We start from the raw sequence: 57,671 nt of genomic DNA, 5'->3' as shown, positions 1-57,671 counted from the left end.
CGCTCTACCAGGGCGCCCCCGACCGGGGCGCGCACGAGTCGGCCGCCGTCCCCGCCACCGTCCTGCTGGCGGACGACTTCGGCGACGGCGACGCGGCGGGCTGGACGACCTCCGGCGGGACGTGGTCGATCACCGGCGGCGCGTACTCCCAGACCTCCGTCGCCGCCGGCGAGAGCCTCGCCGTCACCGGCTCGGCCGCCTGGACCGACTACACCGTCCAGGGCCGGGTCCGGCTGAACAACGCCGGCGCCAACGCGGGCCTGGTCCTCCGGTACGCCGGCCCGGCCGACTTCTACCTGTTCCGGATCAACGACGGCACCGACACCGCCGACCTGTACAGGAGGAGCGGCGGCACGCTCACCCTGGTCGCCTCCGCCTCCCTCCCGGTCGTCCCCGGCGCGTTCCGCACGCTCAGGGTGAGCGTGTCCGGCTCGGCGGTCACCTGCTCCGTCGACGGGACCCAGGTGCTCACCTGGGGCGCCGCCACCGGACCGGCGGTCGGCAGGGTCGGCCTCCGCATGCACACCAGCACCGCCACCCTCGACGACCTGATCGTCACGACGCCGTAGGACTCCGGACCCGGGACGCCCCGGAACCACGCGAGGGACACGGGGCTTCCGGTCCCACGCGACGGCACGGGGCGTCCCGGGTCCCAACGCGGCGGCACGGGGTGCCCCGGGCGGCGGGGGGCGAGCGCGCGGTCCGGCGCCCGTGCCGCCGGAAATGCAGGTGCGCGGTCTCGGATGGCTCTGTAGCGTTTCACGTGGTTCATCGGGCTCGGAGAGGGCGCGGGTCGAATCCGGTCGGTCATCGGTTCACCAGGTTCGATTCCTGAAGGGACCCTCGGGTCCCGAATCCGGCCGGAGTCGCCACATCCGCGTCTTCTCCCGGCCCGGTGAGCTGGTCGGTCCTGCCGGCGGTACGGGTCGAATCTCGATCGGTTACCGCCTTCCAAGCGGGTGACGCGGGTTCGAATCCCGCCGGATCCACCACACGGGTCCGTCGTCCAGCGGCCCAGGACACCTATGCCGGTCGGAGCTCCCACATCCGTACCACCGGCAGGACCGACCGGAAGGGGAGGGCGGGTCGAAGAACGTCGGTTATGGGATCAATGTGTCGCGGGTTCGAGTCCCGCCGCCGTGGCCCGGCCACGACGTAGCTCAGACGGCAGAGCGATTGGAAAAGCCCGGCGCTCGACACCACATCCGCCCTCCCCTTTCGCGTGCCCGCACCCCGGTGGGCCGCGTCCCCGCATCCGCCCCCCGGCGGGTCGAGCCAGTGAAGGAGAGGCGCCATGGCACGTGATCCACTCGCGAGGATCTCCATGATCGCGACGTCACAGATGCGGCGCATCCCCGGACGCCGCGACCAGGTCCGCAACAACGCCGGAGGCTACGTCTTCGCCAAGGACGTCTGGGAGAGGCTGGAGGACTTCCTGATCCTCGGCACGACCGGGGGCACGTACTACGTGGGCGAGGACGAGCTGACGGCCGACAACGCCGGCGTGCTGTTCGAGGCGATCGCCGAGGACGGCCCCCGCGCCGTCCGGACGATCCTGGACGTCTCCACCGCCCGGCCGCCCCGCGCGCCCAAGCCCCGCCCGGCCGTCTTCGCGCTCGCCGCGGCGTTCGCCCGCGGCGACCCGGCCACCCGCCAGGCCGTCAAGGGCGCGTTCCCGCACGTCGTGCGGACCACCGACCACCTGGCGATGTTCGTCGGCTACCTCAAGAGCCTCGGCGGCAAGGCGAGCCGCAACGGCTCCGCCCTGGTCGCGGGCCGGGCGCTGCGGACGACCCTGGCGAGCTGGTTCCTGCGCAACGAGCCGGACGCGGTGGCGTTCCGGGCGTGCAAGGCGGCGCAGCGCAGGACCCCCGCCGGGGAGACGCTCGCGCTGCGGGACGTGCTGCGCATCGCCCACCCCGCGGCCGCCACGCCCGCGCACCGGGCGCTGTTCGGCTGGATCGCGGGCAACGTCGGCGACGACGCGGCCCGCGAGGCGCTGCCCGCGGTCGACCGGTTCCTCACCGCCAAGGCGGTCACCACGCCGTCCGAGGCCGTGCGGGTCGTGTCGGAGCTGCGGGTGCCGTGGGAGTTCCTGCCGGACGCGATGCTGCGCGAGCCCGAGGTCTGGGACGCGCTGGTGGACACCGTCGGCCTGACCGCGCTCATCCGCAACCTCGCGCGGATGACCGTGATCGGCACGCTCACGCCCCTGGGCGACGCCACCCGCCGCGCGGTCGAGCGCCTCACCGACGCCGAGGCGCTCGTCCGGGCGCGGATCCACCCGATGGACGCCTGGCTGGCCCTGCGCGTCTACGGCTCCGGCGCCTCCCGGCCGAACCCGCGGGCCGAGGCCCGGACGTGGCGGCCCGTCCCGGCGATCCTGGACGCGCTGGAGGAGACCTACGAGCTCTCCTTCGGCACGGTCGAGCCGTCCGGGAAGCGGCTCCTGGTCGCCGTGGACTCCTCGGGGTCGATGAGCGGCACCTGGGGCGGCCGGCTCACCGTGGGCGGGTCGGAGATCGGCTCGCCGTACGAGGTGGGCTGCGCCATGGCGCTCATGCTGGCCCGCGTCGAGAGGGGGAACGTGCACGTCATCGACGTCGACACCGCCGTGCACGCCTCCAGGGTGAGCGCGCGGACGAACCTGCGGGAGATCGCCTCCTGGAGGCCCTCGGGGGGCGGCACCGACCTGTCGCTCCCGTTCGACTGGGCACTGCGGAAGAGGCTGCGCGTGGACGGCATCGTGGTGTTCACCGACAACGAGACCTGGGCGGGCCGCTCCCACCCGAGCCAGGCGCTGGCCGCCTACCGCAAGGCGGTCAACCCGGAGGCACGCGTCGTGGTCACCGCGATGACCGCCGCCGGGCACTCGATCGGCGACCCGCGGGACGCGGGCGTGCTGAACATGGCGGGCCTGGACGCGTCGCTGCCGGCGGTGGTGAACGCCTTCGTCCGGAGCCGCTGAGGGGGGGCCGGTCGCACGCTCGCCGTGACGACCGGCCTTCCCCGGGCCCGGCGGGGGGCGGGGGCGGGCCGGTCGCGTACCGGTCCGCCCTCCCCGGTCGCACCCTGGCAGGATGGGCGGGAGGCGCGACGAAGGAGACTCCGTGACATACGACGTGGCGGCCGTACGGGCCTGTTTCCCCGCCCTGGACGAGGGGGCGGCGCACTTCGACGGGCCGGGCGGCTCCCAGGTCCCCGAGGCGGTCGCGCGGGCCGTGGCCGGCGCGCTGGGGTCGGCGGTCTCCAACCGGGGGGTCGAGACCGCCGCCGAGCGGCGCGCCGACCGGATCGTGACCGAGGCCCGCCAGGCCATGGCCGACCTGCTCGGCGCCCGGCCGGAGGGCGTCGTGTTCGGCCGGAGCATGACGCAGCTCACCTACGACATGGCCCGCGCGCTCGCCAGGGACTGGCGTCCCGGCGACGAGGTGATCGTCACCCGGCTCGACCACGACGCGAACATCCGGCCCTGGGTGCAGGCGGCCGAGGCGCGCGGGGTCACGGTCCGCTGGGCCGACTTCGACCCCGGGCGCGGCGAGCTGGACGTCGCCGAGATCGCCGGCCTGCTCGGCGGGCGCACCCGGCTGGTGGCCGTCACGGCCGCGTCGAACCTGCTGGGCACCCGCCCGGACGTCCCGGCGATCGCCGAGCGCGTGCACGCGGCCGGGGCCCTGCTCTACGTCGACGGCGTGCACCTGACGCCGCACGCGCCGGTCGACCTGGCCCGGCTCGGCGCCGACTTCTACGCCTGCTCGCCCTACAAGTTCCTCGGCCCGCACCTGGGCGTGCTCGCCGCCGATCCCGCCCTGCTGGAGACGATCCACCCCGACAAGCTGCTGCCCTCCGCCGACGCGGTGCCCGAGCGCTTCGAGCTGGGCACGCTGCCGTACGAGCTGCTCGCCGGGACGACGGCGGCCGTCGACTTCCTCGCCGGCCTCGTGCCGGGCGAGGGGACCCGGCGCGACCGGCTGGCCGCCTCCATGGCCGCGTTGCAGACGCACGAGAGGTCCATGCTCGACCGGCTCGACACCGGCCTGGCCCAGATCGCCGGGGTGACCTCGTACGGCGCGGCGACGCGCGAGCGCACGCCCACGACGCTGTTCTCCGTCGACGGCGTCAAGCCCGCCGAGGTCTACCGGTTCCTGGCCGGGCGCGGCGTCAACGCCCCCGCGAGCAACTTCTACGCCCTGGAGTGCTCCCGGCGGCTGGGCCTCGGCGACACCGGCGCGGTCCGCGCCGGGATCGCCCCCTACACCGACGCCTCCGACGTGGACCGGCTCCTGGAGGGCGTCCGCGAGCTGGCCGGCACCTCGGCCCGATGAGACGCCCCGAGCCGGGACGGACCCGCACCCGGCAGAGCCGCGTACCCGATCAAATCAATTGCTCTGTTTTGTGACTGATAAATACGATCGCGGCATGCTCTGGGGGTTTCGCCTGGTTCGAGAAAGGACGTCTGCGCGATGCCGGATCTGATCCTCGACCTGGAGACCCAGGATCCCGACGACATACTGACCCTGTGCCTGGTCGGGGGCCATCCCGCGATACGGCTGCGTGCCGTCACCGTCACCCCCGGGTCGCCGGCCCAGGTGGGGCTGGTCAGGCATGTGCTGCGACTCCTGGATCTGGATGACGTCGCGGTGGGGGCCGTCGATCCGGGAACGGGCAAGGACCACGTGTCGGGCTTCCACCATCGCTGGCTCGGCAGTCGCCGCGGGGCGCCGCCGGACGCGCCACCCGCCGATGTCATCGCCGGGACCCTGCGGAGCCATCCGGGGGCCACCCTGCTCACCGGCGGCCCCCCGCGCAACCTCGGGCGGTTTCTCGGCGCCTGCCCGGAGGTGAGGCTGAGCCGCTGGGTGGCTCAGGGAGGGTTCGCCGGGGACAACGTCGTGCCGCCCGAGCACCGGTTGCCGAAGTTCGAGGGCCGCACCGTCTGCCCGACGTTCAACTTCAACGGCGCGCCCCGTGCGGCCCTGCTGGCGTTGTCCTCGAAGGACCGCATCGCACGGCGTGAACTGGTGTCCAAGAACGTCACCCACGGCGTCCTCTACGACCGGGAGTTCCACGAGCGGCTGCGACCGTACCGCGAACGCACCGCCGGGCTCGCCCTGGTGTTCGCCGGGATGGAGCACTACCTGCGCGAGCGGCCCGAGGGGAAGCTGCTGCACGACCCCACCGCGGCCTGCGTGGTTCTCGACCGCGCCATCGCCACCTGGGCGGAGGTCGAGGTGATCCGGGAGAGGGGCGAATGGGGCGTGCTGCCGGCGGCGGGCAGCGGGACGTTCATCACGACCTCGATCGACCACGAGCGGTTCTTCGAGGTCTTCGTCGGCGAGAACATCGGGCCGGACGGGGCCGACGTCGTCTCCGGTGCGCCCGTCGCCACCGAGACCCCGTGATCGCTCTCAGCGCCGGCGGCCGGCCGGGGGCTCCTCCCCGGCGGCACGAACGGGGACGGCCGTGAGAACACCCGCCCCGCTCCCGGCCGGCCCCGGCCGGCGTGTCCGGGAACACCTCTCCTCACCCGGCCGGGGCGGCCCTGCCTCGGGGCCGGGCCGCCGAAGAGGCCGCCGGTGACGCAGACCTGGGCCTCGGCCGAGAGCACCTCCAGCCGGACCGAGCGGCCCGGCTCGGTGAACGGGACGTGGCTCCTCCCGGGTCCTCATGCGGTAGCGCCACGCCCATGCACGTCGACGGGCGGCGGCAGCACCCGCAGTCGCTCGCGCAGATCCCGCACCGCGGCGACATCCACCTCCCCCAGCGTGGACGCCACCCGCCGAAGACGTTCCCGGGAGGTGGACCGCAGCCGATCCGCCGGCACCTGCTCCAGCACTCCCAGAGCGCGCGCCGCCGCGTCCCCCGGCCGGGTCGACGCCTCCGCCTGGGCGAGCACCAGCGTGGCCGCCGCCCACCCCGGCGCGTGGAGCACACAGCCCGCCACCGACGCCTCGGCGCGGCGAACGGCACGGTCGGCGCGGCCCAGGGCCAGCCACGCCTCCGCCTCGTGCAGATCGAGCTCGGCCGCGTCGAACCCGAACCGCCCCGGGGCGCCGCCGGTCGGATCCGCCGAGAGGATGGCCGTCGCCTCGCTGAGAGCGCGTTCGGCCTCGGCCGTCCGGCCGAGCCCGGCCAGAGACGGCAGGACGGCCCAGCCCAGGAGTTGAGCCCGCGCCGGTGCGCTCGGGGCGCGCTCCAGCCCGGCCTGCGCGTGGGTCAGCGCGGCGGGAAGGTCGTGGTGGGCACGGGCCAGCATGCTGGACGCCCCCAGGACCCACGACACCAGGCGAGCATCGCCGGCGTGCTCGCCGAGCGCCATGGCGACCGCCAGGTGCGCGCGGGCGCCACTGTGATCGGCAAGGTGGAACGCGAGGTTGCCGAGCAGCGCCGACAGCCATCCGGCCGCGCGGCGCAACTCGACGCCGGTCACATCGTCCGCGGGAGCGGCCAGCGCGTCTCCGAGGAGTCCGCGGGCGGCGTGCACCTCGTCGAAGAGGACGCTCGGCGCGTGGCGGGAGTAGGTGAGCGCGTAGTGCTCCACCGCGGCCTCGGCCAGCTCCACCACCACCGGGCCGCCGCGCGGGGCGTCCAGCAGGGCCAGACGTAGCGACTCCCGGACGGCGGGCAGTCCACTGGCTGTGGTCATCGCATCTCCTGGCAGCAGGACCGGCACCCACCCAGGGTGGGCCTCGGCTCGACCGTATCCCGGCTCCCCGTCCCCGCACACGCATCGTGGCCGTAACCCGAGCTGGTCGGGGTGCGCCCCGTAGGCGCGGGCGAGCATCGTCGCGTACTCCGGGCCCGGCCGGTCGGGGCCGTGCTCCCATCGGCACAGCATCGCCTCCGACAGGGCGGTCGGTTTCAACCCGTCGGAGAGGTAGAGGTCGCCGATCCGGGCGACGGTCTGGGCCCGGGACCAGCCCAGCGCCAGCCGCCACGCCTCCAGCGGTGACACCTCCGGAAAGGCGCTGCGGATGGCGGTGACGATCCGCTCCACCGGGAAACCGTCGCACTGCCCGCGCATCCGCAGGGCAGCGGCCTCGCGTTGGATCTGTGCGCGTCTTGACCTGGTGACCTGCCCCACCTTGGGCCTCCACATGTCGAGCACACCGGCAGGCGAACTGTAACCGAGCGGATACTCACCGCGCAGGACACGGTGAGGTGATTGACCCCTCACCCTCAATGAGCGGCATGCGGATCGGCAATGACGTGGCCTTCGACAGGGAGGACCGTGAGAGAACAAGCCGACAGGCACCACCGACCGGAGGACCCGCCATGATCATCACCGCAGAACACTCACTTCTCCCCTCGATCCCCTGGGGGCTCACCCGCGCGACCGCCCCGCTCCCCCGGGCCGAGGCGTCGTACGACCACGTCACCCTCGATCCGGCGACCCAGACCACCGCCTTCCGTGACCGCGCCGCCGGCATCGTGGACATGGCCAAGAGCAAGGTCACGGTCACCACGTCGAAGGGCGGCGGCAGCGACGGCTCCAGCGGCAGCTCCAACGTCGCCGACGACTCCAACACCGACAGCTGATCCGGTGCGGCCCCCACGACAGATCGTGCTGGTTCTCACGTCAGCCGAAGACGTCACGGCCAACCTGGTCATCGAGGTGCTGAACGAGCGCCACGTCCAGGTCGCCCGCGTCGACCCGGCGGACATCGGCACGGATCTGCTGTTCGGCGCCTCCATCGGCGACGAGCACACGGAGTGGGACGGCCGGCTGCGTACGCCGAGCCGCGACATCGGGCTCGCGGAGGTCGGGGCGGTGTACTACCGCCGCCCCACCTCCTACGTCTCTCGGTTCGCCTGCCTGCCGCTTGTGGAGCAGCAGTTCAGCGCCGCCGAGGCTCAGCATGGGCTCGGCGGCGTCCTGCGCACCCTGCACGGCGCGGTGTACGTCAGCCACCCCGACGCGATCGGCCGCGCCGACTACAAGCCCGCCCAGCTCCAGACGGCCGCCCAGCTCGGGCTGGCCGTTCCTCGCACCCTGGTCACGAACGACGTGCGGCAGGCACGGACGTTCGCTCAACAGGGACCCGTCGTCTACAAATCCTTCCGAGGCGTGCCCCCGGGCCCGGACGGCAGCCGGTCAGCGATCTGGACGCAGCAGATAACCCCTGAGGAACTGGACGAGTCGGTGGCCGTCACCGCCCACCTGTTCCAGCAGGAGATCCCGAAGATCGCCGATGCCCGGGTCACCGTGATCGGCCGGAAAGTCTTCGCGCACCGGATCAGCACTCCGGACGGTGCGCTCGACTGGCGCAGCGGCGACTGGGAGCAACTGGCCCACGACCCCATCGACGTCCCCGAGCCGATCAGCAACGCCCTGTGCGCCTACCTCGATCACTTCGGGCTGGTGTTCGGCGCGTTCGACTTCGCGCTCGAAGCCGAGACGGAACGATGGGTGTTCGTGGAGTGCAACCCGAACGGGCAATGGGCCTGGCTGCCCGACGCCGACGCGATGGCCCAGGCCATCGCCGACCTGCTCCTGGAAGGATGGTGGTCGTGAGCGAAACAGCCACGATGCTCCGCCGTACGCTGGCGGACACCGTAGGGTCTGCCGGCTGGCGCAAGGCGCTGGAAGCGGTGCCACGCGAGGTGTTCGTCGGGGACGCCGTCTTCCTGCGTGCGGATGCGGCCCGCGGTGACGGGTGGACGGCCGTCCGCCGCGCCAGCATGGACGAACGCGACTGGTTGGCCATGGTCTACACCGACGAGACGTGGGTGACGCAGGTCGAAGGCACGCTCGCCGAGGCTGCGGACACGGTGACGGGATCGCCCAGCTCGTCGTCGACGACGCCGAGCCTGGTCGTGATGATGCTGGAGGCCGCGGGGATCGGCGAGGGTGACCGGGTGCTGGAGATCGGCACCGGCACCGGCTACTCGACCGCGCTGATGTGTCACCGGCTCGGCGACGACGCGGTCACGTCCGTCGAGTACGACCCGGCCGTGGCTGAACGCGCCCGCAAGGCCATCTCGGAGTCGGGGTACGCGCCGACGCTGGTGGTGGGCGACGGTCTGCACGGCTGGCCCGAGCGGGCCCCCTACGACCGGCTGATCGGCACCTGCTCGGTACGGACCATCCCGCCGGCGTGGATGAGGCAGGTCCGCGTCGGCGGGAACATCACCACGCCCATGTGGGGGTGGATGGGCGGGGTCGCCTTCGCCCACCTCATCTGTGAGGGTGAAGGGACGGCGAGTGGCCGGTTCCTCAAGGAGGACCTGTACTTCATGCGCGCCCGCTCCCACATGCCGCCGCCCCGGCCGCCGATCGCGACCGGCACCGGCCCGGCTCGGGAGTCGCGGATCGACCCGGCGATTCTGGACGACGAGGCGGCCCTGTTCGTCGCCCAGCTCGCCGCGCCGGCCGCCCAGCGGGCGTCAAGCGACGGCATGACGATCCTGCTGGACGTCGGCACCGGGTCTCGAGCCGACGTCAGACCGGATCCCGGCGGCGGGTGGATCGTGCATCAACATGGCCCGGTGCGGCTGTGGGACGCGGTCGAGGACGCCGTCCTGCTCTGGCAGAGGGCCGGGGCTCCGCACCAGTCGGCGTTCGGCCTCACCGTCACCGGAGACCGTCAGTACGTGTGGCTGGGCGAGCCGGACGGCCCTTCCTGGGACCTGCCCGCCTGACGTCGGACACGATGCCGCCCACGGACGGGGCCTCTCTCCTCACCCGGCCGGGGCGGCCCTACCTCGGGGTCGGGCCGCCGAAGAGGCCGCCGGTGACGCAGACCTGGGCCTCGGCCGAGAGCACCTCCACCCGGACCGAGCGGCCCGGCTCGGTGAACGGGATGTGGATCTTCCCGGCCCCCTGCTCGAAGACCACCTCGACCTCCTGTCCGCCGACCCGCACGTAGGCGGCCGTCCGGGCGGTCGAGCGGTAGTCGAGGCCGAGGACGACCACGCCGCCCCGGTGTACGAGGGGGAGCGAGATCACGCCGCCCCGCTGGGGGAAACAGCCGCCCGGGGCCGCGACGTAGGGGCCGGTCAACCGGGCCGGGACCAGCCTGCGGCCGGTGGGGTCGAGCACGAACGGGGCGGCGGCGGGCCGCGGGTTGCGCATGAGGGCGGCCAGCTCGGGCGGGGCCAGCGGGCTGAGCGTGAGGTTGCTGAGACCCTCGTCGCCGTAGCCGAAGCCGAACCGGTCGTAGGGGGTCTTCTGGGGGTAGACGTCCGTGCCGGGCGGGGCCGCGGCGAGCGTCGCGCGCACCGAGGCGAGGTAGGCGCGGATCTCGGCGCGGCCCGGCTCGGTGCCGGCCACGTACCGCTCGCCGGAGTACACCGACAGGGCGGTGACGGCCACCGCCAGCGTCACGCAGGCCGCCCTGACCGCGCCCCGGGCCGGGACCCGCCGCCGGTACGGCCGCGCCTCGCCCAGCAGCGGCAGGGTGGCCAGCGCCAGGCACAGGGCGAGCACCGGGACGGCGTCGGCGAGGTAGCGGGCCTCCTCCCCCAGCGCCCTGTCGAACGCGCGCCCGGCCAGGATCGGCACCATCAGCACCGGGAGGTAGACCGCGAGGATCAGCCACGCCTTCCAGGCCCCCCGCCGGAAGAACAGGGTGACGGCGACGACCGCCGCGACGAGCGTCCAGGCCGCGCCGATCATCAGCGGCGGCGGCACCGCGTAGAACTTGTACCACCAGTTCCCCGGGCCTCCGGCCGCGAGCACCGGGAAGGTCACGCCCAGCATCCGGGCCACCGCCCGCCCCGCCACCTCCGCCCCGGGCGTCTCGACGCTCTGGCCGTGCAGCCGGTCGAGCTGCAGGACGAACAGGATCGAGTACGCGCCCGCCATGGCCGCGTACGCGCCGAAGGCCGTCGTCAGGGAGCGCAGGCGCTCCCTGGCCGGGAAGTACAGCACGGTCACCAGGACCAGCAGCAGGGGGATCGCGAAGACGGCCTTGAGGTGGAACGAGCAGAGCCCGAACAGGAACCACAGGCCGGTCACCAGCGCGTCCGCCCTCCGCCCCGAGCGCAGGAACGTCACGTGCGAGGCGACCGACAGGGCGATGGCGATCTGCAGCGGCAGCGCCTGGACCGCCGCCGCCCACCAGTAGAAGGCGGGCAGCGCCAGCGGGGAGAACAGGTACAGCGCGAAGGGCACCAGGATCGCCCAGCGCGTGCCGAACAGCACGCGCAGCATCCGGTACACGGCCAGGGAGGCGGCGAGCTGGAGGAGCAGCAGCGCCGCCGCTGTCACCGTCCAGTCGTAGGCGCCGAAGACGACGATCAGCTTGTTGGCGATCATCCCCACCGGCATCACGTGCGCGGAGTAGACGCCGAAGAGGTAACCCAGGTCGAACGGCTCGGCCGTGGCCCGCCCGATCATGTTGAGGTCGTCGCCGAAGAAGCCGCCCCGGTTCAGGATCGTGGCCCGCCAGGCGAGCTGGGCCACGACGAGCGCCAGGGCGGCGGCGAGCACCCGCCGGCCCCGGGAGCCCGGACGCGGGGCACCGGCCCGGGACGCGGGGGCACGATCTGTGACCTGCGGGGACGCCATCGTTCTCCAAACTCGTCGCTCTGGATGAGTTCCTAACGTATGCGCCCCGGAGGAGCTACCTACTCCTCGGTAATGCGACCCAATCGTTCTATTGCCCCCAGGTACTCCTCGATCATGCTGAAGACGACGTCCCGGGTGGACCTGACCTGGTTCATCGCGCCGATGATCTGCCCGGCCGGGAACGTCGCCAGCTCGGCCGCCTCCGAGCGGCCGATCCGCCGGAGCGCGTCGGAGACCAGCATGAACTGCAGGGGCATCGGCAGCGTGCCGGGCGAGTCGGCCGCCTCCCAGGCGTCGGTCCACTCGTTCCGCAGCAGACGGGCGGGCTTGCCGGTCCAGGAGCGCGAGCGGACGGTGTCGCGCGAGGTGGCCTCCAGGATGCGGCGCCTGGCCATCTCGGGGGTGTCGGCCTCCTCGACGGCCAGCCAGATCGAGCCCGTCCACACCCCCTCGGCGCCGAGCGCCAGCCCCGCGGCCATCTGCCGGCCGTCGCCGATGCCGCCCGCGGCGAGCACCGGGACGTCGACGGCGTCCACCACCTGCGGGATGAGGACCATCGTGGAGATCTCCCCGGTGTGCCCGCCGGCCTCGGTGCCCTGGGCCACGACGATGTCCACGCCGACCTCGACCTGCTTGAGCGCGTGACGGGGGGTGGAGGCGAGCGCGGCCACCTTCACGCCCTTGGCGTGGGCCTGCTCGACCACGTCGGCCGGGGGCGGGCCGAGCGCGTTGGCGAGCAGCGCGATCGGGTGGCGCAGCGCCACCTCCACCTGCGGGCGGGCGGTGGCGTCGGTCCAGCCGAGCAGCACCCTGCCGGCGTCGGCGCCGTCCGACAGGGGCGGCACGCCGTGGGCGGCGAGCAGGCCGTCGACGAACTCCCGGTGCCCCTGGGGGATCATGCCCGCGAGGCGCCCGACCAGGTCCTCGGGAGAGTCCACGCCCAGGTCGGAGCCGGCGTAGGAGGCGGGCATGACCACGTCGACGCCGTACGGCTTCCCGTCGACGTGGTCGTCGATCCACTTGAGCTCCGTCTCGAGCTCCTCGGGGGTGAAGTAGAGGGCGCCGAGCACGCCCATCCCCCCGGCACGGCTGACCTCGGCGACGACGTCACGGCAGTGGCTGAACGCGAAGATCGGCAACTCTATCCCGAGCATGTCGGTTACACGTGTCCGCATGCTGTGACTGTACGACCGGCCGGGAAGGAACTGCAACGTGTTCTACTGTAGAACCTTTCTTCTGCCCGGAAACCTAAGCTACTCGTGAGTAATCACCGTTGAAAAATGTGTAACGCGTTCCAATCCCAGGCCCCGGAGAGGGGTCCAGGCCACGGGCGCGCGGAAGGCCCGCACACGGGAAGGGGAGGCCGCGGGCATCCGCCCGCGGCCTCCCCTTCCCGTTCTCGTTCTCGTTCGCCCGCCTCCGGGTCCGCCCGGCGCGGCGTCCCTCAGCGTTCGGCGCGGCGCCTCAGCAGCAGGAAGCCGGTGACCACCAGGGCCAGGCCGATCAGCACGAGGACCAGCGGGATCGTGGTCTTGAGCAGCGTGATGGTGTTCTTGCCGTCGGTCGCGTTCCTGACCAGGTCGTTCTGGGTCTCCTGGGTCATCTTCGCCGTGGCCGCGAAGGCCACCGAGCGCTCGACGCCGTCCTGGGTCTTGAGCACGTCGTGACGCTGCTGCTCCTGGCGCACCGGCGAGCCGGTGGTCGGCTCGATCCAGAAGGTGTTGACGCCGTCGTAGACCCGGTCGACCTGCACGTCACCGGTCTCGTCCATGCCCAGGTAGGAGGCGGGGGCGGTGAGGGTGTCGATCTTGGTCGGCGGGACGGCCTGCTCGAACCGGTAGACCGTCAGGCCGTTGACCTGCTCCTCGGCCACGAACTTGGCGTCGAACGCCTTGCCGGCGGTGGAGTTGAAGACGCTGTAGGTCTTCTTCTGCACGTCGAACGGCCACTTGTAGATCTGGCCCTGGAGCCGGGCGGGCTCGTCGTTGATCTTGACTGAGCAGCAGTTGATGCCCTCGCCGGTGTACTTGTTGAACGCGCTGCGGCGCTCGGTGTAGGAGATCATGGGGTTGGAGTTGGTGACGTCGTTCACCACCATGACCTCGTCCCAGACGACCCGGTCGCCCTGCGCCCCGGTGACGTCCCCCCTGGTGGTCACGGTGATGTCGAGATCACCGGTCATCACCTTGCCCTTGTCGCCGACGCTGAAGTACTGCGCGCCGGTGGCCTCCAGCTTGCTGATCCCGTACTGGTCGGCCGGGGCGGCGATCAGCGCGGGCGCCACCTGGAACCGCACGAGGGGCGCGAGAACGAGGAGGAAGGCCCCGAGTCCGATCAGTACCAAACCGATGACGCGACGCATCGCTCCTCCAGGGGCCGTCCGCTATACAGGTGTGCCGATCGCCCTATAACAAGTTCCATTTCGCGATATGTTAGTGCTGGCAGTCGTCTATCGTCACCAGGGATGCCAAAAAGTGACCGAAACAGGTTCTATGCCGGTTCACCGGAGGCCCACCGGCGGTGACGTGCGGGATCTCCCGGCGGTCGGCGGGCACCTGGACGCCATGGACGGCGTCCGCGCGGTCGCCTCCTTCGGCGTCCTGCTCTACCACGTGGCGAGCACGACCGGGGCCTCCCTGCGGGAGGGGTTCGTGCCCTCCCTGCTCTCCCGGGGTGACATCGGGGTGCCGATCTTCTTCCTGCTCTCCGGTTTCCTGCTCTACCGGCCGTGGGCACGCCGGACCGTGCGGGCCGACGCCACCCCCCCGGACACCGGGGACTACCTGTGGAAGCGGGCGCTGCGCATCCTGCCCGCGTACTGGCTGGTGCTCGCCGTGGCGTTGCCGCTCTGGTCCCGGCCGCAGGCCGCCGACCCGTGGAACTGGCTGCCGCTGGTGCTTCTGGTGCAGAACTACGTCCCCGATCCCTGGTGGGTGGGGACGAGCCCGCCGGGGCTCGGGCAGATGTGGAGCCTCTCGGTCGAGATGACCTTCTACCTCGCCCTGCCGCCGATCGCCGTGGCCCTGCACGCGCTGGCGCGGCGCGGCGCGGACCCGGTCGCCAGGGCCCGGCTGCTGCTCCGCGGCATCTGCGTGCTCGCCGCGGTCTCCCCGTTGTGGGCGGTCCTCAGCCACTTCCCGGTCCACCGCCCCGAGCTCGGTCTCTGGCTCCCCCGGTCGATGGTCTACTTCGCCACCGGGATGGGGCTGGCGGTCGTCTCGCTCTGGGTCCACGCCGAGCCCGACCCGGACGCGCCGGTGCGGCGCCTGACCCGGGGCGTCCGCGAGTCCTGGGTCACCTGCTGGATCATCGCCGCCCTGGTCTACGCGGTGGCGGCCAGCCCGATCGCGGGAGGCCGCCTGTTCGAGATGCAGGACCTGTGGACCGACCTGTTCGAGATGACCCTCTACACGGTGTTCGTCCTCGCCCTGCTCTCCCCCGTCACCCTGCAGCCCCCCGGGCCGTCGCCGATCAACGCGCTGCTGGGCAACCCGGTGATGCGCTATCTCGGCCGCATCTCCTACGGCGTCTTCCTGTGGCAGTTCGTGGTGATCGTGGGCTGGTACGAGCTGACCGGCCAGGAGTCCTTCAGCGGCGGCCTGCTCTCCACACTGGCGGTGTGCGTCACGCTGACCGTGCTGCTCGCCGATCTCAGCCACCGCCTGATCGAGGCCCCGGCCCTGCGCCTGCGCCGGTCGCGCCACCCTCGCTGACGCGGGTCCCGCCCTCGTCACCGTCCTCGCCCTCGGCGCCCTCGGCGCCCTCGGGGTCGCGTCCCGGGGGATCGCCTCCGGCGGGGACGGCGCGGAGGTGCAGGCGCAGGCCGGCCGCCAGCAGGACCACGCCCAGCAGCCCCGCGGCGAGCGGGATCACCCAGTTGACCAGCGTGGCGCGGCGGAGGAACTGCTCGGCCTCCCCGGCGTTCCAGCGCTCGTCCCCGGCGCTGGTGCGCAGGTCGGCGGCGAGCGCGACCAGACGCCCCCGCCCGTCCGGCGTGCGCAGGGTCCTGACCAGGTTCTCCCTGACCCCGATCACCATGCCGCTGGTCGGCTCCACCCAGAAGGTCCGGGTCCCGTCCAGGTACGCCTGGACGGGGAACTGCTCCGCGCCCGCCGCGGCGTTCACCGCCTCCCCCCGGCTCCCGGGGTTCTTCTGGCGTTTCGGGACGGCCGGTTCCCTCAGGCCCAGGACGGACCCGGGCAGCCGCATGGGCTGCTGGGCGTAGGGCTCGTTGACCAGGCGTTGCGCGTAGCGGTACACCCGCACGCCGTACAGGGTCTCGATCCCGTCGAAGCGGGCCGACACCGGCCGCCTGGCGAGCGGGTCGTAGACCGGGTAGGCGACCGGCCGGGCGTCGAAGGGCCAGCGGAAGAGCAGCCCGCGCGGGGCGGGGTCGGGGTTCTCGTCGACGTAGTCCTCGCAGCAGGGGAACGCCTGCGCCGTGCGCCGGTCGAAGGCCAGGCGCCGCTCGTGGTAGTCGACGCGCCTGCCGTCGCGGGTGGCGAGCGAGACGAACTCGGTCCAGACCGCGACGTCGGGCGTGGACCTGACCGGGTCGCCGTACCTGGCCACGGCCTGCTCCAGCGGGACGCCCCTGCGGACGCGCAGGGCGGCGGCGTCGAAGTAGGAGCCGGACTCGGTGCTCATCATGGTGATCCGGTCCTGCTCGGCGGGCAGCACGAGACCGCTGGGGTGGACGTAGAAGCGCACCAGCACGGCCAGCGTGATCAGGAAGGCCCCGGTCACCAGGACGAGCACGCCGCGCAGCCGCCGTCCGGTCGCCGTCTCGCCGCTCGCCGTCGGATCGGCCGTCGCCTTCGGGTCGCTCGCCGCCGGTCCCGTCATCGTCGCTCCACGAGCCGTGCCGGGACCGCCTCCGCGGGCGTCCGGAGCCAGGGGCGGGGCGGCGGGGGTACGCGCACCGCGGCGAACAGCAGGCCCAGCACCACCAGGCACAGGTACTGCGCCACGACCGTCCCGCTCTCCCCGCCGTACGCGAGGGCGAGACCGGCCGCGCCGAGCACCGCCACCACCGGGAACGGCGTCAGGAGGACCCTGCCGATCCGGTACGCCCGGCCGCCCGCGCTGTGCGCGGCCCCGGCCACGCCGCGCAGCCAGAGCGCGAGCGCCGCCACCGCGCCGGCGAGCGCGGCCCCGGCCCAGCCCTCGGTCACCAGGCCCAGCAGCGGGACCAGCGGCCAGAGCCAGGCCGCCCGCACCCGCGCGGCCGGTGCCGCGGCGAGCGTCGTCACCGCCGGACGCGACCGGGCCAGGGCGAGCGCCGCGACCAGCGCCACCAGCGCCCAGCCGACGATCAGCGCGGCCCGGTAGAGCCCGTCCGGGGCGTACGTCATCACCACGGTCCCGTCCCCGGGCGGCAGCAGCCACGCCTGCCGCCAGCCGTCGAGCCGGGCCGGCTCCAGCACGCGCCCGCCGAACGTGGCCCGCCAGCCGGCGTTGAAGTTCTCCCCGAGCGCCAGGTAGGAGGGCTCGGTCGTGGAGACCCGGACCCGCCGCTCCCCGGCGTCCCAGTGCTCGACCTCGGCCGGCCGCAGCACGGCCCGCGACGCGCCACCGGCGACGGTGGCGCCGCCGGTGGCGGCGGCCGTGCCGGTGGTACCGGTGCGGGTGGCGGTGGTACCGGTGTCGCCGGTGCCGCGCAGGACCATGGAGTCCACCCGGAAGCCCTGGGAGGGGGCGGCGCGCACCCGCAGCGTGCCGGCCTGCGTCCAGACCGCCTCGCAGGTGCGGTAGGGGACCGGGCGGCCGGCGAACAGGTCGCCCAGGGTTCCGCCTCGGATCTCGGTGGGCGTCTCGACCCCGTTGACGGTGAGCGTGGGGCCGAACCCGCAGGGCATCCTCACCGGCTGCGCCTCCAGGGCGGGCAGCGGCCGGACGCCGGGGATGCCCACGCCGAGCACCTCCATCCGCCAGGAGCCCAGCGCCGTGAAGGTGATCTCGACCCGGTCGGCCCTCATCGGCGCGAAGTCGATCCAGCCGTCCCGCGACGCCCAGGCGTACCTGACGGCGTCGCGGGTGGTGACGGTGATCCGTACCGGCGGCGCCCCCAGCCGGGTGTCGGGGAAGTCGACGCGCAGCCGGGACAGGGTCATGGTCCGGCCCAGCTCGGCGGTGAGGGTGGGCGCGAGGTCCGCCCGCCCGGCGTACCAGACGGTCCTGCGGTCGTCGTCGAACGCCGCGTACGCCCCGGTGGCCGGGATGTCGGCCGCGGTGGAGGAGGCGGTGACGCGGGGGAAGGCGCCGGGGGGCATCAGCACGTTCTCGGCCACCCGCTGGTCGGCGAGCACGGCCCTTCCCTCCAGCACGCGCCGTCCGGTGCCGACCGGGACCGACCGGTCGAAGGCGTAGCCGTCCTCTCCCACGAAGCGGAGCCGGTCGGCGCAGGCCCAGACGTAGGAGCCGAGCATGCAGCCGGGCGCGGCGTCGGTCCTGCTGGTGACGACCGTCCGTCCCGGATCCGGGGAGTCCACCGGGGAGTCCGTCGAGGAGGCCGACGAGTCCGAGGACGTCGACGAGGAGGAGGCCGACGAGGAGGACGAGGAGTCCGCCCGGGAGTCCGCCCGGGTCGCGGCGGGCACCACGAGGGTGCGGCCCGCCCGGACGCCGGGGATGGCGATCTCGGTGATGCCCACCCGCGGGTTGGGGTCGCGCAGGACGCCGGTCACCCGGATCCGGATCCGGGAGGTCTTCCCCGTCGGGACGTTGAGCCGTTCCCATATCGAGGTGAGGCCGAGCCGGGTGCGGACCCGGCCGGTGTCGGTCTCCACCATCACCTCCGAGACCGTCACCGCCTCGTCGGAGCGCTCGAACGCGGCCTGGATCGAGGGCACCGCGACCGGTTCGGCCAGCCGGACCTCCAGCCACTGCTCGACCGCCGGTTCCCAGCCGGTGGAGCGCCAGCCGGTGCGCAGGTCGTCGTCCAGCGCCGCGTACGGCTGCTGCCCGGCGTCGCGGGTGCCCGGGGTGGCCCCCAGCCTGGACTGCGAGGAGGAGGCGGTGACCGACTCGACGCCGGTGAGGACGGCCACGGTCCTGGGCTCGTCCCAGGCGGGGTCGACGAGGTCGTGGGAGGTGCCGCGCCCCTCGTAGGGCTCGTCCGGCGTCATCGTCTCGGTGTAGGGCCTGCGCAGGTCGCTCACGACCAGCTCGCGCCGGCGCATGGTGTCGGTGAGCACGGTGTCCCCGGGAGGGATCGCGTCCGCGCCGGGGTCGTCGCCGAGGATCACCGGGCGGTCGTCGGCGAGCACGCCCTCCTCGGCCATGGTCAGCAGCGCCTCGGGGGCGCCGGAGACCCGCAGCGGCCGGGCCGCCGGGACCGTGCCGACGACCGGGCTCGCCCCGGTCACCTCGTAGACCTCCAGGGACGCGTACGGCTGGTCGAGCCAGCCCCCCGCGGTCGAGGACTCCTCGTGGCCGACGGTGGGCCCGAAGCCGCGCACCCTCCTCAGCCCGGGAGAGCGGTCCAGCGCCTCGTGCACCCGGGCGGGCCAGGCGTCACCGAAGGCGACGCGGTCCAGGTCGTTGCGGACCAGCAGGTGGCGTACGCCCATCCGGCGCAGGGCCTGGGTCAGCCCCGCGGAGCCCTGCCCGTTGGCGAAGCGGTCGTCGATGGCCTTGACCAGGCGGTTCGACCCGGCCGTGCCCCAGGGCACGATCGTGTTGCTCACCCACCTGGCCTTCTTCAGCAGCGGCTGGAACGGCTCGTCCAGCGGGCGTCCCCAGGTGTACTCGCCGCGCCGCGCCCCCGGCAGGACCAGCACGGTGCCCTGGTCGGCCCGCTCGTCCAGCCAGGAGGCCGCCTGCCGCCAGTGCTCGGGGACGTCGTCGAACGCGCCGGCCGGGGCGATGCCGGCGGTCGCGACGGGCATCAGGGTCAGCCCGGCCAGGGCGGCGACGGCCACCGTCGCGGGGAGGCGGACGGCGGCCCTGGCCGCGCCCACGTGGGAGACCAGGGCGGCCAGGCCGAGCACCAGGGGGAGCCGCAGCAGCGCGTTGAACTTGTGCAGGTTGCGGAAGGGGGCGAGCGGGCCGTCCAGCAGCGCCCTGATCGGCTCGGCGAGCGGCCCGGCGTGGCCCGCGACGAGGATGATCACCCCGGCCAGGGCGGTCAGGATCAGGAAGGGCCGCTCGGGGGTGCGGGCGAGTGTGAGGCCGGCCAGTCCCAGCCCGGCCAGGAGCGCGGTGACCACGACGAGCCAGGGCACGGTGGCGTGCTCGTAGGCGGCGGGCAGGTAGGGGCGGCCGTCGACCGGCAGGAAGGCCACCCAGTGGTTCATGCCGCGCAGCACGTTGGTCAGCGACCCGACGACCGTGGTCGTCCACGCGTTCTCGGTGAAGGGCATGAACGAGAAGACGTAGCGGCCCAGCATCACCAGCGGGACGAGCCACCAGAACGACACCGCGGCGATCGCGCCGAGCCACCAGGCGATCAGCCGCCGCTTGCGCGGCCCCGGCCTCCGCGTCAGCAGGTAGATCATCGGTACGACGAGCACGGCCAGCTCGGCGGCGGCGTTGATGCCCCCGGCGAACAGGAAGACCAGGGCCGACAGGCAGGCGGCCCGGCGCGGGCTCGTCTCCCCCCTCGCGCCCCTGATCAGGAAGAGCAGCGTCCAGGGCAGCACGGCGCTGGGGGCGAACTCGACGGAGTTGAACCCCATCAGGGCCTGCGCGTGCGGGGCGAGCGCGTAGGCGAGGCCGGCCAGCACCCCGGCGAGCTGGCCGCCGATCCGCAGGGCCCGCGCCACCTGGGCGACGCCGACGAAGGCCGCGCACAGGATCAGCGTCACCCACAGGCGCTGGACCACCCAGGGCGGCATCCCCGAGTTGATCAGCAGGGTGTAGAAGGGGCCCATCGGGAAGATGTAGCCGTACGCCTGGTTCTGCAGGTGTCCCAGGTAGTCCTGGTCCCACATGTTCAGCGCCTGGGCCAGGAAGCCGATCGGGTTGACCGGCATGTCCAGCTTGGTCTCGGCGATGAGCCTGCCCGGCGCCATGTGGAAGGACACGACGGCGAGGAAGAGACACCCGGCCAGCAGCCTGAGCCTGCGCCGGAGCCCGGTGTCGGTGGCGCCGAACTCGGCGACGGGCGCCGACAGGCGGCCGATCCACGTCTCAGGGGTCACGGGCGCTTACGGCGGGTCGGTCTCACCCGAGGCGAGACAGAGATCGGATGCATGGAGGTGACGACCGTTTTTAAATAGTTCTGTGGTGATTAGTCCGGTCATCGTATCCCCGGTTCTCCCCCAGGTGAACTCGGCCGCCCACAGCCGGCACGCCTGCTGGATCTCCTCGCGCCGGACCGGGTCGGACAGCTCCGCCAGGGCGCGGTCCACCACGCCGGCCAGTTCCTCGCCGTCGGCGACCAGCCACCCGGTGACGCCGTGGCGCACCGAGTCGCGCAGTCCCGCCACGTCGTAGGCGACCGTGGGGACGCCGAGCGCGGCGGCCTCGATCACGGTCAGCCCCCACCCCTCGAACTCCGAGGCGGTGACGTTGAGCCGCGCGGCCCCCAGGACCGCGTTCTTGGCGCCCTCGGGCAGGAAGCCGTGCAGGTGGACGCGGTCCTGCACGCCCAGGGCCGCGGCGTGGGCGGCGAGCCGCTCCTGCTCGTGGCCGCGCCCGACGACGTGCACGTGCACGCCCGGCCAGGCGCCGGCGAGGTCGCGGGCGAGGTCGACCACCCGCTCGACGCGCTTGTGCCCGACCAGCCTGCCCAGGTAGACCACCGCGGGATCACCGGCCACCCCGCCGGGGTCGGCTACCGGGCGCGCCACCGGGCTGCCGTTCGGGATCACCTGGATGGGCGCGATCCAGCCCAGCCGCTCGCGCAGCTCGGCGCGGGAGGACTCCGAGACCGTGACGGTCGGGCGGCGCCGGTAGACCAGCCGGGCCACCGGCCCCTCGACGAAGCAGCCGATGCGGGCCAGCCAGCGCGGGAAGAAGGCGTAGAACTGACGGTCGTGCACGTGGTGCACCAGCGAGACGACCACCGTCCTTCGGCTCACCACCAGGGGCGCGAAGAAGGGGATGCCGTTCATGCAGTCGATCACGGCGTCGAAGCGCCTGCGCCGCAGCAGCATCCAGAGCGGGACCAGCAGGTAGACCAGGAACGGGTTGCCCATCCGCCGCAGCGCGATGCCGTCGCGCTCCTCGGCCGCGGTCTGCCCGGCCTCCCTGGAGGTGACGAACGTCACCTCGGCCCCCTGGCCGGCGAGGTGGCGGCTGACCTGCCAGGCGTACTCCTCGGCGCCCCCGGCGACGGACTGCGACGGCTCGCGGAAGTTCAGGACGGCGACGCGTACCCCGCGCAGGGACGGCCGCCCCGGCCTGGTCGCGGCCACCAGGCCCGCGGCCGGGGCGGGGGTGCGCGGGATCGCCCTGGCGCCCTGTCCTGCCACGAGCACTCCTCTCTGCGTACGGCACGCCGTGTCCTCCGTGCGGCGTGCGGGAACGGCGGCACCGGGCCGGTTCGCGCGCATGCCGAGGCCGGCCCCTGTCTCGTCGGGATGATCCGGGATGGACCCTCGCGCCGGGGACCCGGAGGATCAGGTGAGCGCCGGGACCGGTTGGCGACTCCGCCGGCCCCGGGCCGTCACCTGTTGCCGTAGTTGTACAGCGGCCTGTTGGGCGGCTCGGGGGTCGGCGCCGCGACGTTCACGACCGCCACCGAGGCTCCGACCGCCAGCACTGCCCCTACCGCCAGAGCGGCCAACACTCGCAACATCCGAGCTCTCCCTCCAACGCGTGGATCGTGCAGTCTGCCGAGAGTAGAACGTGATACAGGGCATCAGCCAGCAAATTGGTCAAAACGTGATAAACAAAGTTACCGTTGAGTAAATACCGAAATATTTGCATCTCAGGAGCTCAGAGGCGGAAGAGCAGGAGCTCCCGACCTGCGAAGACCAGCCGCGCGCCCGGCAACCTGGAACGGAACATGTTCTCGTTCGGCCGCTGGATCAGCACGTGGCTGACCCCCCGCTCGGTCAACGGACCGGTCAGGACGCCGGGTCGGGCGAGGATCGGGCCGATCTCCCGCGCCAGCGGGTCCTCACCCCCCAGGACGAGCGTGCGCCCCTCTCCGGTACCGTCCCCGAGGCCGACCGTCAGGCCGTCGTTCCACACCACCCGGCGGTGGAACGCCTTGACCGCCGGGTCCAGCACCACCCGCCCGCCGTTCCAGTCGAACGCCCGGTAGGCGCTCCACGGCAGCGTCAGCAGCGCCCCCGGCGCCGGGTCGGCGTCCACGATCGCCCGCACCCGCGCCCAGTCGGACGGGTAGTCGACCGCGGCCAGCCTGCCGAACGCCCCCAGGGCGAAGGTGGGCAGCACCAGCAGCGGCACCAGGACCATCCCCGGCCGGATCGCCGCGGGCAGCCGGCCCGCCACCGCGGCCAGGCCGACCGCCTGGAGCAGCGCGAAGGGAGCGAGGTAGAGCTGCCCGTCGCGCAGCGGCCCGAAGCCGGGCCAGAGTCCGACCAGCGCCTCCACCGCCCCCGGCAGGAAGGCCCCGGCGCAGCCCACCGCCAGCCCCGCCGCGGACGCCACCGCCAGGCCCCCCGCCCACCCACGTCCCCGGTCCGGTTCCCGGCCCCGGCCGGACCGCTGTTCCCGTCCCCGCTCCCGGCCCCGCTTCAGGACGAGCAGGGCGTATCCCCCCACCGCCGTCACGGTCACCGCGAGCCGGACCAGGGCCGACCACCAGGTCTCCTGACCGGGTACGACGGCACCGGCGTTCCACACGCCGCCCAGGGTGAGCAGGCTGCCGAGGGTCCCCAGCGGCCCGTCCGCCCGGGGGGCGAAGGCCCGCACCCCGGCCGGGTCGGTGACGGCGGCACTGCCCAGCGCCGGGACCAGCCACGGCAGGCTCAGCACGGCGGCGACCGGCAGGACCCGGGGCACGCGGCGGCCCGCCACCGGCACGACCGTCATCACCGAGACCAGCATCGCCTGGAAGCCCCCGGCCGCGGCGGGCAGCAGCGCCAGGATCACCGGGCCGGCCCGCCGTCCGGCCGCCGCGCGCACCGCCCACGGCAGTCCCGCGTACCCGAGCAGCAGGGCCCACTGGCCCAGCAGCAGCCGCTGGGCGAGGTAGACGTTCCAGGCGTAGAACACCGCGGCGACCAGCCGGGCGACCACGCGCCCCCCGCGCTCCCGGCCTTCTCCGTCGTCCCCGTGCTCCCCCTGCTCCCCGTGCTCCCCGTGCTCCCGGGGGACCAGGGCCGCCGCGCCCGTCGCGGCGAGCACGAAGACGCCCAGCAGGATCGCCTTCTGCACCACCTGGTCCGGCAGGACCGACGAGAGCAGCGCCACCACGGCGTCGCTTGGCACGGCACGCGGGAAGCCGCCGCCCTCGGGGAGGATCGGAGGGTCCGGTACGAACACCATGTCGTAGCGGAGCGCGAAGCCGGGGCCGAGCGCGGGCCAGAGCGCGAGCACCCCGAGCAGCAGTCCCGCCAGGGCGGGCAGCGCGTGAACGGCCGGGACCCGGCGCCACCGCCCCGCTCCGGGAGCGCGCACTACGGCGCGGCGGGACGGAAGAGCACCATGTTCACGTACTCCCGGCCGGGAACGAGCAGGCGGGAGATGAAGCTCCGCCGCACCTCGCCGACGGCCTCCTCCTGGTGGGCCGCCAGGTCGAAGCCGTCCAGCGGGCGCCACGAACCGCCGGTCAGGACGGAGCCGGTGTAGCCCCACTCCGCGAGCCGGTCGACGACCAGGCCGATGTCCTGGTGCCGGGTCTCCAGCTCGATCAGCAGGACGGGCCGGTCGCGGCGGACGGTCCGCTCGGCCCCGAGCAGCGCGGCCAGTTCGTGACCCTCCACGTCGATCTTCATGAACCGGACGTCCTTCAGGTCCAGCTCGTCGACGGTGACGGCCGGGACGTCCACCGGCACTCCCTCCCCGTGCACCACCGAGGCCGTGGCCTCGGCACCGCGCCCGCCCGCGGGAATCCAGAGCCGGGCCGTGCCGGAGCGGTCCGAGGCCGCCGCCGCGATCACCCGTACGTCGGGGAAGGTGCTCCGGAGCAGTGCCGCCAGGCGGGGGTTGGCCTCGATCGAGACCACCTCGGAGCCGAGCCGCCGCAGCGTGGCCGTCCACGGCCCGTACCAGACGCCCACGTCCACGGCGGTGCCGCCACGCGGGACGAACTCCTCGGCACGGGCCAGCTCGGCGTCCAGCCGGGGGTAGACCCGGCGGATCGCCGCGCCGAACCAGCGCGGCGGAACCGCGCCGGCCACGGCACTCCGGACGGCCACCCCTGGCCTGAACCGCATCGACATGCGCGAAGCCTAACCGAACGTCTCGGCGAGGTGTCCCCGCGCGCGCCCTCTGCTACTTGCCGGGCTCCGGGTCCCTGGGCAGGCCGAGCATGCGCTCGCCGATGATGTTGAGCTGCACCTCGGTGGTGCCGCCGTAGATCGTCATGGCCCGGGTGGCCAGCACGGCCCGGTTCCAGTAGCCGGCGTCGCCGAGCTTCATGTCGGCGGCGATGACGGCCGAGGAGCCGAGCAGCGAGACCGCGGTCTCCGAGACGTGCTGGGCGTGCGAGGTGGACAGCAGCTTGCGGACCGAGGCGTCGGCCCCGGGCTCGACGCCGGTGAGCTGCTTGAGCGTCACCCGCAGTCCCAGCGCCGCGATCGAGTGGCCCTCGCAGACGACCCGCGCCACCTCCTGCCGCTCGGCGGCGGTGAGCTCGCGGCCGAGCCGCCCGGCCAGCCCGAGCAGGTCGGGGACGGACGCGCCGGTGCCGCCCGAACCCGCGGAGAGCGACACCCGCTCGTTGGACAGGGTGTTCCTGGCGACCTTCCAGCCCTGGCCGATCTCGCCCACGACCAGGTCGTCGGGGACGAACACGTCGTCGAGGAAGACCTCGTTGAACAGGTTCTCGCCGGTCATCTCGGTCAGCGGCCTGACCGTGACGCCGGGCCCCTTCATGTCGACCAGGAAGTAGGTGATGCCCTCGTGCTTGGACCCCTCGGAGGAGTTGCGGGCGATGCAGATGCCCCACTCGGCGAAGTGCGCCACCGAGGTCCAGATCTTCTGGCCGTTGAGCCGCCAGCCTCCCTCGACCCGCTCGGCCTTCATCTGCACGTTCGCCAGGTCGGAGCCCGCGCCGGGCTCGGAGAAGAGCTGGCACCAGATCATCTCGCCGCTCAGCGTGGGCGGCAGGAAACGCTGCTGCTGCTCGGGGGTGCCGTACGTGGCGAGCGACGGCACCACCCAGGCGCCGATGATCATCTGGGGCAGCTTGACCCTGGCCGCCTTGAGTTCCTGGATGATGAGGACCTGCTCCAGCGGCTTGGCGTCGCGGCCCCACGGCCTGGGCAGGTGCGGCATGACGTACCCGGCCGAGGCCAGCGCCTGCTTCTGCTCCTTGCCCTCCAGGGCGGCGAACCCGGCGACCTCGGCCCGGATGCCCTCGCGGAGCTCGGCGGCCTCCTCGGGCAGCTCGACCTCCAGCTCCCGGCTCACGCCGTTCAGCGCCAGCTCGGCGACCGTCTCGGCCCACTCGCCCGAGGAGCCGAGCAGCGCGCGCAGGGTCAGCGCCCGGCGGTAGTACAGGTGGGCGTCGTGCTCGTAGGTGTAGCCGATGCCGCCGAAGATCTGGACGGCGTCCTTGGCGCACTGCACGGCCGCGTCGGGCGCGACCACGCCCGCGATCGCGGTGGCGTAGGCCAGCTCGTCGGCCGTGACGTGGTCGCCGGAGCCCGTTCCCGCGGCGGCGCGGGCGGCGTCCCACACGGTGGCGCGGGCCTGCTCCAGGGCGACGAGCATCCGGGCGGCCTTGTGCTTGACGCCCTGGAACTGCCCGATCGGGCGGCCGAACTGCACGCGGACCTTGGCGTACTCGGCGGCGGCGGTCACGCACCACGAGGCCACGCCCGCGGCCTCGGCGCCGAGCAGGATCGCGGCCAGGTTGAGGACCCCCGGGCCCTGCAACCCGTCCAGAACCCGGCCCGCCGGTACGACGACCCCCTCCAGCTCGACCTTGGCCACGCCGCGGGTGACGTCCAGCGCCCTGACCGGGGTCACGGTCGCCGCGGAGGCGTCCACCGCGACCCACTCCTCGCCGCGGTCGGTGCTCACCGGGAGCACCAGGACGTCGGCCAGGGCGCCGCCCAGGACGAGCTCGGCGGAGCCGCCGACCGTCAGGGCGCCGTCCTCGCCACGGGTGCCGGTGATCGAGGCGGACAGCGCGACCGCGCCGGTCAGCGTGCCGTCGGCGAGGCCGGGCAGCAGCTCGGCATGGGCCTTGCCGTCGGAGGCGAGGATCGCGGCGCTGGCGAGCACCGTGGGGACGTAGGGCCCGGGGGCGACCCGCTCGCCGAGGGCCTCCACCGCGACGGCGGTCTCCAGCAGGCCGTAGCCGCTGCCGCCGTGCTCCTCGGGGATGTGCAGGCCGAGCAGGCCCTGGTCGGCCAGCCCCGGCCAGAAGCCCGGACGCTCCTCCCCCTCCGCCGCGACGGCGGCGCGCACGACCTCGGACGGGATGTTGCGCTCCGCCCACCCGCTCACCGACTCCCGGAGCGCCTCGTGCTCCTCGCTCAACCCGATCGCCATGACAGCCTCCAGACGCGATTCAATGACAGAACCATATTCTAGAAGGTGCTTCCATCACAACGCGCCCGTCCCGGACGCCGGACCCCGGGCACCGGGCACCGGGCACCGGAAGGCGGGCGCGAGGCGGCCACCGCCGCAGGAGAGGCCGGGCGGGGAACGCCCGCGGATCTCCCTCCTCGCGCAGGAAGGCCCACCGGAGTGCCCGGAAGCGGACGAAGGCGGCTCGATGGCCGTCAGAGGGCGCCGGAACGCGGCCGAGGGGCGCCTGAAGGGCCCCGGAACGGGGCGAGGCCACGTGGAGGGCGCCGGAAGGACGGCGGCGTCAGAGGGCGCGGGCGCCGGCCACGAGGGGGGCGATGTCCGCCCAGAGCCACTTGCGCGTGTCCGGCACGGTCACGAACAGCATCGACGGCTTCCGGCGCCCCACGTCGACCACCGCGAGCGCGGCATGGGAGACGTGCTTCTTCCCCTTGACCCGGTAGGACACCTGGTAGCCGAGCACCCATCCCCTGCCGTTCGCCGGACGCTGCGAGCCGGTCCACGCGATCTTGCTGCCCACCGGGTGGTGGTTGCGGATCGTCCAGCGCACCGCGCTCAGGGCGGCCTTGCGGTAGTCGGCGTCACCGTTGAGGGCCTTGGCGGGCGTGGCACCCGGAAGCGGGGCGGAGCCGATCAGGGTGCGCGGCAGCCTGGCCCCGCCCACCTGCTGACCGGCGGAGAAGGACGGGACGGTCCTGGACGTCCACGGACCGCCCAGGCTGGGGTAGGTCAGCGCGGACCTGGTGTCGGTCACCGCCCCGAGCACCGCGCTGGGCCTTCCCGGCAGCACCTTCAGGGCGGTCGCGCCGGGCAGCGCGGGCAGCGTGATCGGGGGCGCCGTCGGCGAGGCCTTGGCGCCGGGCGCCGCGGCGCGGCTGACGCCCGCCGGACCGGAGGGGTCGGAGGGCTCGTCGCCGGAGAAGAGAACGAAGATCAGGACGACGACGAGACCCGTGACGACGGCCGCCCCCAGGCTGTAGGCCACCCGGATCGGGATGTCGCCGATGCGCATCAGCAGGCCGCCGGACCGCTTGCCCCCGCCGGGCCGCCGCGTCCCGGCGGCGCCCGGCACGCCCGGGGCCCCGGGCCTTCCCGGCGCACCGGCGCCGCCGTACGTGCCGGTGCCGTTCCGCGCGCCCGGCTCGCCGAACATCGCGGGCCGCTCCGCGGCGCCGGGCCATCCCGTCGCGGTGCCCGACACGGTGACCGACGCCGTGCCCGACGCCGTGCCCGACGCCGTGCCCGACGCGGTGACCGACCTCGCGCCCGGACGGTCGGGGCGCCAGGGACCGGCGGAGCCGCCCACCTGCCTGACCGGGATCGTGCCGAGACCACCGGACTCGCGTACCCGGCCGGCGTTCTCGTCCGGCCGGTCGGGCTCGTCCGGCCCACCCGGCCCATCAGGCTCGCCGGGCCCGTCGGGCTCGCCGGGCTCGTCGGGCTCGTCGGGACGGTCGCCGGAGGTCGCGTCCGACCGGCCGGAGGCGGGACGGGCGGGACCGGAGCGGTCGGAGCCCGGACGGTCGGAGTACGGGGGGAACGATCCAGGGATCTTGGGCCTGGAGACCAGTGCGGTCTCCTCGCCGTCCCCGATGGGGAACCTCCGGGGAACCCGCGGACTGATGATCGAACCGTCTTCGGCGGGGATGGCGGGTATGGGCGCCGTCGGCGCATCATAGGAGGGAACGTACCGCTCGTTAGAGCGCCCGGAGGAGTTGCCGCCGACGTCCGCCATACGCGTCAGGTTATGTCACCGGTGAAAGATTCAGCGCATCGGCGTTTATTACGCTTCGGCCACGGGCTGTGCATCAGCCCAGGTGATCGCCCTTCCCCTTCCATCAACAGAATGTCGTTCTGTAAGGTCGCCGCCATGAGGGGCTTCTACGAGATCGCGAACGCCGACCCCGGACGCACCGCCGTCGTCGCGGACGTCACCCTGACCTACGGCGAGCTGCGCGAGAGGGTCGACCGGGTGTCGCACGGCCTTCTGGAGCGCGGCACCCGACCCGGCGACACCGTCGTGACGGTCCTGCCCAACGGCGTCGACGCGATCACGATGATGCTGGCCACGTACCAGATCGGCGCCTATCACGTCCCGGTCAACTGGCACTACACCGCCGAGGAGATCGGCTACATCGTCGCCGACTGCGCTGCGCGGACGGTGGTGAGCTCCGAACGGTACGGCCACACGGTGCCGGGCGGGTTCGTCGAGACCTCCGCCCTCGCCGAGGGGCGGCCGGCCGGCCCGCCCGAGGGGCGCCGGGCCGGGTCGATGATGCTCTACACCTCCGGCACCACGGGCAGGCCCAAGGGGGTGCGGCGGCGGCTGCTGGAGTTGAGCCCCGAGGAACTCCACCCGATCCTGATGCGCAAGAGCTGGCGGCACTTCGGGCTGCCCTCCGAGGGCGTCCACCTGCTGCTGTCGCAGCTCTACCACTCGGCCCCGTACGGGCAGGCGATGATGGCCCTGCAGTTCGGCCACACCGTCGTGGTGACCGAGCGGTTCGACGCCGAGGAGACCCTGGAGCTGATCGAGCGGCACCGGGTGACCAACGCGTTCATGGTGCCGACCATGTTCCACCGGCTGCTGGCCCTGCCCGCGTCGACCAGGTCGAAGTACGACCTGTCGTCCCTGACGCACCTGTACCACGGTGCCGCGCCCTGCCCGCCCGCCACCAAGCGGGCGATGATCGACTGGCTCGGCCCGGTGCTGTGGGAGTACTACGGCTCGACCGAGGCCGCCGTGGCCACCATGGTCTCCTCGGCCGAGTGGCTGGAGCGGCCCGGCACGGTCGGCCGGGCGGTCGACGGCCTGGAGTTCACGATCGTCGGCGACGACGGTGCCGCGCTCCCGCCCGGCGAGCCCGGCATGGTGTACATCGGCGGCATCAACCGTTTCGAGTACCACCGCGACCCGTCCAAGACCGCCTCGGCGATGCTCGGCCGCCTCTACACGCCCGGCGACATCGGCTACCTGGACGAGGACGGCTACCTGTTCCTCTGCGACCGGCGCACCGACCTGATCATCTCCGGCGGGGTCAACATCTACCCGGCCGAGGTCGAGGCGGTGCTCCAGGAGCACCCCTCGGTGGCGGACGTGGCCGTGATCGGCGTGCCGGACCCCGAGTGGGGGCAGCGCGTCGTCGCCCTGATCCAGCCCGCGCCCGGGATCACGCCGGGTGAGGAGCTCACCGGCGAGCTGCTGGCCCACTGCGCGCCTCGGCTGGCCCGCCTCAAGCACCCCCGGGTGATCGAGTACCGGGACACGCTGCCCCGCACCCCCACGGGCAAGCTCAGCCGCAGCACCCTCCGGGAGAAGTATCTTCCAGCCTGAGCTGGGGATATACCCCTGTATGGGGGCATCGCAGACAAGCGTCGCACTACTGGCGGCGACCACGGTCGCACTCGCGGGCTGCGGCCATGAGGGGGGCGGGCGGCCCGTCGGAATGGCCGCCTCCCCCGGCTCCTCGGCACCGGTCTCCCCCGGCGCCCCGACCGGGAACTCCTCCCCGGAGCCGCCGGGAGCCTCGCCCGGCTCGCCCGCGCCGCCCCCGTCCGGGACGCCGCCCGAGAGCGGCCCGGGCAGCCTGGAGAACGCCTACGAGCAGACCATCACCACGGTGATGCCGTCGATCGTGCAGATCACCACCGGCGACGACCTGGGCTCCGGGGTCGTCTACGACACCATGGGGCACATCATCACCAACGCCCACGTGGTCGGGTCCTCCCGCCGTTTCGAGGTCACGCTGGCCACCGGGGGCACCGCGCGGACGGCCAGGCTGGTCGCCACCTTCGAGCTGGGCGACCTGGCCGTGATCAAGGTGGACGACCCCGCCGGGCTCAGGCCCGCCGTCTTCGGCGACTCCTCGCGGCTGCGCGTCGGCCAGGTCGTGATGGCCATGGGCAACCCGCTGGGCCTGTCCGGCAGCGTCACCGAGGGGATCATCTCGGCGCTGGGCCGCACGGTCAACGAGCCCCCGATCGACGGCAAGCCCGGGGCCACGATCAGCGGGGCCATCCAGACCTCCGCCCCGATCAACCCGGGCAACAGCGGCGGCGCGCTGGTCAACCTGTCGGGCGAGGTGATCGGCGTGCCGACGCTCACCGCCGTCAACCCCGAGCTCGACAACGCCCAGGCGCCCGGCATCGGGTTCGCGATCCCGTCCAACACGGTCAAGGACATCGCCTCCCAGATCGTCAAGGAGGGCCGGGTCACCAACACCCGCCGGGCGACGCTCGGAGCCGTCGTACGGACCGTGATCGACATGAACGGGCAGCCCGCCGGGGTCGGCATCGTGCGCGTGCTGAGGAACAGCGGCGCCGAACGGGCCGGCCTCAAGGCCGGGGACCTGATCGTCTCGATCGACGGCAGGCCCACCCCGGCCTCCCAGGACCTGTCGACCGTCCTGGCCACCCTGCGGCCCGGAGAGGACGCGAAGGTCGAGGTCCTGCGCCCCGACGGGGAGCGGACCACCGTCGCCGTCCCCCTGGAGGAACTCGCCGGCGGCTGAGGCCCTCCGAAACGGCGACGCGCCGGCGGGACCCTTCGACGACGCGCCGGCGGGGCCTCGAGCGCTTCGGCGGAGCCCCGGCGGGGCCAGGTCCCGGAAAGGGTCAGTAGGGCAGGAGCCGGTCGGTGAAGGTCTTGGACACGAAGGGTGCCTTGAACTTGGGGAAGGCGACCGTCTGGGCGTCGCCGTCGGAGGTGTAGCGCTCGTCGGCGTTCGCCTTCAGCCAGTCGAGCCATGCGGTGGAGCAGAACTTGGCGCAGTCGCCCTTCTTGTCCATCGAGCGGATGCGCGGGATTCCGAGCGGGTCGAACTTCTTGTTGAACGGCGACAGCGCGGGCGTGTACCCGGCGAGGAAGACGCCGCCGTAGTCGTAGGAGACGTCACCGGCCGCCCCCTTCTGGCCCCACTCCTTGCCGTCGGGCTGGTTGCCGTACGGCAGCGCCAGCGTCGAGGGGGGCGTCTTGATCAGGTCGGTGATGAGCCGGTGGCCCGCCGCCACCTCCTCGTACACCCGCTTCTTCGCCTTGCCGCCCAGGTTGAGGTGGTCGCGGGTGTGGTTGCCCACGTCGAAGCCCTGCTGGGTGAGCCAGAGGAGCATCTGCGCCCCCTCCTCGGGGGTCGCCTTGCCGAACATGTCGCGCGTGACGTAGAACGTCCCGACCGCGCGGAACCCGGGGTGTTTCCTGGCCACGTCCTGCAGGATCGCCACGGCGGTGTTCGGCATGGGGACGCCCATCCCGTCCAGCTCGAACTGCGTGGGCGAGGAGTCGTCGAAGGTGAGGACGACGGGGTGCTTGCCCGCCGGGATGTCGATGCGCCCGGAGACGAACTCGGCCGCCGTGACCGGCACGTAGTCCTCCCTGGCCAGCCGCTCCAGCTCGGCGCGGAACTGCGCGGGGGTGCGGTCGTCCTGGGTGGTGGGCTTGTCGACCACCCGGTGGTACATGAGCACGGGCACCTGGCCCAGCTCGTTGGCCTTGACCTTGGCGGCCGCCGCCGCCTTCGCCTTCAGGGCGTCCGCCCGCGTCGCCCCGGCGGCCGACGCGTTGGACGAGGCCTCCACCTGAGCCTTGCGCGCGTCCCCCTCGTCCGGCCCCGACGAGCATCCGGCCAGCACCGTCCCGGCCGCGACGACCACCACACCGGCCCTGCCCATTCCACAACGGCCCATCGAATCCTCCAAGCGCACCGACGATACGCTTGTCATCCCCTCTGACCTGGGGTTCTCCCTCCCGGAGCGGCAAAGCTTCGCGCTACGGCTCCCCTCGGCGGCACGGGATCAAGGCCCGCGCCCCGAACCACCGGCCTCGGCGAACGAGCCAGGTCAGGCCTCTCCCGCACCTCGGAGCAGTTCGGCCTTCACCACGCCCTCGACCGCGTGACAGAGCTTGACGTCCGTCGTGAGCAGGGGGATTCCACGGTCGAGTGCCAACTGGGCGAAGACGGCGTCGTACATGCGCAGTGTCAGCCGTACGGCCAACCCGGCAGCCCGCTCCAAGTGGTCGGCACCGACCGGATGAACCGTCACACCGAGATCATCGATGACACGTACGGCCGTCGCGAACTCCTCCGCCGTCAGGCGCCCACCAGAAGGCCCTTCTTCCGGAGTACTCCGGCCACCTCGATCCGGGCGAAGTCCGCTGTTTCCAACATGACGAGATCGTCCAGGAAAGCCTCCTGAACCTCGCGGGCATGCTCGAACCCGGGCTGATCAACGAACCACCGAAGGAAGACGCCGGTGTCGACGATGTAGGCGTCAGCCACGCGACTCGTCTCGGAGCAGGTCCAACTCCTCGTCCACCCCTGTCACCCCTCGCATCCGGCCGCGGATGCCTTCCAGTGCCACTGCGGCCTTCTCACGCCGACGTGCCGACGAGACGTTGTCCCTGACGAGCGCGAGAACCGGCAACACCCGGCTTTCCGGCAACTCGTCCACCAGCAGATGGAGTTCCTCACGCATCGCGCCCATAACCGCAGTGTACGACCCTGTCACGGCCGGACACGGGGCTACCGTCAACGAGTCGAGAGCGACTCGCGCGGCCGGAAAGGACGAGGCCCATACCCGATCGGCAAGAGACACCGGGGTTCGTGGGCCATGGGTTACATGTATGCCGCTCCACGCCTGCCTGCCTACCTCGGAAGATCTTCGAAGACCATCACCGAGCCGCAGAGGCCCGTCTGACGCTCAGCGACACGCTGGCGCACGCCCCTCGGCACGGGACGGGAGGGAGGGAGCGGGCCGGGTGGGCTCGGTCATTCCCGAGTGACGAAGGTGACCAAAATGGAAGAATTCATTCCGTAAGGGAATCTCACTCGATGAACACGACGGAGGTGAGGGAACCTTTCCGTTATTTCGGCAATGTTGCAGGAAGCGTATGTTCCTGACCATTATTCAACAATCGCATCACATTACCGTTGACGACCTTGCGTTTGGCGCTTACGTTCCGGGAATCCGCGCGGCATCGTGAGGGGGACAGATGACGGAGCGCCTGAGGAAACCCGGTCTTCTCGGGGAGCTGGCGGCCGAGTTCGCCGGCACCCTGATCCTCATCCTGTTCGGGGCGGGCGTGGTGGCCCAGGTCGCCGCGGCCGAGATCGGCGACCACGACAGCATCGCCTGGGCCTGGGGGCTCGGCGTGACACTCGGCGTCTACGTCGCGGCCCGCACCAGCGGCGCGCACCTCAACCCCGCCGTCACCCTCGCGCTGGCCGTCTTCAAGGGCTTCTCCTGGCGCAAGGTGCTGCCGTACGCGCTGGCGCAGACCCTGGGCGCGTTCGTGGCGGCGCTCATCGTCCGCTTCAACTACACCGAGGTGCTCCACAAGGCCGACCCCGGGCTCACCATCAAGACCCAGGGGGTCTTCTCCACCCTCCCGGGCAACGGCACCCTGCCCATCGGCACCTGGGGCGCCTTCCGCGACCAGATCATCGGCACCGCGATCCTGCTCCTGCTCATCCTGGCCGTCTCCGACGCGCGCAACACCGCGCCGGTGGCCAACCTGGCGCCGTTCGTCGTCGGCCTGATCGTCGTGGCCATCGGCATGGCGTGGGGCACCAACGCCGGCTACGCCATCAACCCCGCCCGGGACTTCGGCCCGCGGCTCGCGTCGTTCCTCACCGGGTACGAGACCGCCTGGCAGGATCAGTACGGTCAGCTCTACTTCTGGGTGCCCATCGTGGCCCCCCTCATCGGCGGCGTGCTCGGGGCGTTCCTCTACCAGACACTGGTGGCCAGGTTCCTTCCCCCCGAGGAGGCCGAGCTCGAGGTGGGACGGATGCCGTCCGACGAGGCGCGTTGACGCCGCCCGGACGGGCGCGGGACACGGGCCGCGGCCGGAAGCAGCCACAGGGAGAGCAGCCGATCCCCCGGAGAGTCTCACAGAGGAGGCACCTCAATGCCTGACTTCGTCGGAGCAGTCGACCAGGGAACGACGAGCACCCGCTTCATGATCTTCGATCACGGCGGTAACGAGATAGGTCGTCACCAGCTCGAACACGAGCAGATCCTGCCGCGGGCCGGGTGGGTCGAGCACAACCCCGTCGAGATCTGGGAGCGGACCAGGGCGGTGATCGAGACCGCGCTCGCCAGGACGGGCCTGACCGCCTCCGACCTCGCCGCGCTCGGCGTCACCAACCAGCGTGAGACCACCGTGGTCTGGAACCGCAGGACCGGGCGCCCGTACCACAACGCGATCGTCTGGCAGGACACCCGCACCGACCGGATCGCCTCCGCCCTGGACCGTGACGGCAGGGGCGACGTCATCCGCCGCCGGGCCGGCCTGCCCCCGGCGACGTACTTCTCCGGCGGCAAGATCCAGTGGATCCTGGAGAACGTCGACGGGGTGCGCCAGGCGGCCGAGGCCGGGGACGCGATCTTCGGCAACACCGACACCTGGCTGCTGTGGCACCTCACCGGCGGCGTCGACGGCGGCGTGCACGTCACCGACCCGACCAACGCCAGCCGCACGATGCTGATGGACCTGGAGACGCTCGACTGGGACGACGAGCTGCTGTCGTTCTTCGGCGTCCCCCGCGCGATGCTGCCGGCCATCAAGCCCTCCTCCCACCCCGGCCTGTACGGCACCACCCGGCCGGGCGGGCCGCTGGGCGGCGAGGTGCCGCTGTCGGGCGACCTCGGCGACCAGCAGGCCGCCACCGTCGGGCAGGTCTGCTTCGAGGTCGGCGAGGCCAAGAACACCTACGGCACCGGTAACTTCCTGCTGCTCAACACCGGTACCGAGCTCGTACGCTCCCAGAACGGCCTGCTCACCACCGTCTGCTACCGCTTCGGCGAGGACGCCCCGGTGTACGCGCTGGAGGGCTCCATCGCGGTGACCGGATCGGCCGTGCAGTGGCTGCGCGACCAGCTCGGCATCATCTCGGGGGCGGCGCAGAGCGAGGCGCTGGCCCGGCAGGTGGAGGACAACGGCGGCGTCTACTTCGTCCCGGCCTTCTCCGGGCTCTTCGCGCCGTACTGGCGCTCCGACGCCCGGGGCGCCGTGGTGGGCCTGTCCCGCTTCAACAACAACGCCCACCTGGCGCGGGCCACCCTGGAGGCGATCTGCTACCAGAGCCGCGACGTGGTCGAGGCGATGCGGGAGGACTCCGGCGTCGCCCTCGACGTCCTGCGGGTGGACGGCGGCGTCACCGCCAACGACCTGTGCATGCAGATCCAGGCCGACGTGCTCGGCGTGCCCGTCTCCCGGCCGGTGGTGGCCGAGACGACCGCCCTGGGGGCCGCCTACGCTGCCGGGCTGGCGGTCGGGTTCTGGAAGTCGACCGACGAGCTCAAGCAGAACTGGAACGAGGGCCGGCGCTGGGAGCCGGGCTGGTCGGAGGAGCAGCGGGCGGAAGGCTACGCCGGGTGGAAGAAGGCGGTCCAGCGCACCCTGGACTGGGTCGACGTCTCCTGAGCGGTCCCGACCGCCGGGCGGCCGGGTCTCCCGAGGGGCCCGGCCGGTGCGCGGGCCCGCCGGTGAGGTGGCCGACGCCCCGGGCCGGCGACGGGCCGGTGACGGACCGGTGACGGGCCGGTGACGGGCCGGTGACCGCGTCAGGCGCCGGCGAGCATCGCGCCCAGCCGCTCCACCGTGGGGCGGGACTCCACGTGCAGCCGCGCCACGTCCAGCCCCTCGTCGGCGAGCACGACCAGCAGCGCCTCCTGGCGGACGGCGTAGACGACGATGTACCCGCTCCGGCAGCGGGTCACCACCTCGCGCAGCTCCCCCATGCCCACCTCGTGGCCGGTACGTTTGCCCAGCCCCAGGGAGGCCGCGGCCAGGGCGGCCAGCACCTCGGGCCTGGAGCCCTCGCTGTCGGCCGCGACGAGCAGCCCGTCCACCGACGCGACGGCCGTCTCCATCACACCGGCCACCTGCTCGCGCAGCAGTTTCAGCTCGGCGAGAACCTCTTGCCTACCCATCGGGACACCTCCGGCGTACGGTCCCGGCGCCTCGGCTCCGGGAGGAAAAGGACGGCGGGACGCCGTCCGGCGGGACGTGGACGTTCCTCACCCGGCGACCGGCCCGCTCCCGCCCGCGGGACCGGTCTCCTCCGCCCACTGCGGGGGCAGGGACCGCAGGGCCAGCAGGGGCCGGGAGGTGATCGGCCCTCCCCCCGCGGCGGCCAGCACCTCGTTGATCCTGCTCGTGCCCGGACGGCGGCGCGGCAGCCCGGAGGGGTCGTCCGGGACCCGCCCGGCCGTCTCCGGCTCCGGGGCGGGTCCGCCCGCCTGCCCGGGGCCGCCGAGGTCGAGCACGCCCTCCTCGGCCATCCTCGAGATCTCGCTCATCACCGCGAACAGGCCCTTGCCCAGGACGAACGCGAGGTCGCGCGGCGTCCGGCGGCCGTTGGCCCGCTCCAGGACGGCGCGGCGGATACGGTCGGACCCCAGCAGGGTGGGCACGGGGGCGGCCACCGGCACGGGCCTGATGCGCGTGGACAGGCCGAGCCGCCGCCAGGCCGTCACGAGCGTCATGCGGCGGGCGGTCTCGCGCAGCAGCCGCTCCGCCTCGATCCCCGGCAGGACCGGCAGCAGCGGCAGCCGGTCGTCCGCCCCGGCGGGCTCGACGCGGCAGGACTCGACGCCGTACAGGGCCATGGCGAAGACCGCGTCGAAGGTCGCGGCCAGGCAGACCGCCTCCAGGCCCGCCGGGCCGATGGCGCCACGCCCGGCGAGTTCCTCGGCCAGCCGCCCGGCGGGGGCGCCGACGGCGTAGGCCTCGGTCCAGTCCTGCTCCGAGACCCGGCCCGAGCGCAGCAGCAGCGACTCCGGGCCGGGAGCCGCGGGGGTGGTGGCGGCCACCACCAGGCCGTTCCTGATCCAGAGCGCGCCGCCGGGGCCGCCGTCGGCACGCAGCACCCCGGAGAACCCCTCCCGCGCGAAGCGCCGCAGGAACGCGTCGACCGCCCCGGCCGTCCCGGCCACCCCGGCCACCCTGTCCACCCCGGCCGTCCCGGCCGCCGCGGCTCCCCTGGCCTCCCCGGGAGAACCGCTCTCCCCTGAGGAACCGGTCCTCACCACTGCGTTCTCCCTCGACTCTCCCCGGGCACGCCGAGATCGGGGAGACGGCGTCGTGGCCCCGCCCGCGTCCTCACCGGCGTCCGGAAGGCACCCCGTGGACGTCCGGCCGGCGCGACCCCGTCCCGCGTCCGGAGCGGGTCACACTCCGATCACAGGATGAGGCTTTTGTCCCCCAATAAACCAATACGTCAGGTATTACACCATATGACACTTCACTAACGGTAGTAAAGGAGTGTACTTTACGTATCTACCGCCACAGACGGACCGGCATCGCGCCCGTCCGTTCCACCCGGCGAGAGGCCGGGACCTACGTGATCACAGGGGAAGAACTTCATGAACATCGAGACCGCCCTCAAGGAAACCATGGGGATCGACGGCGCGATCGGCGCGGCCCTGGTCGACTATGAAAGCGGCATGTGCCTGGGGACCGTCGGGGGTGATCGGGGCCTGAACCTCGAGGTGGCGGCGGCGGGCAACACCGAGGTCGTCCGTGCCAAGGTCCGCACCCTGGCCGCGCTGAACATCGACGACACCGTCGAGGACATCCTGATCACCCTGGCCAGGCAGTACCACATCATCAGGCTCCTGTCGGACAGCGGCGGCCACATCTTCCTCTACCTGGTGCTCGACCGCGACCGCGCCAACCTCGCCCTGGCCCGGCACCACCTGCGCCGCATCGAGGGCGCCCTCACCGTCTAGCGCGATCGGCCGTCACGGGGGACCGCCCGGACCCGGGAAAAGACCAAGGGCGGCCGGGACGGCGCTGACGCCGACCCGACCGCCCTTCGGCGATCTGTTCCACGCGTTCGAACGCGGAACGGGGGTGGAGGTGGCGGGAATCGAACCCGCGTCCTTCAACTCCAAGACAGGGCTTCTCCGGGTGGAGCCTGCTGTGCTTTTCTCAGCCCCGGCGATCACGCAGGCAAGACGCCGACGGGCTCAGCCACTGTTTGATTTCCCGATCTTCCCCGTGGCCGGGTCGATCGGTTGAGCCTCCTAGCGATGCCGGATCCGGGCCGGAGGCGCTCCCGGGCCGGCAGAAGTCACTCGCTGCTTAGGCGGCGAGTGCCAGGTTGCCCTGGCTGACTTCGGAGTGCGTCTTATTGGCACTTGTTGGTCGCGGTCACAGTGTTAACGAGGTTATGTCCGCAGTCCTCGACCCGCTTCACCTGACTTGCAAAGCCAAAGTCGAAACCAGTCACCCCCTGTTGAGTTTTCAACCCGTCCCCGTGGGGCCGGGCCATCCGAAGATACCCGTTACAACAGGGTCAACGCCAATCGAATTCCCGGCGGACGCGCCGGAACCCCGAAGGGGGCTCACGGCGCGGTGCTCAGCCCCCGGAGGAAACGCCCGGCGACGCCCGCGCCCGCCGACGGGTCGGAGCTCTGCATGAGCACCGCCACGGCCACGTCGCCCTGCCAGCCGACGAACCAGGTGTACGGCTTGCGCTTCTGCAGCACGGTGGCCGTGATGCCGTGGACGGGGTCGCCGGGGGCCGCGGCGGCGCGGGCGGATCCCGCGGTGACCCCCGCGCGCATGAAGCCTCGGAGGGTCTCGACCGTCCTGTCGTCCAGCCTGACCGGGTCGGGCGCCTTGACCGGCTCGGCGTCGGTCGTGGGGTCGACGGTCTTGGGGTCGGTGACCAGGACCGGGGGGCGCCAGGTGCCCGTCGCCACGGCCCCGGCGACCAGCGCCATGGAGAGCGGGCTGACCAGGACGTTCTGCCCGGCGATGGCCTTGGCGGTGGCGGCGTCGCCGGTGAGCGGCCGCATCACCCCGCTGAACGCCCTCAGCGGCAGGTTCCACTTCGCCGCGATGCCGAACCTCTTCGCCTCGGCGGTCAGTTCCTCGCCGTCGATCCTGCGGGCCAGCGACGCGAGCGCGGTCACGCAGCCGGTGGCGAAGTTGGCCTGCAGGGTCGGCGAGGTCCCGGCGGGCGAGCCCTCCTGGTGGAACGGCGCCCCGCCCACGCTCCGGTCGGCGGGGCAGGCCAGCCGCTGCTTGGGACTGATCTGCGCCTTGAGCACGGCGCCGACCGACATGATGGAGAACGTGGTCCCCGCGGCGAACCTCCCGGCGAGCGCGTGCCTCTCCTGGTCGTACTCCTCGGTGCTGGCCACGGCCCGGATGTCGCCGGTGGAGGCCTGGACGGCGACCAGCATGCCCGGCGTCCCGCCCAGCAGCGCCGTGTCGGCCGCCTTCTGGTAGGCGCGGTCGAGCGTGGTCTGCACCGGCGCGGTGGCCCGGTCGGGCTGCCACTTCTTGAGCTCGGCCACTTCCTTGAGCGTCTTCAGGTCGACGGTGATCACGCGCGTGTCGGTCGAACCGGTCAGGTGCTCCTGGTACGCCTCCTGCAGCCCCGCCTTGCCGACCGTGTCCCCTGCCCGCTGCGGGCCGCCGAGCTGCTGCACCGCCTCCTGGGTCACGGCGGTGACGGTGCCGACGATCTGCTTGGGCGAGGCCGGCGCGAGCTCCTGCTCCTGCTGGGTCAGGGTGATGCCGGGCACGGCCCGCAGGTCGGCGCTGAGCTGCCCGAACCTGGTACGGCCGAAGGTCACCAGCGGCACCTGGACGTTGGGCGGCGCCGAGCGGATCCGGCTGAGCAGCCGGTCCTGCGGGAAGCCGGTGATCTTCGAGAGCCGCTCGCAGAGCTTCTCCGCCTCGCCGCTCCTCAGGTTGGCCGGGACCACCTGGGCGACGTGCAGGACGGCCTTCTCCTGGAGCGGGTCGCGGTTGCGGTCGAGGATGGGCTGGCGCCCCTCGGGGTCGACGTCCACCGCGAAGCGCTGCCCCTCGGCGAGCTTGGGGTGGATCACGCTGGGCGACCAGCGCACCTTCCAGCGGCCGTCGACCAGGTGGAGCGGGATCTTGCCCTGGTACTCCCAGAGGGGGTTGTTCTCCCCCAGGTCGACCTCGGCGTCGAAGTCGGCCTCGACCTGGTCGGCGGCGCGGCGCATCCCCGTGACGGTGAAGCGGAACGACGCGGCGTCGAGATCGAACGTGACGTTCTCCAGCGCCTTGCCGACCGTCTTCTCGTCGCCGTCCGTACGCCTGGCCGCGTAGGCGTAGTCGCCCGTCTGCCAGCCGATCAGGAAGTCGCGCAGGGCCTCGTGGGGCGAGGGCTCCTCGAAGCACGCGGACAGCATGGGGGCCGTCACCGCCAGCGCGAGCGCGGCGGCGCCGGCACGCCGGGCCTTCCCCCTCACGATCCCCTGTTCCTGTGTCTGAGCGCGCGCGCCATCTCCCGCTTGGCCTGGTTCTCGGCCAGCGTCTGCCGCTTGTCCCAGTCCTTCTTCCCCTTGGCGAGACCGATCTCGATCTTGGCCTTGCCGTCCTTGAAGTAGATGGCGAGCGGCACCAGGGTCAGGCCGCCCTCCTTGGTCTTGGAGACCAGTTTCTCGATCTCCTTGCGGTGCAGCAGGAGTTTGCGGGTTCGGCGCGCGGCGTGGTTGGTCCAGGTCCCCATGGTGTACTCGGGGATGTGGACGTTGATCAGCCAGGCCTCGCGGTCCTTGATGACCGCGTACCCGTCGAGGAGGGACGCACGGCCGAGCCGCAACGACTTCACCTCCGTGCCCTGGAGCACGAGACCAGCCTCGTAGGTGTCCTCGATGTGGTAATCGTGCCAGGCACGCTTGTTCTGGGCGATGACCTTCCGCCCGGTCTCACGTGGCATGTCTGGAGCCTACCGGTGACCGGGGCCGGGGGCCGCGCCCTCGAGCTCCCGGCACCCCCGGAGAACCGGGGACGCCCGGAACGTCACGACCGCCGCGAACGCCCGGGGCACCCCGGACGTCGGCGGGGCCGGCGGCGCCGAGGGGGCCGGGAGGGTCGGGAATGCCGGGAGGGCGGGCACCGGAGCGTCACACCCGCAGGTAGCGGCGGAGCGTGAAGAAGGAGGCCAGCACACAGATGAGCACGCCGATCACCATCGTGAAGCTGATCACCGAGGCGACCGTCTCCCAGGAGAGCTGGCTGTTGCCGGCGGCGATGTAGAGCTGCACGGTGTCGAAGAGGAAGACCTTGCTGACGATCAGCAGGATCGCGGCCACCACACCGCCCAGCAGTCCGGCGATGACGCCTTCCATCACGAACGGGAGCTGGATGTACAGGTTGGACGCGCCCACCAGGCGCATGATCCCGGTCTCGCGTCTGCGGTTGTACGCCGAGAGCCTGACCGTGTTGCCGATCTGCAGCGTCGCCGCGAAGACCAGGATGATCGCCACCAGCATCGCGGCCCAGCGGAGCATCTCCATCAGCCCGAAGACCTTGTCCAGCAGGGCCTTCTGGTTGACCACGTTGGAGACGCCCTTGGCGCCCTTGATCGTGTCGATCACCGCGTCGTAGGTGTCCGGGTCCTTGAGCTTGACGCGGAAGGACTCGGGCAGGTCGGCGACGTCGATCGCCTCGACCATGACCGGGTCGTTGGTGCGGTCCTTCCAGTTCTGGTAGGCCTGGGCCTCGCTCTCGAAGGTCACGCTCTCGACCTGAGGCAGGGCCTTGATCATCGCCTCGAGCTCGGCCCGCTCGTTCTCCTTGATGCCCGCGCTGCCCTTGCAGTTCGGGAAGGGGCTGTTCTTGTCGCACAGGAAGACCGAGACCTCGACCTTGTCCGTCCAGAAGTCGCCCATGGCGTTGATCTGAGAGTTGATCAGAAGACCCACTCCCAGCAGTGCCATGCCGATCGCCACGTTCAGGATGACCGCGATGGTCATCGTGAGATTGCGGCGGAGGCCGATCCAGACCTCGGAGAAGATGAAGTTTGCCCGCATGCTCTTCCTGTCGCTCTTTCCGGTCTGGTGTCAGTACGCCTGGCCGTACACGCCCCGCGACTGGTCACGGACGATCTTGCCGTCCTCCAGCTCCACGACCCGCTTGCGCATGGAGTCGACGATGGCCGCGTCGTGCGTGGCCATGACGACCGTGGTGCCGGTCCGGTTGATCCGGTCGAGCACCTTCATGATGCCGATGCTCGTCGCGGGGTCGATGTTCCCGGTCGGCTCGTCGGCCAGCAGGATCATCGGCCGGTTGACGAACGCGCGGGCCATCGCGACCCGCTGCTGCTCGCCGCCGGACAGCTCGTCGGGCATCCGGTGTGCCTTGCCCTCGAGGCCGACCAGCTCGACGACCTCCGGGACCACCTTACGGATGAAACGGCGGGGTTTGCCGATGACCTCCAGAGCGAACGCGACGTTCTCGTACACGTTCTTGTTGGGGAGCAGCCGGAAGTCCTGGAAGACACAGCCGATCCGGCGGCGCAGATGAGGGATCTTGAAGTTGGAAAGTCGGGCGAGGTCCTTGCCGGCCACGTGGATCGCGCCCGAGTTGGGGCGCTCCTCCTTCAGGACCAGTCGGAGGAAGGTCGACTTCCCGGACCCCGAGGGGCCGACGAGGAACACGAACTCGCCCTTGTCGACATCGACGCTGACGTGGTCCAACGCGGGCCGGTTCTGGTTCGCGTAGACCTTGGTGACATTATCAAAATGGATCACGGGCGCATCACGGCATGCCAGTCTAGGGGTTAGGACGGTCGCGGGAGTGGCAGAGGGCCACTTCCACCTCTCTCCGGCCCGAGGGCCGCCGGTCTTCTCTCCGGACCGACGCTCCGGTTGGCCGGTGCCCAGTCTAGGGGGAAGACTGGCATGGAACGTCCATAACGGAAACAAAACGATTCGGCGCCCGGTAACGACCGCATAAAGTAGTTCTGACCTCGACGAGGGAGGACGGCATGAGCTGTGAAGACCTGGTCTGCGCGGGGTGCGCTCACCCGGTGGCCGAGGGCAGATGCCCCCGTTGCCGCGCGTACCGCGAGCGGATGCACCAGAACGCCTTCGGCGGCCTGACCCCGGCGATCTTCTCGCTGCTGCTGATCGCGCTCTTCCTCACCCTGGCCCTGAAGCACCTCTCCGGCGCCTGACCGGTCCGTCCGGGCTCCTCCGAGCCCGGACGTCCGCCCGCCCGTCAGGCGTCGTCGACGCCCGACTCCTGGCGGCGCGTCCAGCGGATCTCCGCCTCGATGAAGGAGTCCAGGTCGCCGTCGAGGACGGCGCTCGGGTTGCCCGCCTCGGCGCCCGTCCGCAGGTCCTTGACGATCTGGTACGGGTGCAGCACGTAGTTGCGGATCTGGGTGCCCCACGAGGTGGTCGACTCGCCCCGGATCTCGTTCAGCGCCGCGGTCTCCTCCTGCCGCTTGCGCTCCAGCAGCTTGGCCTGCAGGACGGCCATCGCGGTCGCCTTGTTCTGCAGCTGGGAGCGCTCGTTCTGGCAGGAGACCACGATCCCGGTGGGCAGGTGGGTCAGCCGGACCGCGGAGTCGGTCGTGTTGACGCCCTGGCCGCCGGGGCCGGAGGAGCGGTAGACGTCGACGCGCAGGTCGTCCTCGTTGATGTCGATGTGGTCGGTCGTCTCGACGACCGGCACCACGTCCACGCCCGCGAACGACGTCTGACGGCGGCCCTGGTTGTCGAACGGGCTGATGCGCACCAGGCGGTGGGTGCCGTGCTCGCCGCGGAGGGTGCCGTAGGCGTAGGGCGCCTTGACCGTGAAGGTCGTCGACTTGATCCCGGCCTCCTCGGCGTAGGAGGTCTCGTAGACGTCCGTCGGGTAGCCCCTGCGCTCGGCCCAGCGCAGGTACATCCGCTGGAGCATCTGGGCCCAGTCGGCCGCGTCCACGCCGCCCGCCTGTGACTGGATCGTGACGACCGCCTCACGGGCGTCGTACTCCCCCGACAGCAGGGTGCGGACCTCAAGGGCGCCGACGTCGCTCCTGAGGGAGGCCAGCTCGCGCTCGGCCTCGGCGAGGGTGTCCTCGTCGTCCTCGGAGGCGGCCAGCTCGTACAGGACGGAGATGTCGTCCAGGCGCTGCCCCAGCGACTCGATCCTGTTGACCTCGCCCTGGAGGTAGGAGAGCCTGCTGGTGACCTTCTGCGCGCGGTCCTGGTCGTTCCACAGGTCGGGGGCGGCGGCCTGGTCCTCCAGCTCCTCGATCTGCTTGCGCATCGCGCCGAGGTCGAGCACGTCCTGGATGCTTTTCAGCGTCCCGGTAAGCTCGTTGATCTGTTCTGCCGGATCGATGAGTGCCACGTCTGTAAAGGGTACGCGACCTCCGGCCCCCATCGTGTACGGCCCGCCCCCCGTCATGGCTAGCATGGCCCGCATCGGGGAGCGGCGGCGGACGCTGGGAGGTGAACGTGGGCGGACACGGGCGGCGAGGCGTGCTCGCCCTCGCGGCGGCGCTGGCCCTCGCCGCGGGCGCCGCGTGTTCCGGCGACGCCCCTGACGCCCGGCCCGAGCCGAGCCGGGCGGCCGGAGCGGTCACGCCGACGGCCACGGCCACGGCCACGCCCCGCCCCGCCCCGCCGGTGACGCTCGCCGAGGCGTCGAGGGCGCTGGCGGGCGTCCTGGGCGCCGACGGGGTGCTCGGGGCGGCCACGCCCCGCCTGGACGCCGAGCGCAGGCTGCTCCTGGCGCAGACCCGCGACGGGCAGGAGGCGCTCACCCTGGCCGCCCTCAGCGGCGCGCCGAAGACACCGAAGACACCCAAGACGCCGGAGACGCCGGAGACGCCGGAGACGCTGCCCCGGTACACCTGGGGCACGCCGCGGCTGCTGGTGCCGCGCGAGCAGGGCGGCCCTGCGTGGTTCGCCGCGCTGGTGGAGCGCACCGACGCCTCCGGCGAGGCCCGCACGGCCGTGCTGACGCTGACGCGTCCCGAGGGGGACGACTGGCGGCTCAGCTCGACCTCGCTGCTCGACGCGGGCACCCCCGCGCCGGAGGTGGCCCGGGACGCCGAGGGGTACGCGACCGCGCTGGACCAGCAGGACGCCACGATCGTGATCAGCCCCCGGCTGATGGCCCCGCTGCACGCGACCTCCGCCGAGGAGGGCGCGCGCGGGTTCGCGGCGGGACTGATCGAGGAGGGCCCGCACACCACCGGTTTCGCCGACGAGATCACCAGGTTGCGCGAGGAGGAGAAGGACCGGTGCCTGGGCTATGACTCGATCTTCGCGGCGAGCGGGTATCCGGTCCACGCGCTGCGTACCGCCGACGGCGGCGCGCTGATCGCCTACTCCCTGATCAGGACCACCACCCGGAGCATCAAGGTCGTGCCGTGCGGGTCGGCCACCGAGATCCCCGAGGAGCTCCGGGGGATGACCACGGAGAGCTTCGTCACCAAGGAGCTGCGCCTGGTGGAGACGCAGCAGTACGTGACCACGGTCCCGACCAGGAGCAGCGGCCGCTCGGCCAGGGTCATCGGCCACCTCGGCGGCCTCACCAAGGTCATCGTCAACTGACCCCGCCGGACCCCCGTGACGGGGGTCCAGCGGGCCGGGCACCGGCGGTCAGGCCCCGCGGTCAGGCCCCGGCGTGCGGGAGGTTGATGGTGGCCACCAGGGTGCGGATCGCGCGCAGCGCCACCGACAGGGTCGCCAGGTCGAAGGTGTCGCTCTCCCAGATCTCCGACAGGGTCTGCCTGGCCCGCGCGACCGCCGCCGAGTTGGCCTCGGTCCAGCGCGCCAGGCGCTCCTCCGGCGACAGGCCCGGCGTGCTGTGCGTCACGACGTCGTGGGTGAGCGCCGCGTGCGCGGCGTAGAGGTCGTCGCGCAGCGCGGCGCGCGCCATCGAGTTCCACCGGCTGTCCCTGGGCAGCGCGACCACGCGCTCGCGCAGCCGGGCGAGCTGGAGCCGGTCGGCGAGGTCGAAGTAGACCTCGGCGACGTCGTGCACCGGCCTGCCGGTCCGTGAGGCCACCTCGACCAGGTCGAACGTGGAGTAGGCCGGCACCATCGCGGCGACCCGCTCGGCCAGGTCGGTGGGGACGCCCCGGGCGACGAAGCCGTCGCGCCGCTCCTCGAAGGCCGACAGGTCCGACCCGGTCAGCAGCTTGGGCAGGTGCGGCAGCAGGCCGTTCATGCCCTTGGCGAAGAAGCCGACGGTGGAGGCCAGGTCCAGCGGCGGGCGCCGGTTGCCCAGCAGCCAGCGGGTGCCGCGCTCGACGAGCTTGCGGGCCTCCAGCTCCATCGCGATCTGGGTGGAGGTGTCGACCCTGTTGTCCAGCTCCTCGATCCTGCGCCAGAGGCTGGGCATGTCGAAGACCTCGCGGGTGACCAGGTAGGCGCGGGCGATGTCCGGGCTGGACGCCCCGCTCTCCTCGCCCAGGCGGAACATGAACGTCGTCCCGCTGGAGTTGACCAGGTCGTTCACCACGCCGGTGGTGATGATCTCCCTGCGCAGCGGGTGGGCGTCCATGTAGGTGCGGACCCGCTCGTGCAGCGCCGAGGGGAAGTAGGAGACCAGCCAGGAGGCCAGGTAGGGGTCGTCGGGCAGGTCGGAGGCCAGGAGCTCGGCGTCGGTGACCAGCTTGGTGTAGGCGAGCAGCACCGAGAACTCCGGCGCGGTCAGGCCCAGCCGGGCCTGACGCCGCTCGGCGAGCATCTTGTCCGACGGCAGGGCCTCCAGCTCCCGGTTGAGCAGCCCGGCCCGTTCCATCCGGCGGAGCTGGCGGGCGTGGATGTGCAGCATCTCGGGGGCCTGGGCGCGCGCGGCGGCCAGCACCACGTTCTGGTCGTAGTTGTCGCGCAGGACCAGCCGGGCCACGTCGCCGGTCATGTCGAGGAAGAGCTGGTTGCGCTCGGAGTCGGTGAGCTCGCCGTCGCGGACCACCCGGTCCAGCAGGATCTTGATGTTGACCTCGTGGTCGGAGGTGTCCACCCCGGCGGAGTTGTCGATGAAGTCGGTGTTGACCAGCCCGCCGCCCCGCGCGAACTCGATCCGGGCGAGCTGGGTGAAGCCCAGGTTGCCGCCCTCGCCGATCACCTTGCAGCGCAGCTCGTCGGCGGTGACCCGCAGGCCGTCGTTGGCCTTGTCGCCGACGTCGGCGTTGGACTCGGTGGAGGCCCGCACGTAGGTGCCGATGCCGCCGTTCCACAGCAGGTCGACCGGGGCCCGCAGGATCGCGCTGATCAGGTCGGCCGGGGACAGCGACGCCACCTCGCCGTCGATGCCGAGCGCGGCGCGCATCTGCGCGGAGATCGGGATCGACTTGGCCGTACGGGGCCAGACGCCGCCTCCGGCGGAGATGAGCGAGGCGTCGTAGTCCGCCCAGGAGCTGCGCGGCAGCGCGAACAGCCGGGCGCGCTCGGCGTGGCCGCGGGCGGCGTCGGGGTCGGGGTCGACGAAGACGTGCCGGTGGTCGAAGGCGGCGACCAGCCGGATGTGCTCCGACAGCAGCATGCCGTTGCCGAACACGTCGCCGGACATGTCGCCGATCCCGGCCACCGTGAAGTCGGTGGTCTGCACGTCCACGCCGATCGTGCGGAAGTGGTACTTGACCGACTCCCAGGCGCCCCGGGCGGTGATGCCCATGGCCTTGTGGTCGTAGCCGATCGATCCGCCCGAGGCGAAGGCGTCGCCGAGCCAGAAGCCGTACTCCTTGGCCACGCCGTTGGCGATGTCGGAGAACGTCGCGGTGCCCTTGTCGGCGGCGACCACCAGGTAGGTGTCGTCCTCGTCGTGCCTGACCACGTCGGCGGGCGGGACCACCTCACCGTCGACGAGGTTGTCGGTGAGGTCGAGCAGGCCGCAGATGAACATCCGGTAGCAGGCGACGCCCTCGACCAGCAGGTCCTCGCGTGATCCCGACCGGGGCGGGTTCTTCACGACGAAGCCGCCCTTGGAGCCGGTGGGGACGATGACGGTGTTCTTCACCATCTGCGCCTTCACCAGCCCGAGCACCTCGGTGCGGAAGTCCTCCATGCGGTCCGACCAGCGCAGCCCGCCGCGGGCCACCTTGCCGAAGCGAAGGTGCACGCCCTCGACGCGGGGCGAGTAGACGAACACCTCGAACCTCGGCCGGGGCAGCGGCAGCGCGCTGATCGACGGGGAGTCGAACTTCAGGCTGACGTACGGCTTGCGGGTGCCGTCGGCCGTCTGGAAGTAGTTGGTCCGCAGCGTGGCCCCGATCATCTCCAGGTAGGTCCGCAGGATCCGGTCCTCGTCCAGGGAGGCCACGTCGTCCAGGGCGGAGAGGATCTCCTCGCGCAGCGCCTCGGCCAGGTCCTCGCGGACCTCGGCCGGGCGGCGGGGGTTGAGCCTGGCGTCGAACAGCCGGACCAGCAGGCGGGACAGCCGCACGTTGCCGTTCAGCACCCGCTCGATGTACTCCTGGCTGAACGCGGTGCCGGCCTGGCGCAGGTACCTGGCGTAGACCCGCAGGATCTCGGCCTGCTCCCAGGTCAGCCCGGCGCACAGGACGAGGGCGTTGAACCCGTCGCTCTCCACCCGCCCGGACCACAGGGCGCCGAACGCGTCCTGGAAGAGCCGCTTGAACTCGTCCCTGTCCACCTCGGGCGAGGGCGTGTAGCGCAGGCCGAAGTCGTAGATCCAGGCGTCCTTGGTCGCCGGGTCGTTGTCCCGGTCGATCGCGTACGGCCGCTCGTCGACCACCTCCACGCCCATCCGCTGGAGCAGCGGCAGCACGTGCGAGAGGGAGACGGGCGCGCCCAGGCGGTAGACCTTGAAGCGGCGCTCCCCCTCGGCGGCGTCGTAGGGCTCGTAGAGGTTCATCCCGATCTCGTCGCCGGAGGCGGCCAGCTCCTCCAGGCGGCGCAGGTCGGTGACGGCCGTCCGGGCCGGGAAGTCGGCCTTGTAGCCCTCGGGGAACGCCACGGCGTAGCGGCGGGCGAGCGCGGGCACGTCCTGCTCGGGGCAGAGCTCGGCGATGGCCGCGGCCAGCTCGTCCTCCCAGGTCCTGGTGGCCTCGGCCAGCCGCGTCTCCAGCTCCTCGACGTTCACCCCGTCGAGCGCCAACGGCCTGCCGCGCTCGCCGCGCACCACCACGTGCAGCCTGGCCAGGGCGGACTCGCCGATCATGGCGCTGTAGTCGAAGGAGGTGCCGCCCAGCGCCCCGAGCAGGATCTCCTGCATCCTGAGGCGGATCTTGGTGGTGTAGCGGTCACGCGGCAGGTAGACCAGGCAGGAGATGTAGCGGCCGTAGTCGTCCGGGCGCAGGAAGAGCTTGACCTGCTTGCGCTCGCGGAGCCGCAGGACGCCCAGCGCGATCGGCAGGAGCTGCTCCACGGAGGTCTGGAAGAGCTCGTCGCGGGGGAAGGTCTCCAGGATCTCGATGAGGTCCTTGCCGTCGTGGCTGTCGGCGTCCAGCCCGGCGAGTTCGAGCACCTCGGCCAGCTTGCGCCGCAGCACCGGCACCCGCGAGATGGACTCGTTGTAGGCCACGTGGGTGAACAGGCCGAGGAAGCGCCGCTCGCCGACGACCTCGCCGGAGGCGTCGAAGAGCTTCACGCCGACGTAGTCGAGGTAGGCCGGGCGGTGGACGGTGGCGCGGGTGTTGGCCTTGGTGATGATCAGCATCTGCTGTTTCTCGCGGGCCTTGGCGCGCAGTTCCGGCGGGAGCGCGGCGAAGCTGCCCGAGTCGGTGCTGTCGTGGCGCAGGATGCCCAGCCCGGTCCCGGGCAGGGCGTGCAGCCTGTCGCCCTGGTCGCTCTCCTCCAGGCGGTACTCGCGGTAGCCCAGGAAGGTGAAGTGCCCGTCGGCCAGCCAGCGCATCAGCTCCACGCTGTCCTCGACGCCCGAGGGGTCCAGGGGCGGCGGGAGGGTCTCGACGTCCTCGGCGGTGCGCAGCGCGATGGCGCGCATCTTGACGAAGTCCTCGACGGCGTTGCGCACGTCCTCCAGGACGCGCTGCAGGTCGTTCTCGATCCGCGCGAGGACCTCGGGGTCGGACTGCCGGTCGATCTCCAGGCGCATCCAGGACTCGGCGAGCACCTGCCCGGTGACGTCCTGCCGGTCGCCGTCGAGCAGCGTGCCGGTCATGTCCCTGCGCACCCGCATCTGCGGGTGGACGACCAGGTGGACGGCGATGCCGTGGCGGTCGAGCTCCATCGTCACCGAGTCGACGAGGAAGGGCATGTCGTCGGTGACGATCTCCACGACGGAGAAGGCGGCGTCCCGGCCGTGCTCGGTGAGCGCCGGGAGGGCGGCGGGCGCCGAGGGCTCGGCGGACGCCGAAGGGGCGGCGGGGGCCGGGGGGGCGGCGGACGCCGAAGGGGCGGCGGGGGCCGGGGGGGCGGCGGGCGCGGGCGTGTAGGCGCGGACCAGGGCACGGCCCTGGGGGCGCCTCCCGGCGAGCCGCCGCTGGGCCATCGCCGGCCCGTACACCTCGGCGGCCTCCCGGCCGAGCAGGTCTTCGGGGGCGACATGCCGGTAGTAGCGCCGCAGGAAGGCGAGCACCTCCTCCACGCTGGCGTGGTCGCTGCCCGGGGCGCGCGCGCACATCTCGGCGGCACTCCTCAGCAGCTCGTCCTTGGCCTCGTCGAGCGGCATGTCGCTCTCACTCCTTTGTGAGGGATTTTGCATGTTCGGGCGGAAATCCATGTCCGGACTTATCGTGCCCATCGCGGAGAAGGTGATGCGGTCGCGCGCCTCGGACGGGTCGCGACGCCCGTACCGGACCGTGCGCCGGGTCCGCCCGGCGCCCGTGGTCCCGCGGGCACCGGGGCGCGGAACGCCCGGTGCGGGGTGACCGTCCCGTGGTGGACGGGCGGATCCGCGGCCGGCCGCCGCGGTTCGTCGTGGGAAACACGGCCGAGGGCCGCTGCCGGCGGAGAACGGCGGGTCTTCCGGTCGGAGACGGCCGGTTCCTCCCGCGAGACGGCGGTACGGCGATCATCCCACAGGGTCGGTTCGGAGAGGTCGTGGCGCAGCCGGGCGAGTCCGGGCTCGCCCGAGGCCTGTCGCCCGGCGGAACGGGCCTCGCGGCTCGCGCCCCGCCCGTCGGGCATGGCCCGTGGCACGGCACCTCCAGTGGCCTTTTGTCACGGTCCTCGTTGACCGGAACACACCACCGTCCCTGATACCACCTGAAAACCGGCGAAACGTCAACGCGACGACGTCCGGTCCTCGTCCAGGGTGTTGGAGCGGTCCCGTCGCAGAGCGTCGAGCGGGCCGGGAACCTCGCTCAGTTCCCGGAGCTCGACCTGGCACTCCTCACACTCCATGAGGTGTCGTTCGAACGCCTCGTGGTCCTCTTCGTCGAGTACACCGAGGGCGTAGGCCGCCACGTCATGGTGCGGGGAGGGCAACATCAGCTCGCGACACCTCTCTCCTTCAGGACCTTGCGGAGAGCTCGGATCCCGTAGTAGAGCCGAGACTTGACCGTACCCGGCGGGATCCCGAGGATCTCCGCCGCTTCGTTAATCGTACGGTCCCGCAGGTACGTCTGCTCGATGACTTCGCGGTGTTCCGGTGACAATTCGCGGAGCGCCTCGGCGACGATCATCGCCTCGAGCGCCCGATCGGACCCGTCGGGGACGGGCACGGCGTTGGCGTCGGCCGGTTCGACCTCCTGTGGTCTGGTCCCTCGCCTGCGACGACCGTCGATGACGATACGGCGGGCGACGGTGAGGAGCCAGGCCCACAACAGGCCGGGCTCTCGTTGTAACCTCCCTGCGTTACGCCAGGCGCGGACGAGCGTCTCCTGGACGACGTCCTCCGCCCATTGCAGGTCGTTACCTGTGGCCTTGCGCACATGCCTGAGCAGTGGGACACCGAACTCCCGGTACAGGTCCTCCACCAGGACGACATCGGTGTCCGTGCTCTCGAAACGACTGTCGAGTTGACGACGCACGGGCACATCTTTACACCTTCGTTATGCGTCACGTCTGTAACTTTCACAACTCCAGTCATTTCTAGCCATCTCACACTTCCTCTGAACCACCCCGGCGAGCGCCGCGTACCTCCCACCGAGTGCGCCCGCGCCGCGGGCCTCGGGGAAAGGAAACGGCATGGCGGAGCGGCACATCCCGTGGCCGGTCGGACCCGTCCTCCTCCTTGCGCGTCCCGCCCGGTCCGGGCGGGGCGGCACACCGGCCGGCACGTCGGCCGGCACGTCGGCCACCCCGCCGGGCGCCGGGACGGTCCCGGCGGCTCCGGTGACGGCCATTCTCTGAGAGCGGAGGCCGGGTCATGTTCGGATCGCTGTTCCGTCGCTTCAAGAACGGCGAGCCCCTGCTGTTCGGGGTCTTCATCGCGGTCGCCGCGGTGGCGGTCGTCCTGATCACGCCGCCCGGCGGCTCCCCCTCCCTGGCGGGCGAGGGCTGGACCCAGACCCCGCAGGGTCCACTGGGTCCGGCCGACCGCGATCTGCTGATCAAGGTCAGGCAGGCGGGGCTCTGGGAGATCCCCAGCGGCCAGCAGGCCCAGCAGCGGGCCGCGAGCAAACGGGTCAAGGAGGTCGGCATGCACCTGATGACCGACCACCTCAAGCTCGACGAGGAGGTCCGCGCCCTCGCCGCCAAGCTGAACGTGACGCTGCCCAGCCAGGCCAGCCCCGACCAGCAGAAGTGGATGGCGCAGCTCGCGGCCGTCCCCGCCGGCGCGGAGTACGACCGGCTCTTCGCCGATCTGCTGCGCAAGGCCCACGGAAAGGTCTTCACGGTGGTCGCCGCGGTACGCGCCGGCACCCGCAACGACCTGGTCCGGACGTTCGCCCAGCGGGCCGTGGAGGTGGTCATGAAGCACATGACCATCCTGGAGAGCACAGGACTGGTCGACTACTCGGCCCTGCCCGAGCCTCCGGCGCCCTCTCCGCCGCCGCCCCCCGCGGCCGCTCTCGACACACCTGTGAGGAGAGAACACGCTTGAAACGCATGAAACGCTCGCTCGTCTCCCTGTCCGCGCTGGCGCTCGCCGCCAGTACCCTCACCACCGTCACGTTCACGGTGGCGAGCACGACCCCCGCCTACGGCGACCACTGCGATCCGGCCGAGCAGGCTCAGAACCGGCAGCAGAGGCAGCAGGACCAGCAGGACGCGCCGCCCCAGGACCAGCAGCAGGACCAGCAGCAGGACCGGCAGGGGCAGCGGCAGGACCGGCCCCCTCAGGACCAGCAAGGCGACCAGGGCGGACAGGGCGGACAGGGCGACCAGGGCGGACAGGGCGACCAGCAGGCGCCCCCCGCGCAGGACGCGCCGGCCGAGAACCCGCCGGCCCAGGACCAGCAGGACCGGCAGGACCAGGACGGGGCGGCCGACGCGCCGCCCCCGGCCGGGGTGCTCATCCCGGCCTCCCCCACCGAGCCGGCCGCCCCCGGACAGGACGACCCGCAGGACCAGCAGGACCAGCAGGACCAGCAGCAGGGCGACCAGCAGGGCGACCAGGAGCAGCAGCAGCGTCAGAACCAGGACACCGCCCGCCGCCGGCCCACCCAGGCCCCCACCGACGCGCCGCCCGCCGAGACCCCGGCCCCGAGCGAGAGCCCCGCCCCCGGTGAGACCACGCCCCCGGCGGACGGGGACGAGGAGGAGTGCGCCGACCTCGGGCCGTTCCCCGAGGACTTCATCGACATCCGGCAGGTCCAGCGCAACGTCCAGGAGCCCCGGACGCGGCGTGGCGGCTCGCGCGGCGTCTTCACCTCCCGGTGCGGAACGAACGGCAACAACCACCGCAACCCCGACAACTTCATCGTGGCCCCCGGGGTCAGCAACGGCGCCCACCACATCCACGACTACGTCGGCAACCTGTCGACCGACGCGTTCAGCACCGACCAGTCGCTCGCGGCCGCGGGCACGACGTGCGCCTTCGGGGACCGCTCGACGTACTTCTGGCCGGTCCTGCGCGACCGCACCTCCGACGCCAACGTCGACGACCCCGACGGCAACGTGGGCACCATCCTGCGGGCCCGCCAGGTGAGCCTGCAGTTCCGCGGCAACCCGGTCTCCAGGGTGACGGCCATGCCGCGCTTCATCAGGATCCTCACCGGTGACGCCAAGGCCGCCACGAACGGCGGCGCGAACGCCCTGGCCAAGTGGAGCTGCACCGGCTTCACCAACCGGATCACCACCAAGTACCCCCTCTGCCCCCGGGGCAGCCGGCTCGTGCGGATCCTGGACTTTCCCAGTTGCTGGGACGGCCGGAACAACGACAGCGCCAACCACCGCACGCACGTGCTCTTCCCCGACGCCGGCGGCGCCTGCCCGTCCGGCACCCGGGCGATCCCGCAGTTGCGGATGACCCTCGTCTACTCCACGCCGCGTACCCCGTCCTTCGCGCTGGACGCCTTCCCCGAGCAGCGCCACAACCCCGTCACCGACCACGCCGACTTCGCGAACGTGATGCCCGAGCGGCTCATGAGGTTCGCCGTCGACTGCATCAACCGGGGCCGTCGCTGCTGACGACCCCGCCGGAAACCGCCGCTCCCCGTCCTCGCGCCTCTTCCACACCCCCGCGAGGACCGGGGAGCGGCATCTCGCCGTACCAGAGTCCTTCACCCTCGCACGCACACGGCGTCGAGCCGCTTCGCAGACAGGAGCCCCAGGTGGGTAACAGACGGACTCCGCGACACACACGGTCGGAGGCCGGGATACGCCTCGACGAGAGGCCTTCCAGGATCGGTCTCGGTGTCGCGATCACGGTCTCCGTGGTCGGCCTCCTCATGCTCGGGCGGACCGCGCCCGGCATGGAGGTCGCCGCCGCGGTCCGTGGGGTCTTCTCGTTCTTCGCGGGCGTGATCGCCCTGGTGTCGCTCACCACGACCGTGGCGCTCGGCCTGTTGTCCGCCGACCGGATCGTGCTGCCCGTCGTGGGCAGGATCCGCTCCCAGCTCGCCCACCGGGCCGCCGCCGTGCTCGGCATGGGCTTCCTGGCCGTGCACGTCATCATGAAGATCATCGAAAGCAGGGTCTCCCCCGCGGCCGCGGTGCTCCCGCTGGGGGTGAGCGGCCAGGGCCTCTACGTCGGCTTCGGCGCCCTCGCCTCCGACCTGATGATCCTGGTCTTCCTCACCGGCGTCGCCCGGGCCAGGTTCGCCGACAACCGCAGGCCCTGGATGTGGCGCCTGCTGCACGGCTCGGCCTACCTGGCGTGGCCGCTGTCGGTGCTGCACGGCCTCACCGCGGGCCGCCGTCCCGCCGAGTGGGTGACCTGGAGCTACGTGATCTGCCTGGTCGCGGTGGGGGCGGCCCTGCTGATCCGGGTGATCTCCGAGCTGCAGCCCAGGGAGGTCCCGGTACGCGAGGAGGTCGCCGTCGAGCGGCCCGCCGTCGCGGAGCTGACCCCGCCCACGAGCATCGTCGGCCGTATCCCGCGCCAGGTGCGCGAGGACCCACCGGAACTTCGCCGCATCGGCGGCGTCGGGTGACGACCTCCCCCATGGCCGGACCCCAGCGTCTTCCCCCCGGAGGTGTTCGATGATCACGTTGACCACGAGGACCAAGAAGAACACGACGACCGCCGCGATCCCGCTGATCGCGCCGGCCGCGCCCGCCCCGGCGGCCGCGACCGGGACGCCGTCGATGATCCCCTACCGCGTCCCCCCCGTCCGGCAGCTCGGGCCCGCCCGCCTGACGGCGGGACTGGAGGACCGCCGCAGGATGGACCTGGCGGCCCATCGCGACATGCACGGCACCGCGCCGGTGATGAACGGCGAGGAACTGGCCTCACTGGCCGACGAGGTGGACATGCGCGGCCGGGGCGGGGCGGCGTTCCCCTTCGCCCGCAAGCTCCGCGCGGTGATGGGCAGGAAGGCCGACAAGATCGTCCTGGTCAACGCGGCCGAGGGCGAGCCGGCGAGCAGCAAGGACACCATGCTGCTCACCCGGACCCCCCACCTGGTCATCGAGGGCGCCCTGCTCGCGGCGAACGCGATCGGCGCCAAGCAGGTGGTGATCGCCACCGTCGAGGGCGGCATGGGCCACGCGTCGGTCTCCGCCGCGGTCGAGGAGCGCGGCATCGGCGACCAGGTCCGGGTCGCGGGCATCGTCGAGCGGTTCATCTCCGGCGAGGGCGGCGCCCTGGTGCGGTCGGTGAACGGTCAGATCGGGGAGCCTCCGGGCCGCAAGGTCAGGGCCGTGGAGAGCGGCGTCAACGGCCTGCCCACGCTGCTGTCCAACGCCGAGACCTACGCCCAGCTCGCGGTCCTGGCCACGCTGGGCGCGGAGCGGTACGCCGACGTCGGCACCGCGCGCGAGCCCGGGACGGTCCTGCTCACCGTGGGAGGGTCGGCCAAGGCGCCGGCCGTCGTCGAGGTCGCGACCGGCACCCCGCTGTACGCCGTGCTGGACGCCTGCAAGGCCACCGCCGGTGACGGCGTGCTGGTCGGCGGGTACCACGGCGCGTGGTTGTCCGCGGACGCCGCGGCCGTGGCGACCGTCTCCCGCCAGGGCATCTCCGAGGCGGGCGGCCAGCTCGGCGCCGGGATCATCGTGCCGCTCGGCGGGGAGACCTGCCCGCTCGGCGAGACGCTCAGGGTCGCCCGGTACCTGGCCGCGCAGTCGTCGGGCCAGTGCGGGCCGTGCCGCCTGGGCCTGCCGGACGTCGCGCGGTCCCTGGCCGAGGTCATGGCCGGGTCGGCCCCGGCCCTGGACGAGCTGCGGATCAGGGCGGCCGGGGTCAGGGGCCGGGGAGCCTGCTTCCACCCCGACGGGACGTCCCGGTTCGTGCTCTCGGCCCTGGACGCCTTCCCCGACGACATCGAGGAGCACCTGCTGC

45 protein-coding genes and 1 other RNA gene (1 of these 46 running past the window's edge) are annotated in these 57,671 nt (G+C 72.3%); 19 read left to right on the top strand and 27 right to left on the bottom strand.

Annotation, left to right across the window (positions count from 1 at the left end; translation table 11 throughout):
- The 4 genes from AB0G16_RS14970 to AB0G16_RS14955 form a co-directional block, all read left to right on the top strand.
- Positions 1-569 carry the final stretch of a family 16 glycoside hydrolase gene (locus tag AB0G16_RS14970; RefSeq protein ID WP_362804393.1) on the top strand. The gene continues 1,582 nt to the left of window position 1, outside the view, so 569 of the gene's 2,151 nt are visible here — the last part of the coding sequence; its start codon lies beyond the left edge, outside the window; the stop codon is at positions 567-569.
- A 725-nt stretch (positions 570-1,294) separates the two neighbouring features.
- Positions 1,295-2,968, top strand: a complete 1,674-nt coding sequence (locus tag AB0G16_RS14965) for a TROVE domain-containing protein (RefSeq protein WP_362804390.1) — start codon at positions 1,295-1,297, stop codon at positions 2,966-2,968.
- Between the two features lie 142 nt (positions 2,969-3,110).
- Entirely contained in the window at positions 3,111-4,325 is a 1,215-nt protein-coding gene (locus AB0G16_RS14960) for a cysteine desulfurase-like protein (RefSeq protein ID WP_362804387.1), read from the top strand.
- A gap of 138 nt (positions 4,326-4,463) precedes the next feature.
- Complete coding sequence (locus AB0G16_RS14955; protein ID WP_362804384.1) at positions 4,464-5,402, top strand: nucleoside hydrolase; 939 nt, start codon at positions 4,464-4,466, stop codon at positions 5,400-5,402.
- Positions 5,403-5,665: 263 nt separating this feature from the next.
- On the opposite strand, the gene AB0G16_RS14950 is transcribed toward AB0G16_RS14955, so the two are convergent.
- Positions 5,666-7,108 carry a hypothetical protein gene (locus tag AB0G16_RS14950; RefSeq protein WP_362804381.1) on the bottom strand — a complete coding sequence of 481 codons (1,443 nt, stop codon included), beginning with the start codon at positions 7,106-7,108 and terminating at the stop codon, positions 5,666-5,668.
- 167 nt (positions 7,109-7,275) lie between these two features.
- Between AB0G16_RS14950 and tgmA the strand changes: the two genes are divergently transcribed.
- Genes tgmA through tgmC form a run of 3 tightly spaced genes read left to right on the top strand, consistent with a single transcriptional unit; the run spans position 7,276 to position 9,642 of the window.
- Positions 7,276-7,539, top strand: a complete 264-nt coding sequence (tgmA, locus tag AB0G16_RS14945) for a putative ATP-grasp-modified RiPP (protein ID WP_362804378.1) — start codon at positions 7,276-7,278, stop codon at positions 7,537-7,539.
- 25 nt (positions 7,540-7,564) lie between these two features.
- The gene (tgmB, locus tag AB0G16_RS14940) at positions 7,565-8,515 is read left to right on the top strand and encodes an ATP-grasp ribosomal peptide maturase (RefSeq protein WP_362804375.1); all 951 of its coding nucleotides are present in this window, start codon (positions 7,565-7,567) and stop codon (positions 8,513-8,515) included.
- Complete coding sequence (gene tgmC, locus AB0G16_RS14935; RefSeq protein ID WP_362804373.1) at positions 8,512-9,642, top strand: ATP-grasp peptide maturase system methyltransferase; 1,131 nt, start codon at positions 8,512-8,514, stop codon at positions 9,640-9,642. Before tgmB ends, tgmC begins: the two co-directional genes overlap by 4 nt.
- 58 nt (positions 9,643-9,700) lie before the next feature.
- On the opposite strand, the gene AB0G16_RS14930 is transcribed toward tgmC, so the two are convergent.
- The 3 genes from AB0G16_RS14930 to AB0G16_RS14920 form a co-directional block, all read right to left on the bottom strand.
- Positions 9,701-11,512 carry a hypothetical protein gene (locus tag AB0G16_RS14930; protein ID WP_362804370.1) on the bottom strand — a complete coding sequence of 604 codons (1,812 nt, stop codon included), beginning with the start codon at positions 11,510-11,512 and terminating at the stop codon, positions 9,701-9,703.
- A 59-nt stretch (positions 11,513-11,571) separates the two neighbouring features.
- Positions 11,572-12,687 carry a nitronate monooxygenase family protein gene (locus AB0G16_RS14925; RefSeq protein WP_362804367.1) on the bottom strand — a complete coding sequence of 372 codons (1,116 nt, stop codon included), beginning with the start codon at positions 12,685-12,687 and terminating at the stop codon, positions 11,572-11,574.
- Between the two features lie 269 nt (positions 12,688-12,956).
- On the bottom strand, positions 12,957-13,874 hold the full coding sequence (locus AB0G16_RS14920) for a DUF3068 domain-containing protein (RefSeq protein WP_362804365.1): 918 nt from the start codon (positions 13,872-13,874) through the stop codon (positions 12,957-12,959).
- A gap of 130 nt (positions 13,875-14,004) precedes the next feature.
- Here AB0G16_RS14920 and AB0G16_RS14915 point away from each other — a divergent pair, with 130 nt between their 5' ends.
- On the top strand, positions 14,005-15,225 hold the full coding sequence (locus AB0G16_RS14915; RefSeq protein WP_362804362.1) for an acyltransferase: 1,221 nt from the start codon (positions 14,005-14,007) through the stop codon (positions 15,223-15,225).
- Here the strand turns inward: AB0G16_RS14915 and AB0G16_RS14910 are convergent.
- The 8 genes from AB0G16_RS14910 to AB0G16_RS14875 all read right to left on the bottom strand — a co-directional run bounded on the left by AB0G16_RS14910 (position 15,164) and on the right by AB0G16_RS14875 (position 28,868).
- The gene (locus AB0G16_RS14910; RefSeq protein ID WP_362804359.1) at positions 15,164-16,357 is read right to left on the bottom strand and encodes a DUF3068 domain-containing protein; all 1,194 of its coding nucleotides are present in this window, start codon (positions 16,355-16,357) and stop codon (positions 15,164-15,166) included. The genes AB0G16_RS14915 and AB0G16_RS14910 overlap by 62 nt on opposite strands.
- Complete coding sequence (locus AB0G16_RS14905; protein ID WP_362804356.1) at positions 16,354-20,655, bottom strand: alpha-(1->3)-arabinofuranosyltransferase family protein; 4,302 nt, start codon at positions 20,653-20,655, stop codon at positions 16,354-16,356. The genes AB0G16_RS14910 and AB0G16_RS14905 overlap by 4 nt, the downstream gene beginning before the upstream one ends.
- A gap of 6 nt (positions 20,656-20,661) precedes the next feature.
- Positions 20,662-21,906, bottom strand: a complete 1,245-nt coding sequence (locus tag AB0G16_RS14900) for a glycosyltransferase family 4 protein (protein ID WP_362804569.1) — start codon at positions 21,904-21,906, stop codon at positions 20,662-20,664.
- A gap of 218 nt (positions 21,907-22,124) precedes the next feature.
- Complete coding sequence (locus tag AB0G16_RS14895) at positions 22,125-22,256, bottom strand: hypothetical protein (RefSeq protein ID WP_362804353.1); 132 nt, start codon at positions 22,254-22,256, stop codon at positions 22,125-22,127.
- Positions 22,257-22,396: 140 nt separating this feature from the next.
- A complete protein-coding gene (locus AB0G16_RS14890) occupies positions 22,397-24,049 on the bottom strand; it encodes a hypothetical protein (RefSeq protein WP_362804350.1) in 1,653 nt (550 codons plus the stop codon).
- A complete protein-coding gene (locus AB0G16_RS14885) occupies positions 24,049-24,813 on the bottom strand; it encodes an FkbM family methyltransferase (RefSeq protein ID WP_362804347.1) in 765 nt (254 codons plus the stop codon). Before AB0G16_RS14885 ends, AB0G16_RS14890 begins: the two co-directional genes overlap by 1 nt.
- Positions 24,814-24,865: 52 nt before the next feature.
- Complete coding sequence (locus AB0G16_RS14880; protein ID WP_362804344.1) at positions 24,866-27,094, bottom strand: acyl-CoA dehydrogenase; 2,229 nt, start codon at positions 27,092-27,094, stop codon at positions 24,866-24,868.
- Between the two features lie 322 nt (positions 27,095-27,416).
- Positions 27,417-28,868, bottom strand: coding sequence for a hypothetical protein (locus tag AB0G16_RS14875; protein WP_362804341.1), 1,452 nt, complete (start codon positions 28,866-28,868; stop codon positions 27,417-27,419).
- Between the two features lie 111 nt (positions 28,869-28,979).
- On the opposite strand from AB0G16_RS14875, the gene AB0G16_RS14870 reads away from it, so the two are divergent.
- Both AB0G16_RS14870 and AB0G16_RS14865 read left to right on the top strand, forming a co-directional pair.
- Complete coding sequence (locus tag AB0G16_RS14870; RefSeq protein ID WP_362804338.1) at positions 28,980-30,467, top strand: AMP-binding protein; 1,488 nt, start codon at positions 28,980-28,982, stop codon at positions 30,465-30,467.
- 112 nt (positions 30,468-30,579) lie between these two features.
- Positions 30,580-31,644: a trypsin-like peptidase domain-containing protein gene (locus AB0G16_RS14865; RefSeq protein ID WP_362804335.1), complete on the top strand. Its 1,065-nt coding sequence runs from the start codon at positions 30,580-30,582 to the stop codon at positions 31,642-31,644.
- Between the two features lie 103 nt (positions 31,645-31,747).
- Here AB0G16_RS14865 and AB0G16_RS14860 read toward each other — a convergent pair whose 3' ends face one another.
- From AB0G16_RS14860 to AB0G16_RS14845, 4 genes are all read right to left on the bottom strand, one after another.
- Positions 31,748-32,815, bottom strand: coding sequence for a polysaccharide deacetylase family protein (locus tag AB0G16_RS14860; protein WP_362804332.1), 1,068 nt, complete (start codon positions 32,813-32,815; stop codon positions 31,748-31,750).
- Between the two features lie 153 nt (positions 32,816-32,968).
- Positions 32,969-33,187, bottom strand: a complete 219-nt coding sequence (locus tag AB0G16_RS14855; protein ID WP_362804565.1) for a PIN domain-containing protein — start codon at positions 33,185-33,187, stop codon at positions 32,969-32,971.
- Positions 33,188-33,219: 32 nt separating this feature from the next.
- Positions 33,220-33,408, bottom strand: a complete 189-nt coding sequence (locus tag AB0G16_RS14850) for a hypothetical protein (RefSeq protein ID WP_362804329.1) — start codon at positions 33,406-33,408, stop codon at positions 33,220-33,222.
- Entirely contained in the window at positions 33,401-33,613 is a 213-nt protein-coding gene (locus tag AB0G16_RS14845; RefSeq protein ID WP_362804326.1) for a hypothetical protein, read from the bottom strand. Before AB0G16_RS14845 ends, AB0G16_RS14850 begins: the two co-directional genes overlap by 8 nt.
- Positions 33,614-34,121: 508 nt before the next feature.
- On the opposite strand from AB0G16_RS14845, the gene AB0G16_RS14840 reads away from it, so the two are divergent.
- Positions 34,122-34,943 carry an MIP/aquaporin family protein gene (locus AB0G16_RS14840; protein WP_362804323.1) on the top strand — a complete coding sequence of 274 codons (822 nt, stop codon included), beginning with the start codon at positions 34,122-34,124 and terminating at the stop codon, positions 34,941-34,943.
- Positions 34,944-35,039: 96 nt separating this feature from the next.
- Positions 35,040-36,557, top strand: coding sequence for a glycerol kinase GlpK (gene glpK / locus AB0G16_RS14835; protein WP_362804320.1), 1,518 nt, complete (start codon positions 35,040-35,042; stop codon positions 36,555-36,557).
- A 140-nt stretch (positions 36,558-36,697) separates the two neighbouring features.
- Here glpK and AB0G16_RS14830 read toward each other — a convergent pair whose 3' ends face one another.
- Both AB0G16_RS14830 and AB0G16_RS14825 read right to left on the bottom strand, forming a co-directional pair.
- Positions 36,698-37,066, bottom strand: coding sequence for a roadblock/LC7 domain-containing protein (locus AB0G16_RS14830; protein WP_362804317.1), 369 nt, complete (start codon positions 37,064-37,066; stop codon positions 36,698-36,700).
- Positions 37,067-37,153: 87 nt separating this feature from the next.
- Entirely contained in the window at positions 37,154-38,167 is a 1,014-nt protein-coding gene (locus AB0G16_RS14825; RefSeq protein WP_362804314.1) for a hypothetical protein, read from the bottom strand.
- Positions 38,168-38,500: 333 nt separating this feature from the next.
- Between AB0G16_RS14825 and AB0G16_RS14820 the strand changes: the two genes are divergently transcribed.
- Positions 38,501-38,866 carry a hypothetical protein gene (locus AB0G16_RS14820; protein WP_362804311.1) on the top strand — a complete coding sequence of 122 codons (366 nt, stop codon included), beginning with the start codon at positions 38,501-38,503 and terminating at the stop codon, positions 38,864-38,866.
- Positions 38,867-38,988: 122 nt separating this feature from the next.
- Here the strand turns inward: AB0G16_RS14820 and ssrA are convergent.
- From ssrA to ftsE, 5 genes are all read right to left on the bottom strand, one after another.
- Positions 38,989-39,373: a transfer-messenger RNA gene (gene ssrA / locus AB0G16_RS14815) on the bottom strand.
- 111 nt (positions 39,374-39,484) lie between these two features.
- The gene (locus tag AB0G16_RS14810) at positions 39,485-41,374 is read right to left on the bottom strand and encodes a penicillin-binding transpeptidase domain-containing protein (protein WP_362804308.1); all 1,890 of its coding nucleotides are present in this window, start codon (positions 41,372-41,374) and stop codon (positions 39,485-39,487) included.
- Positions 41,371-41,844 carry an SsrA-binding protein SmpB gene (gene smpB, locus AB0G16_RS14805; protein WP_362804305.1) on the bottom strand — a complete coding sequence of 158 codons (474 nt, stop codon included), beginning with the start codon at positions 41,842-41,844 and terminating at the stop codon, positions 41,371-41,373. Before smpB ends, AB0G16_RS14810 begins: the two co-directional genes overlap by 4 nt.
- Before the next feature lie 187 nt (positions 41,845-42,031).
- Complete coding sequence (ftsX, locus tag AB0G16_RS14800; protein WP_362804302.1) at positions 42,032-42,940, bottom strand: permease-like cell division protein FtsX; 909 nt, start codon at positions 42,938-42,940, stop codon at positions 42,032-42,034.
- Positions 42,941-42,970: 30 nt separating this feature from the next.
- Entirely contained in the window at positions 42,971-43,660 is a 690-nt protein-coding gene (gene ftsE / locus AB0G16_RS14795) for a cell division ATP-binding protein FtsE (RefSeq protein ID WP_012888192.1), read from the bottom strand.
- Between the two features lie 236 nt (positions 43,661-43,896).
- Here ftsE and AB0G16_RS14790 point away from each other — a divergent pair, with 236 nt between their 5' ends.
- Positions 43,897-44,085 carry a hypothetical protein gene (locus AB0G16_RS14790; protein WP_362804299.1) on the top strand — a complete coding sequence of 63 codons (189 nt, stop codon included), beginning with the start codon at positions 43,897-43,899 and terminating at the stop codon, positions 44,083-44,085.
- A 44-nt stretch (positions 44,086-44,129) separates the two neighbouring features.
- On the opposite strand, the gene prfB is transcribed toward AB0G16_RS14790, so the two are convergent.
- Positions 44,130-45,251 (bottom strand): peptide chain release factor 2, encoded by a 1,122-nt coding sequence (gene prfB, locus AB0G16_RS14785; protein ID WP_362804296.1) that lies wholly within the window; start codon positions 45,249-45,251, stop codon positions 44,130-44,132.
- A gap of 107 nt (positions 45,252-45,358) precedes the next feature.
- Between prfB and AB0G16_RS14780 the strand changes: the two genes are divergently transcribed.
- On the top strand, positions 45,359-46,462 hold the full coding sequence (locus AB0G16_RS14780) for a hypothetical protein (protein ID WP_362804293.1): 1,104 nt from the start codon (positions 45,359-45,361) through the stop codon (positions 46,460-46,462).
- Positions 46,463-46,523: 61 nt separating this feature from the next.
- On the opposite strand, the gene AB0G16_RS14775 is transcribed toward AB0G16_RS14780, so the two are convergent.
- The 3 genes from AB0G16_RS14775 to AB0G16_RS14765 all read right to left on the bottom strand — a co-directional run bounded on the left by AB0G16_RS14775 (position 46,524) and on the right by AB0G16_RS14765 (position 52,758).
- Complete coding sequence (locus AB0G16_RS14775; RefSeq protein ID WP_362804290.1) at positions 46,524-51,509, bottom strand: NAD-glutamate dehydrogenase; 4,986 nt, start codon at positions 51,507-51,509, stop codon at positions 46,524-46,526.
- 554 nt (positions 51,510-52,063) lie between these two features.
- Positions 52,064-52,270, bottom strand: a complete 207-nt coding sequence (locus tag AB0G16_RS14770) for a zf-HC2 domain-containing protein (protein ID WP_362804287.1) — start codon at positions 52,268-52,270, stop codon at positions 52,064-52,066.
- Positions 52,270-52,758, bottom strand: coding sequence for a sigma-70 family RNA polymerase sigma factor (locus tag AB0G16_RS14765; RefSeq protein ID WP_362804561.1), 489 nt, complete (start codon positions 52,756-52,758; stop codon positions 52,270-52,272). Before AB0G16_RS14765 ends, AB0G16_RS14770 begins: the two co-directional genes overlap by 1 nt.
- A 392-nt stretch (positions 52,759-53,150) precedes the next feature.
- Between AB0G16_RS14765 and AB0G16_RS14760 the strand changes: the two genes are divergently transcribed.
- From AB0G16_RS14760 to AB0G16_RS14745, 4 genes are all read left to right on the top strand, one after another.
- Complete coding sequence (locus tag AB0G16_RS14760) at positions 53,151-53,828, top strand: DUF4142 domain-containing protein (RefSeq protein ID WP_362804284.1); 678 nt, start codon at positions 53,151-53,153, stop codon at positions 53,826-53,828.
- A 5-nt stretch (positions 53,829-53,833) separates the two neighbouring features.
- A complete protein-coding gene (locus AB0G16_RS14755) occupies positions 53,834-55,357 on the top strand; it encodes a DUF1996 domain-containing protein (RefSeq protein WP_362804558.1) in 1,524 nt (507 codons plus the stop codon).
- Positions 55,358-55,602: 245 nt separating this feature from the next.
- Positions 55,603-56,322: a hypothetical protein gene (locus tag AB0G16_RS14750; protein WP_362804281.1), complete on the top strand. Its 720-nt coding sequence runs from the start codon at positions 55,603-55,605 to the stop codon at positions 56,320-56,322.
- 49 nt (positions 56,323-56,371) lie between these two features.
- Positions 56,372-57,671 (top strand): NADH-ubiquinone oxidoreductase-F iron-sulfur binding region domain-containing protein (locus tag AB0G16_RS14745; RefSeq protein ID WP_362804278.1); only part of this gene is annotated, 1,300 nt, incomplete at its 3' end.

It is taken from the genome of Streptosporangium sp. NPDC023615 (genome assembly GCF_040640155.1).
Classification (GTDB): Bacteria; Actinomycetota; Actinomycetes; order Streptosporangiales; family Streptosporangiaceae; genus Streptosporangium.
This window is presented reverse-complemented; position numbering and strand designations above follow the sequence as displayed.

Bases quoted from the DNA above. Each gene is read 5' to 3' on its own strand.
- AB0G16_RS14920 (WP_362804365.1), bottom strand. From the start codon at position 13,874: ATGCGTCGCGTCATCGGTTTGGTACTGATCGGACTCGGGGCCTTCCTC.
- AB0G16_RS14865 (WP_362804335.1), top strand. From the start codon at position 30,580: ATGGCCGCCTCCCCCGGCTCCTCGGCACCGGTCTCCCCCGGCGCCCCG.
- AB0G16_RS14840 (WP_362804323.1), top strand. From the start codon at position 34,122: ATGACGGAGCGCCTGAGGAAACCCGGTCTTCTCGGGGAGCTGGCGGCC.
- AB0G16_RS14830 (WP_362804317.1), bottom strand. From the start codon at position 37,066: ATGGGTAGGCAAGAGGTTCTCGCCGAGCTGAAACTGCTGCGCGAGCAG.
- AB0G16_RS14775 (WP_362804290.1), bottom strand. From the start codon at position 51,509: ATGCCGCTCGACGAGGCCAAGGACGAGCTGCTGAGGAGTGCCGCCGAG.
- AB0G16_RS14880 (WP_362804344.1), bottom strand. From the start codon at position 27,094: ATGGCGATCGGGTTGAGCGAGGAGCACGAGGCGCTCCGGGAGTCGGTG.
- AB0G16_RS14870 (WP_362804338.1), top strand. From the start codon at position 28,980: ATGTCGTTCTGTAAGGTCGCCGCCATGAGGGGCTTCTACGAGATCGCG.
- AB0G16_RS14915 (WP_362804362.1), top strand. From the start codon at position 14,005: ATGCCGGTTCACCGGAGGCCCACCGGCGGTGACGTGCGGGATCTCCCG.
- AB0G16_RS14770 (WP_362804287.1), bottom strand. From the start codon at position 52,270: ATGTTGCCCTCCCCGCACCATGACGTGGCGGCCTACGCCCTCGGTGTA.
- glpK (WP_362804320.1), top strand. From the start codon at position 35,040: ATGCCTGACTTCGTCGGAGCAGTCGACCAGGGAACGACGAGCACCCGC.
- AB0G16_RS14790 (WP_362804299.1), top strand. From the start codon at position 43,897: ATGAGCTGTGAAGACCTGGTCTGCGCGGGGTGCGCTCACCCGGTGGCC.
- AB0G16_RS14820 (WP_362804311.1), top strand. From the start codon at position 38,501: ATGAACATCGAGACCGCCCTCAAGGAAACCATGGGGATCGACGGCGCG.
- AB0G16_RS14955 (WP_362804384.1), top strand. From the start codon at position 4,464: ATGCCGGATCTGATCCTCGACCTGGAGACCCAGGATCCCGACGACATA.
- AB0G16_RS14860 (WP_362804332.1), bottom strand. From the start codon at position 32,815: ATGGGCCGTTGTGGAATGGGCAGGGCCGGTGTGGTGGTCGTCGCGGCC.
- smpB (WP_362804305.1), bottom strand. From the start codon at position 41,844: ATGCCACGTGAGACCGGGCGGAAGGTCATCGCCCAGAACAAGCGTGCC.
- tgmA (WP_362804378.1), top strand. From the start codon at position 7,276: ATGATCATCACCGCAGAACACTCACTTCTCCCCTCGATCCCCTGGGGG.
- AB0G16_RS14875 (WP_362804341.1), bottom strand. From the start codon at position 28,868: ATGGCGGACGTCGGCGGCAACTCCTCCGGGCGCTCTAACGAGCGGTAC.
- AB0G16_RS14895 (WP_362804353.1), bottom strand. From the start codon at position 22,256: ATGTTGCGAGTGTTGGCCGCTCTGGCGGTAGGGGCAGTGCTGGCGGTC.
- AB0G16_RS14845 (WP_362804326.1), bottom strand. From the start codon at position 33,613: ATGGGCGCGATGCGTGAGGAACTCCATCTGCTGGTGGACGAGTTGCCG.
- AB0G16_RS14910 (WP_362804359.1), bottom strand. From the start codon at position 16,357: ATGACGGGACCGGCGGCGAGCGACCCGAAGGCGACGGCCGATCCGACG.
- AB0G16_RS14885 (WP_362804347.1), bottom strand. From the start codon at position 24,813: ATGTCGATGCGGTTCAGGCCAGGGGTGGCCGTCCGGAGTGCCGTGGCC.
- AB0G16_RS14760 (WP_362804284.1), top strand. From the start codon at position 53,151: ATGTTCGGATCGCTGTTCCGTCGCTTCAAGAACGGCGAGCCCCTGCTG.
- ftsX (WP_362804302.1), bottom strand. From the start codon at position 42,940: ATGCGGGCAAACTTCATCTTCTCCGAGGTCTGGATCGGCCTCCGCCGC.
- AB0G16_RS14925 (WP_362804367.1), bottom strand. From the start codon at position 12,687: ATGCGGACACGTGTAACCGACATGCTCGGGATAGAGTTGCCGATCTTC.
- AB0G16_RS14755 (WP_362804558.1), top strand. From the start codon at position 53,834: ATGAAACGCTCGCTCGTCTCCCTGTCCGCGCTGGCGCTCGCCGCCAGT.
- AB0G16_RS14965 (WP_362804390.1), top strand. From the start codon at position 1,295: ATGGCACGTGATCCACTCGCGAGGATCTCCATGATCGCGACGTCACAG.
- AB0G16_RS14930 (WP_362804370.1), bottom strand. From the start codon at position 11,512: ATGGCGTCCCCGCAGGTCACAGATCGTGCCCCCGCGTCCCGGGCCGGT.